This window comes from Lentilactobacillus parakefiri (assembly GCF_002157585.1).
GTDB classification, from domain to species: Bacteria; Bacillota; Bacilli; order Lactobacillales; family Lactobacillaceae; genus Lentilactobacillus; species Lentilactobacillus parakefiri.
In genome coordinates this window covers 445-57648 of record NZ_BDGB01000039.1, presented here as the reverse complement: position 1 = coordinate 57648, position 57204 = coordinate 445, and the positions used below count along the sequence as shown (strand labels likewise).

The 57204-nt window shown below is 44.0% G+C and carries 55 protein-coding genes, 1 rRNA gene, 2 pseudogenes and 2 other annotated features (2 of these 60 cut by a window edge); of the genes and pseudogenes, 40 read left to right on the top strand and 18 right to left on the bottom strand.

Features of this window, described 5'->3' with window-relative positions:
• The 8 genes from LPKJCM_RS03370 to LPKJCM_RS03335 all read left to right on the top strand — a co-directional run.
• Positions 1-800, top strand: partial view of an Nramp family divalent metal transporter gene (locus tag LPKJCM_RS03370; RefSeq protein WP_057961703.1) — the 3' portion only. The gene continues 568 nt to the left of window position 1, outside the view; the window shows 800 of its 1368 coding nt (coding positions 569-1368); the start codon falls outside the window, past its left edge; the stop codon is at positions 798-800.
• Positions 801-954: 154 nt separating this feature from the next.
• Positions 955-1863: a magnesium transporter CorA family protein gene (locus LPKJCM_RS03365; RefSeq protein ID WP_057961656.1), complete on the top strand. Its 909-nt coding sequence runs from the start codon at positions 955-957 to the stop codon at positions 1861-1863.
• A gap of 549 nt (positions 1864-2412) precedes the next feature.
• Positions 2413-3276, top strand: a complete 864-nt coding sequence (locus tag LPKJCM_RS03360; RefSeq protein ID WP_057961657.1) for a tyrosine-protein phosphatase — start codon at positions 2413-2415, stop codon at positions 3274-3276.
• A gap of 858 nt (positions 3277-4134) precedes the next feature.
• Positions 4135-5421 (top strand): MFS transporter, encoded by a 1287-nt coding sequence (locus LPKJCM_RS03355; protein ID WP_057961658.1) that lies wholly within the window; start codon positions 4135-4137, stop codon positions 5419-5421.
• A 37-nt stretch (positions 5422-5458) separates the two neighbouring features.
• A complete protein-coding gene (locus LPKJCM_RS03350; protein WP_057961659.1) occupies positions 5459-5833 on the top strand; it encodes a hypothetical protein in 375 nt (124 codons plus the stop codon).
• 316 nt (positions 5834-6149) lie between these two features.
• Positions 6150-8039, top strand: a complete 1890-nt coding sequence (locus tag LPKJCM_RS03345) for a glycoside hydrolase family 2 TIM barrel-domain containing protein (protein WP_057961660.1) — start codon at positions 6150-6152, stop codon at positions 8037-8039.
• Complete coding sequence (locus tag LPKJCM_RS03340; protein ID WP_057961661.1) at positions 8023-8982, top strand: beta-galactosidase small subunit; 960 nt, start codon at positions 8023-8025, stop codon at positions 8980-8982. Before LPKJCM_RS03345 ends, LPKJCM_RS03340 begins: the two co-directional genes overlap by 17 nt.
• 159 nt (positions 8983-9141) lie before the next feature.
• Positions 9142-11028, top strand: a complete 1887-nt coding sequence (locus LPKJCM_RS03335; protein ID WP_057961662.1) for a DUF2264 domain-containing protein — start codon at positions 9142-9144, stop codon at positions 11026-11028.
• 60 nt (positions 11029-11088) lie between these two features.
• Here LPKJCM_RS03335 and LPKJCM_RS03330 read toward each other — a convergent pair whose 3' ends face one another.
• Positions 11089-11760: a GntR family transcriptional regulator gene (locus LPKJCM_RS03330; protein WP_057961663.1), complete on the bottom strand. Its 672-nt coding sequence runs from the start codon at positions 11758-11760 to the stop codon at positions 11089-11091.
• Positions 11761-11988: 228 nt separating this feature from the next.
• On the opposite strand from LPKJCM_RS03330, the pseudogene uxuA (LPKJCM_RS03325) reads away from it, so the two are divergent.
• The 6 genes and pseudogenes from uxuA (LPKJCM_RS03325) to LPKJCM_RS03305 all read left to right on the top strand — a co-directional run bounded on the left by uxuA (LPKJCM_RS03325) (position 11989) and on the right by LPKJCM_RS03305 (position 17944).
• Positions 11989-13070: pseudogene (gene uxuA / locus LPKJCM_RS03325) on the top strand (mannonate dehydratase).
• A gap of 37 nt (positions 13071-13107) precedes the next feature.
• Positions 13108-15129, top strand: coding sequence for a glycosyl hydrolase 115 family protein (locus LPKJCM_RS03320; protein ID WP_057961664.1), 2022 nt, complete (start codon positions 13108-13110; stop codon positions 15127-15129).
• Positions 15130-15477: 348 nt separating this feature from the next.
• Positions 15478-16821, top strand: a complete 1344-nt coding sequence (locus tag LPKJCM_RS03315; protein WP_225364106.1) for an MFS transporter — start codon at positions 15478-15480, stop codon at positions 16819-16821.
• Complete coding sequence (locus LPKJCM_RS13430) at positions 16818-17072, top strand: hypothetical protein (RefSeq protein ID WP_225364105.1); 255 nt, start codon at positions 16818-16820, stop codon at positions 17070-17072. The genes LPKJCM_RS03315 and LPKJCM_RS13430 overlap by 4 nt, the downstream gene beginning before the upstream one ends.
• A gap of 90 nt (positions 17073-17162) precedes the next feature.
• Positions 17163-17534, top strand: a complete 372-nt coding sequence (locus tag LPKJCM_RS03310) for a hypothetical protein (RefSeq protein WP_057961665.1) — start codon at positions 17163-17165, stop codon at positions 17532-17534.
• 47 nt (positions 17535-17581) lie between these two features.
• A complete protein-coding gene (locus tag LPKJCM_RS03305; RefSeq protein ID WP_057961666.1) occupies positions 17582-17944 on the top strand; it encodes a hypothetical protein in 363 nt (120 codons plus the stop codon).
• Between the two features lie 186 nt (positions 17945-18130).
• Here LPKJCM_RS03305 and LPKJCM_RS03300 read toward each other — a convergent pair whose 3' ends face one another.
• Entirely contained in the window at positions 18131-18769 is a 639-nt protein-coding gene (locus tag LPKJCM_RS03300) for a bifunctional 2-keto-4-hydroxyglutarate aldolase/2-keto-3-deoxy-6-phosphogluconate aldolase (protein WP_057961704.1), read from the bottom strand.
• A gap of 160 nt (positions 18770-18929) precedes the next feature.
• On the opposite strand from LPKJCM_RS03300, the gene LPKJCM_RS03295 reads away from it, so the two are divergent.
• The 3 genes from LPKJCM_RS03295 (at position 18930) to LPKJCM_RS03285 (ending at position 21718) form a co-directional block, all read left to right on the top strand.
• Positions 18930-19892, top strand: coding sequence for a sugar kinase (locus LPKJCM_RS03295; RefSeq protein ID WP_057961667.1), 963 nt, complete (start codon positions 18930-18932; stop codon positions 19890-19892).
• 91 nt (positions 19893-19983) lie between these two features.
• Positions 19984-20778 (top strand): alpha/beta hydrolase family protein, encoded by a 795-nt coding sequence (locus LPKJCM_RS03290; protein WP_057961668.1) that lies wholly within the window; start codon positions 19984-19986, stop codon positions 20776-20778.
• A gap of 166 nt (positions 20779-20944) precedes the next feature.
• On the top strand, positions 20945-21718 hold the full coding sequence (locus LPKJCM_RS03285; protein WP_057961669.1) for a CPBP family intramembrane glutamic endopeptidase: 774 nt from the start codon (positions 20945-20947) through the stop codon (positions 21716-21718).
• Positions 21719-21967: 249 nt separating this feature from the next.
• Here the strand turns inward: LPKJCM_RS03285 and LPKJCM_RS03280 are convergent, their stop codons facing one another.
• Entirely contained in the window at positions 21968-22795 is an 828-nt protein-coding gene (locus LPKJCM_RS03280) for a M57 family metalloprotease (protein WP_057961670.1), read from the bottom strand.
• A gap of 118 nt (positions 22796-22913) precedes the next feature.
• Positions 22914-23405: a GNAT family N-acetyltransferase gene (locus LPKJCM_RS03275; protein WP_057961671.1), complete on the bottom strand. Its 492-nt coding sequence runs from the start codon at positions 23403-23405 to the stop codon at positions 22914-22916.
• Positions 23406-23490: 85 nt separating this feature from the next.
• Between LPKJCM_RS03275 and LPKJCM_RS03270 the strand changes: the two genes are divergently transcribed.
• A complete protein-coding gene (locus LPKJCM_RS03270; protein ID WP_057961672.1) occupies positions 23491-24948 on the top strand; it encodes an MFS transporter in 1458 nt (485 codons plus the stop codon).
• Between the two features lie 104 nt (positions 24949-25052).
• Here the strand turns inward: LPKJCM_RS03270 and LPKJCM_RS03265 are convergent, their stop codons facing one another.
• Positions 25053-25403 carry a hypothetical protein gene (locus LPKJCM_RS03265; protein WP_057961673.1) on the bottom strand — a complete coding sequence of 117 codons (351 nt, stop codon included), beginning with the start codon at positions 25401-25403 and terminating at the stop codon, positions 25053-25055.
• Positions 25404-25753: 350 nt separating this feature from the next.
• Between LPKJCM_RS03265 and LPKJCM_RS03260 the strand changes: the two genes are divergently transcribed.
• The 3 genes and pseudogenes from LPKJCM_RS03260 to LPKJCM_RS03250 all read left to right on the top strand — a co-directional run bounded on the left by LPKJCM_RS03260 (position 25754) and on the right by LPKJCM_RS03250 (position 28113).
• Entirely contained in the window at positions 25754-26695 is a 942-nt protein-coding gene (locus LPKJCM_RS03260; protein ID WP_057961674.1) for a phosphoglycerate dehydrogenase, read from the top strand.
• Positions 26696-26785: 90 nt separating this feature from the next.
• Positions 26786-27344 (top strand): annotated as a pseudogene (locus LPKJCM_RS03255) (hypothetical protein).
• A 178-nt stretch (positions 27345-27522) separates the two neighbouring features.
• Positions 27523-28113, top strand: coding sequence for a Fic family protein (locus tag LPKJCM_RS03250; RefSeq protein ID WP_318530548.1), 591 nt, complete (start codon positions 27523-27525; stop codon positions 28111-28113).
• 82 nt (positions 28114-28195) lie between these two features.
• On the opposite strand, the gene LPKJCM_RS03245 is transcribed toward LPKJCM_RS03250, so the two are convergent.
• Both LPKJCM_RS03245 and LPKJCM_RS03240 read right to left on the bottom strand, forming a co-directional pair.
• Positions 28196-29368 carry a MalY/PatB family protein gene (locus LPKJCM_RS03245; protein ID WP_057961676.1) on the bottom strand — a complete coding sequence of 391 codons (1173 nt, stop codon included), beginning with the start codon at positions 29366-29368 and terminating at the stop codon, positions 28196-28198.
• A 2-nt stretch (positions 29369-29370) separates the two neighbouring features.
• The gene (locus tag LPKJCM_RS03240) at positions 29371-30237 is read right to left on the bottom strand and encodes a DUF3737 family protein (protein ID WP_057961677.1); all 867 of its coding nucleotides are present in this window, start codon (positions 30235-30237) and stop codon (positions 29371-29373) included.
• 204 nt (positions 30238-30441) lie between these two features.
• On the opposite strand from LPKJCM_RS03240, the gene LPKJCM_RS03235 reads away from it, so the two are divergent.
• The 3 genes from LPKJCM_RS03235 to LPKJCM_RS03225 all read left to right on the top strand — a co-directional run bounded on the left by LPKJCM_RS03235 (position 30442) and on the right by LPKJCM_RS03225 (position 32762).
• Positions 30442-30681: a hypothetical protein gene (locus tag LPKJCM_RS03235; protein ID WP_057961678.1), complete on the top strand. Its 240-nt coding sequence runs from the start codon at positions 30442-30444 to the stop codon at positions 30679-30681.
• A 292-nt stretch (positions 30682-30973) separates the two neighbouring features.
• Entirely contained in the window at positions 30974-31945 is a 972-nt protein-coding gene (locus LPKJCM_RS03230; RefSeq protein ID WP_057961679.1) for a zinc-binding dehydrogenase, read from the top strand.
• Positions 31946-32027: 82 nt separating this feature from the next.
• Entirely contained in the window at positions 32028-32762 is a 735-nt protein-coding gene (locus tag LPKJCM_RS03225; protein WP_057961680.1) for a glucose 1-dehydrogenase, read from the top strand.
• Between the two features lie 314 nt (positions 32763-33076).
• Here the strand turns inward: LPKJCM_RS03225 and LPKJCM_RS03220 are convergent, their stop codons facing one another.
• The 3 genes from LPKJCM_RS03220 to LPKJCM_RS03210 form a co-directional block, all read right to left on the bottom strand.
• Positions 33077-33334: a hypothetical protein gene (locus LPKJCM_RS03220; RefSeq protein WP_057961681.1), complete on the bottom strand. Its 258-nt coding sequence runs from the start codon at positions 33332-33334 to the stop codon at positions 33077-33079.
• Positions 33335-33561: 227 nt separating this feature from the next.
• A complete protein-coding gene (locus tag LPKJCM_RS03215) occupies positions 33562-34752 on the bottom strand; it encodes a D-alanyl-D-alanine carboxypeptidase family protein (protein ID WP_087069535.1) in 1191 nt (396 codons plus the stop codon).
• 109 nt (positions 34753-34861) lie between these two features.
• On the bottom strand, positions 34862-35530 hold the full coding sequence (locus LPKJCM_RS03210) for a GntR family transcriptional regulator (RefSeq protein ID WP_225364104.1): 669 nt from the start codon (positions 35528-35530) through the stop codon (positions 34862-34864).
• A gap of 154 nt (positions 35531-35684) precedes the next feature.
• Between LPKJCM_RS03210 and uxuA (LPKJCM_RS03205) the strand changes: the two genes are divergently transcribed.
• Positions 35685-36770: a mannonate dehydratase gene (uxuA, locus tag LPKJCM_RS03205; protein WP_057961683.1), complete on the top strand. Its 1086-nt coding sequence runs from the start codon at positions 35685-35687 to the stop codon at positions 36768-36770.
• 90 nt (positions 36771-36860) lie between these two features.
• Here the strand turns inward: uxuA (LPKJCM_RS03205) and LPKJCM_RS03200 are convergent, their stop codons facing one another.
• The 3 genes from LPKJCM_RS03200 to LPKJCM_RS03190 form a co-directional block, all read right to left on the bottom strand.
• A complete protein-coding gene (locus LPKJCM_RS03200) occupies positions 36861-37880 on the bottom strand; it encodes a sugar kinase (protein WP_057961684.1) in 1020 nt (339 codons plus the stop codon).
• 285 nt (positions 37881-38165) lie between these two features.
• Entirely contained in the window at positions 38166-38945 is a 780-nt protein-coding gene (locus LPKJCM_RS03195; protein ID WP_057961685.1) for a DUF975 family protein, read from the bottom strand.
• Positions 38946-39019: 74 nt separating this feature from the next.
• Complete coding sequence (locus tag LPKJCM_RS03190; protein WP_057961686.1) at positions 39020-39493, bottom strand: DUF1836 domain-containing protein; 474 nt, start codon at positions 39491-39493, stop codon at positions 39020-39022.
• Positions 39494-39626: 133 nt separating this feature from the next.
• On the opposite strand from LPKJCM_RS03190, the gene trhA reads away from it, so the two are divergent.
• The 4 genes from trhA to LPKJCM_RS03170 all read left to right on the top strand — a co-directional run bounded on the left by trhA (position 39627) and on the right by LPKJCM_RS03170 (position 43410).
• Entirely contained in the window at positions 39627-40277 is a 651-nt protein-coding gene (trhA, locus tag LPKJCM_RS03185; RefSeq protein WP_057961687.1) for a PAQR family membrane homeostasis protein TrhA, read from the top strand.
• An 85-nt stretch (positions 40278-40362) separates the two neighbouring features.
• Positions 40363-40616 (top strand) — a binding site (T-box leader).
• A gap of 88 nt (positions 40617-40704) precedes the next feature.
• Positions 40705-41985, top strand: a complete 1281-nt coding sequence (gene hisD, locus LPKJCM_RS03180; protein WP_057961688.1) for a histidinol dehydrogenase — start codon at positions 40705-40707, stop codon at positions 41983-41985.
• Positions 41986-42374: 389 nt separating this feature from the next.
• Complete coding sequence (locus tag LPKJCM_RS03175) at positions 42375-42809, top strand: hypothetical protein (RefSeq protein ID WP_057961689.1); 435 nt, start codon at positions 42375-42377, stop codon at positions 42807-42809.
• 97 nt (positions 42810-42906) lie between these two features.
• A complete protein-coding gene (locus LPKJCM_RS03170; RefSeq protein WP_057961690.1) occupies positions 42907-43410 on the top strand; it encodes a hypothetical protein in 504 nt (167 codons plus the stop codon).
• 674 nt (positions 43411-44084) lie between these two features.
• Here LPKJCM_RS03170 and LPKJCM_RS03165 read toward each other — a convergent pair.
• A complete protein-coding gene (locus LPKJCM_RS03165) occupies positions 44085-44291 on the bottom strand; it encodes a DUF6440 family protein (RefSeq protein WP_057961691.1) in 207 nt (68 codons plus the stop codon).
• A gap of 226 nt (positions 44292-44517) precedes the next feature.
• On the opposite strand from LPKJCM_RS03165, the gene LPKJCM_RS03160 reads away from it, so the two are divergent.
• From LPKJCM_RS03160 to LPKJCM_RS03150, 3 genes are read left to right on the top strand one after another with little or no spacing between them, the layout of a single operon-like run.
• Positions 44518-45705 carry an MFS transporter gene (locus LPKJCM_RS03160; RefSeq protein WP_057961692.1) on the top strand — a complete coding sequence of 396 codons (1188 nt, stop codon included), beginning with the start codon at positions 44518-44520 and terminating at the stop codon, positions 45703-45705.
• Positions 45706-45742: 37 nt separating this feature from the next.
• Positions 45743-46447 carry an MIP/aquaporin family protein gene (locus LPKJCM_RS03155; protein ID WP_057961693.1) on the top strand — a complete coding sequence of 235 codons (705 nt, stop codon included), beginning with the start codon at positions 45743-45745 and terminating at the stop codon, positions 46445-46447.
• Positions 46448-46475: 28 nt separating this feature from the next.
• A complete protein-coding gene (locus LPKJCM_RS03150) occupies positions 46476-47180 on the top strand; it encodes a DUF975 family protein (RefSeq protein WP_057961694.1) in 705 nt (234 codons plus the stop codon).
• A gap of 106 nt (positions 47181-47286) precedes the next feature.
• Here LPKJCM_RS03150 and LPKJCM_RS14035 read toward each other — a convergent pair whose 3' ends face one another.
• Positions 47287-47694: a PLP-dependent transferase gene (locus LPKJCM_RS14035; protein WP_404819213.1), complete on the bottom strand. Its 408-nt coding sequence runs from the start codon at positions 47692-47694 to the stop codon at positions 47287-47289.
• Entirely contained in the window at positions 47691-48269 is a 579-nt protein-coding gene (locus LPKJCM_RS14030) for a PLP-dependent transferase (RefSeq protein ID WP_420844024.1), read from the bottom strand. The genes LPKJCM_RS14035 and LPKJCM_RS14030 overlap by 4 nt, the downstream gene beginning before the upstream one ends.
• A gap of 618 nt (positions 48270-48887) precedes the next feature.
• Between LPKJCM_RS14030 and LPKJCM_RS03140 the strand changes: the two genes are divergently transcribed.
• The 4 genes from LPKJCM_RS03140 to LPKJCM_RS03125 all read left to right on the top strand — a co-directional run bounded on the left by LPKJCM_RS03140 (position 48888) and on the right by LPKJCM_RS03125 (position 53271).
• Positions 48888-50057 carry an iron-containing alcohol dehydrogenase gene (locus tag LPKJCM_RS03140; RefSeq protein ID WP_057961695.1) on the top strand — a complete coding sequence of 390 codons (1170 nt, stop codon included), beginning with the start codon at positions 48888-48890 and terminating at the stop codon, positions 50055-50057.
• 516 nt (positions 50058-50573) lie between these two features.
• Positions 50574-51080, top strand: a complete 507-nt coding sequence (locus LPKJCM_RS03135) for a hypothetical protein (RefSeq protein WP_057961705.1) — start codon at positions 50574-50576, stop codon at positions 51078-51080.
• 328 nt (positions 51081-51408) lie between these two features.
• On the top strand, positions 51409-52392 hold the full coding sequence (rfbB, locus tag LPKJCM_RS03130) for a dTDP-glucose 4,6-dehydratase (RefSeq protein ID WP_057961696.1): 984 nt from the start codon (positions 51409-51411) through the stop codon (positions 52390-52392).
• 12 nt (positions 52393-52404) lie between these two features.
• Positions 52405-53271, top strand: a complete 867-nt coding sequence (locus LPKJCM_RS03125; protein WP_057961697.1) for an NAD(P)-dependent oxidoreductase — start codon at positions 52405-52407, stop codon at positions 53269-53271.
• Between the two features lie 94 nt (positions 53272-53365).
• Here LPKJCM_RS03125 and LPKJCM_RS03120 read toward each other — a convergent pair whose 3' ends face one another.
• Positions 53366-53572 (bottom strand): hypothetical protein, encoded by a 207-nt coding sequence (locus LPKJCM_RS03120; RefSeq protein WP_057961698.1) that lies wholly within the window; start codon positions 53570-53572, stop codon positions 53366-53368.
• 123 nt (positions 53573-53695) lie between these two features.
• Between LPKJCM_RS03120 and LPKJCM_RS03115 the strand changes: the two genes are divergently transcribed.
• Entirely contained in the window at positions 53696-54130 is a 435-nt protein-coding gene (locus LPKJCM_RS03115; protein ID WP_057961699.1) for a MerR family transcriptional regulator, read from the top strand.
• An 82-nt stretch (positions 54131-54212) separates the two neighbouring features.
• Here the strand turns inward: LPKJCM_RS03115 and LPKJCM_RS03110 are convergent, their stop codons facing one another.
• Positions 54213-54422 carry a DUF4649 family protein gene (locus LPKJCM_RS03110; protein WP_057961700.1) on the bottom strand — a complete coding sequence of 70 codons (210 nt, stop codon included), beginning with the start codon at positions 54420-54422 and terminating at the stop codon, positions 54213-54215.
• A 237-nt stretch (positions 54423-54659) separates the two neighbouring features.
• Here LPKJCM_RS03110 and LPKJCM_RS03105 point away from each other — a divergent pair, with 237 nt between their 5' ends.
• The 3 genes from LPKJCM_RS03105 to LPKJCM_RS03095 all read left to right on the top strand — a co-directional run.
• Positions 54660-55313, top strand: a complete 654-nt coding sequence (locus tag LPKJCM_RS03105; protein ID WP_057961701.1) for a snapalysin family zinc-dependent metalloprotease — start codon at positions 54660-54662, stop codon at positions 55311-55313.
• 58 nt (positions 55314-55371) lie between these two features.
• Positions 55372-55575, top strand: a binding site (T-box leader).
• A 44-nt stretch (positions 55576-55619) separates the two neighbouring features.
• Positions 55620-56876, top strand: a complete 1257-nt coding sequence (gene tyrS, locus LPKJCM_RS03100; protein WP_057961702.1) for a tyrosine--tRNA ligase — start codon at positions 55620-55622, stop codon at positions 56874-56876.
• Positions 56877-57192: 316 nt separating this feature from the next.
• A 16S ribosomal RNA gene (locus LPKJCM_RS03095) occupies positions 57193-57204 on the top strand; its annotated part runs 444 nt beyond the window's last position; the annotation flags it as partial.

Genomic DNA, 57204 nt, shown 5'->3' with positions numbered 1-57204 from the left:
TCTCATATGAAGTCTTCCTATCAGGACCGAATATGCCTGAATTGTTTGCCGGTTACATTCCCTCAACTTCGATTGTGACTGACAAATCAATGCTTTACCTGGCACTGGGGATTGTTGGTGCTACCGTGATGCCCCATGACTTGTTCTTGGGCTCATCGATTTCGCAGACCCGCCAGGTTAACCGCAAGAATCATAAGGATGTTGCTAAAGCAATTAAGTTTTCAACCATTGATTCAAATATCCAACTATCATTGGCATTCGTTGTCAACAGTCTGCTGCTGGTACTGGGAGCTGCGTTGTTCTTCGGCACTAATAGTTCAGTTGGCCGGTTCGTTGATTTGTTCAACGCCTTACAGAACTCACACATCGTTGGCGCCATTGCCAGCCCGATTCTGAGTATGCTGTTCGCCGTTGCCTTGTTATCATCAGGCCAGAGTTCAACGATTACCGGAACCCTTTCAGGACAAATTATTATGGAAGGTTTCATTCATTTGAGAATGCCACTTTGGGTTCAACGGTTGATTACTCGGCTGCTGTCAGTCACGCCAGTTCTGATTTTCGCAATTTACTATCATGGTAATGAAGCTAAGATTGAGAACTTGCTGACTGCATCTCAGGTATTCTTGAGTATTGCTTTACCGTTTGCGATCATCCCATTAGTGATGTTCACCAGTAACAAGAAGTTGATGGGAGAGTTCGCAAACCATACGTGGGTCAAATATGCAGCCTGGTTTGCCACAATTGTGCTGGTAACCTTGAATGTTTACTTGATTCTCCAGACAGTTGGATTGCTGAAATAGTCGTTTAGGAGCCTTTATAAAATATCAATCAATTCTGGTTATCTTTTATGAAAGTCTTTCAAAGTTGGAAGTCGTTGACAATTCAAAAAATTGTCTGCGGCTTCTTTTCTTTTAGTCTAAAATAGAAATTAATAACTAATAGGGGGATTACTAAATGATCAAGCCCGAAAAGATGATCAATGGAACCAAGTGGATTGAAACAATCCAAATTAACGCCGAAGAACCGCAGATTTTAGAGAATCAATACGGCATTGACGAAGATATTATTGAGTACGTTACTGATAAAGATGAAAGTACCAATTATGTTTACGATATCAATGAGGATGACCAGCTATTCATCTTTCTGGCGCCGTATGCCCTCGATAAGGACGCATTGAGATACATTACCCAGCCATTTGGAATGCTGCTTCATAAGGGCGTTTTATTCACGTTTAATCAAAGCCATATTCCAGAAGTCAACACGGCGCTATACGCTGCATTGGATAATCCTAAGGTCAAGACTGTGGATGCGTTCATTTTGGAAACCTTGTTCGCAGTGGTTGATAGCTTTATCCCCATTTCTCGGGGAATTACCAAGAAGCGAAATTATTTGGATAAAATGTTGAATCGGAAAACGAAAAACAGTGATTTGGTTTCTTTGTCCCATCTTCAACAGACATTGACCTTTTTATCCAGCGCGGTTCAAACCAACCTCAGTGAATTGAATCGCCTGCCCAAGACTCATTTTGGTGCTGGCGCGGATCAAGACAAGATTGATTTATTTGAAGATGTACAAATTGAGGGCGAGCAGGTGCAACGGATGTTTGAAATTGAAATGCAAGTTGTTGACCGAATCGATCACACGTTTAACAGCATTGCCAATAATAATCTGAATGACACAATGAAGTTCTTGACAATTTGGTCACTCACTATGGCCGTGCCGACAATTATTACCGGCTTTTATGGGATGAATGTTAAATTGCCACTGGCTGGGTTGCAATACGCGTGGATGCTGACTTTGGGAATCTCAGTTGTATTGATCGTGGCGATGTTGATTATGCTGAAAGCGCGGCGGAAGATGTGATGGCTTCTATTGGGTACGGTTGTTACTTTAATGTATTGTGACAACTTGGGGTTCTTTTGAGGTGTGTGGGTTTGAGTGGTTATGATTGTGTGAGGTTCGGCCTCTCAAATACGTTCGGACGGGCACATTTGTTATCCTCTTTTGCGCTCCCTTCGGCCTTGAAAATACGCTCCGACGACCCAGGACCCGGCCACATAAACAAAGAATACCAACGATGAACAAAGACCGTTCATCATTGGTATTCTTTGCTTATGTTCTGGGTCCTAACCGGGTCTCGTCGCACTCTACTTTTTACAACACTTTTACCCAATCAACACGAAACAAAAATATGCCCCTTCTATACTAAAAGTGTTACATTGGAAGTTGCGAGATTAGGACAGCTCCGCAAAGCAGAAGCCTGCGCATAAGTACCTCTAACCAAAATTCCAAAACCAGGAATTTCTGTTAGAGGAGACTTATGCACCAACGGCCGTGAAACGCCTAGCCTACTTGGCGACTTCTAAGCGCTTTGCTCTGCTCACTATGGTGACAATGTTGGGAGGGGTTTACATGAAAGAACAAGATGAATCATTTGCCGCTTCGGCCTTATCGGAAGGCTCAATTCCCGCTGCAGGGGAGGATACCAACACTTTTTCCGTTAGTCAGCCTGCTTTACGAGCTCTGAAAAATGTGAAAGAACATGAAATTCACTTGCAGGGCGCTTTCAACGTCCGTGATATGGGCGGTTATCCAACCAAGGATGGACTGGTCGTCAGGAGCCATCTGCTTTTACGATCTGCCAGATTGAACGCTTTGACTCAATCAGATATTGATACCCTTGTGAATACTTATCATTTAGCCCTGGATTTCGATTTGCGGCGACCCGAAGAAGTCAATGAGCGGCCGGACATTTCAATACCAGGGGTTCAATACATTGATGATTCTGTTGATACCCGGGAAACCTACTATTATCACATTAACCCAGAGAATAACCGGAAACATTATCGGACTTACGCAACATCTAAACAAGCGCGGAAGGTTTATCATGACTTATTCACGGCCCTACTTGAGAACTCATCGGAGAAATCAATTCTCTGGCACTGCACGTCTGGAAAGGATCGGACGGGAGTCGCTGCTGCATTGATTCTTTACACGCTGGGAGTTGAGGCCAGAACCATTTTCAAGGACTACCTGGCCTCCAATGACTTTTTGAAACAACAGATTAATCAACGGATCGCGGGCTTGAAGGCGAAGGGTGCCACCCGCTCAGAAATTAAGTTTGCCAAAATTGATGGTGGTGTTGACCTTTCGTACTTGAAAGCCGCCATTGATCAAATGCGGCAGGACTATGGTTCGGTAACCGGTTTTATCACTGATGGGCTTCACATTACTAAAGAGCAACAGGCACAACTGCGGGAAATGTATTTGGAATAATAAGAGTGGAGCAAGAGGCGCTTTGATCCCGGAATGTAAGGCAAATAAGTGATTATTCCCGAGTTTGGAATGATTACTTATTTGCCTTACATGGCAGGGATCAGCCGATTGATGCACGTTTCGGCCAAGTAGCAAGGGTGCTGATACAGTGGGACTTAAAGCGGTTAGTTTCCAGAATATAAGCAAGCCAGCCGAATATCCTTGGTTTGGATATTTGGCTGGCTTGCTTATATGGCCGGAAACTGCTTTAATTCCCACGTTTTTGCAATATAATATTCGCAATGCTGAAGGATGGGTGAGACGCTAAATATTTTGTCTCACCCTTTTACTTTACTAAAAAGCAAGAAATACACTGCGCCATAATCAGATTAAACTCATAATGATGAACTGGCATACTACTAGTTCGAGATAATTATTGGCCAGATATATCCAAACAATAAAGCGCATACAACTTGTAATACATATAGCGTATAGCCTACAGGCGGGCATGTAAAACCTTTTCGCCAAAACTATTTTAGTAAAAATCGAAAAAAAAGATATTGGCAGCGCTTTCTTATGACGTTATTATGAAGTCACTGATATATAAGTATTCAATTGTTTTGAAGCATTCATCTTTGATGGTGCTTCTGCCGGCACTGACACAGCCATTTATTTTCAACCATTATTCATTGCCCGGCCATGTTTAGAAATTGAATGCTTTTATATTTGAAGTGAAATGTAAGCGGTTAATGGATCGATCGATTAACATCAACGGCTTACGTTATGAATGCATTGAGGAGGCGTGACCAACAGTTAAAACAGTTTGAGTTTTGGTAAAGCTTTTTGTATGACAATAATATTTTATCGGGAGTGAAATTCATGGCTAAGAAAGATGAAGAAAAAGACGCTGTTAAAACAACTGTTGGAGTTGTTACCAACGCCAAAGTTAAGGATGAACAACAACCCAAGCTACCTTGGATGATTTCATCCGCAATGTTTTTAGCACCGCTTTGCTGGTATGGGCCAATTGGCTCTACCCGAAGTGTTTTAATTCCACAATTGTTTGCCCAATTGGATCCGGCACATAAAGTTTGGGCCGTTGGTATTTTAGCAACGATTGCTTCAATCACTGGTGCGGTCACCAACTTGCTGTTCGGTGCCTTATCAGATGTTACCAGAACCCGTTTTGGTAAACGGAAACCATACATCGTCTTAGGAACGATTGCGATTTCATTGGTATTAATTGCCAACATGAAATCAATTGTTGCCATCATTGCAATTTGGATTGTTGCGGCTGCGGCCGAAAACGCAATTGCCGCGGCGATTTATCCGCAGATTTCTGATCGGGTTGCGCCAAAATGGCGTGGGACTGTTTCAACCTTCTACGGAGTTGGATTTATCATCGCTCAGCAAGGATTTGCGCTGTTAGCTGCCCAGTTCCTTGGCAACGTTAAGTTTGGTATTTACTTCATGGCCGGATGTACCGTTGTTTTGGCAATCATCCATGAATTGCTGATTAACGAAAAAGGAAACTTGGATGAGCCTAAGGTTAAGTTCGATAAGGATAGCTTGAAGAAGTATTTCTTCTTCCCAACTCATGATGCCCGTGACTTCTACTTGGCCCTATTTGGTAAGTTCTTCATGGTTGTTGGTTCAACGATTGTAACGACTTTCCTGCTGTTCATTTTTACCGACTACATTGGTCAAAGTACTGGTCAAGCCGGAACTTCAATTTCAATCTTTAGTTCGATCATGCTCTTCATCGGTGTCTTCTTTGCCTTAGTTGGTGGCCCACTTGCCGATAAACTTGGCCGAGTTAAAGCCCCAGTTGTGATTGCAACCTTTGCATTGGGTGCCGCTGCATTATTCCCATTATTTGTTAAGGAACCTTGGGCAATGTTTGCCTACGCCGTTATTGCTGCCTTTGGTAATGGGTTGTATAACTCCGTTGATGGTGCCTTAAACATGGATGTTTTGCCATCATCCGATACTGCCGGAAAAGATTTAGGTTTAATTAACTTGGCCAACACATTAGGTCAAATGCTTGGTGCTATGGTTGCTTCAGCCATTGTTGAAGCCTTTGGTTACGGTGCAATCTTTATCTTCGCCATCGGTATGGAATTGATTGGTGGTATTGCAATTGCCATGATTAAGCGGGTTAAGTAATCCACCGTTTGAATAATTTAGGAAAGAAGGATGAGTTATGTCTATTAATTCAGAAGACTGGAAGAAAGCGCTCCAGTCAAAGGATGCATTTGCTGATTTTATCTACGAATACTTTAAAGATCAGAAGGATTTAACTGGGAATTATGAAACGCCCAGCTATTATGAATACTACGTTGTGACCCTGGACAGTAAGGAAGGGTTGATCATTACCCTTAAGACTGGCCTGAATCAGAACACCGGTGATGTCAATGCGCCGCTTCCATTTAAGGACGTTGAACATATTTCGGTGGAAGATTTCCGTCAACTTGTCTTGAACAAAAAGTTCGAAGACCAAAGTGAAAGTTTGACCGATATCTTTTCAAAGATGTTGGCTTCGGAGCCGGATGCGCGGTTCAAACGAGGTCAAAAATAGGAAAGAGTGAGAAATAAAGCGGTTAGTTTCCAGAATATAAGCCGGCAATCCGAATATCATGATCCTGGATATTTGGATTGCCGGCTTATATGGCCGGAAACTGCTTTATTTCTCACGTTTCAGCAAGGTAACATTCATAATGAGAAATTAAGGGTGAGACGATAACGATTTTGTCTCACCTTTTTTCTATGCTTTTATATTTAGTAAAACAAGCTAAACATTTAATAATAAGTTTAAATTATTTATTGACAAAATATAATTAAGCGCTTACTTTAGAATTAGTGTTGAAACTAAGCAAGGGGAGTGTGATAAATTTATGGAACCAGACATTAAATGGTTAGACGATCCTGAGACTTTTCGGGTCGGGATGATGCCGGCTCATAGTGACCATCAGTTTTACCGCAGCACCGATGAGATCAATAATGATCACAGTAGTTACGTGCAAAGCCTGAATGGCCAGTGGCAATTTGCCTTCGCCAAGGACCCGATGCATCGAATCAAAAACTTTTATGCCGCTGATTTTGACAGCGATAATTTTGATGAAATTCAGGTACCGCAGCACATTGAATTTGCCGATTATGATGATTTTCACTATATTAACACCATGTATCCGTGGGAGGGGAAGATTTACCGCCGGCCTGCGTATGCACTTGATCAAAGTGATCCAGAAGCCGGCCAGTTTAGTGAAGCCCCTGACAACCCGGTTGGTCAATATATTAAGAAATTTCAATTGGCTTCGAATTTTAAAGATCAAAAGGTCCGTGTCCGTTTTGACGGTGTCGAAAAGGCCATGTACGTTTGGCTGAATGGTCACTTCCTAGGGTATGCCGAAGATAGTTTTACCCCGTCAGAGTTTGATTTGACGCCGTATCTACAAGACGGTGAGAATCGATTAGCCGTTGAGGTCTTCAAACTCAGTACGGCCGCTTGGCTGGAAGATCAGGATATGTTCCGCTTCTTTGGGATTTTCAGGGATGTTTCTTTGATTGCGCAACCAGAAGCTCACATTGAGGATCTGTCGATTAAACCAACGTTGAGCGATGATTTAAAAGATGGCACTTTGAATGTCACAACTAAAATGACGGTCAACAAGTCCGGCGCGACTGCTAAAGTGTCAGTAGCCGATGCAGACGGCAAAGAACTATATGCCGATTCACAGCCGGTTAACGACGCCATCACGGTAAAGGACCTTTCCCTCAAACATGTCCACCTGTACGACAATCACCAGCCTTATCTATATCAACTGACGATTGAGATTGATGACAAAGACGGCAATATTCTGGAAATTGTGCCCTATAAATTTGGCTTCCGAAAAATTGAAATCAATCAAGATAAAGTAATTATGCTTAACGGTAAACGATTGGTCATCAACGGCGTCAACCGTCATGAATGGGATTGTCATTCCGGTCGAGTGGTTTCGGTAGACGATATGAAAGCCGATATCCGCACCTTTAAGAAAAATAACATTAACGCCGTGAGAACTTGTCATTATCCCGATCACACATTGTGGTATCACTTGTGCGATATCAATGGGATTTACGTGATGGCTGAGAATAATTTGGAATCTCACGGAACCTGGCAGAAATTGGGTGCTGTGGAGCCATCATACAACGTTCCCGGATCGGTCCCCCAGTGGAAAGCAGCGGTGGTCGATCGTGCCCGCAACAATTATGAACTACTCAAGAACCACGCCAGCATTATTTTCTGGTCGTTGGGCAATGAATCATATGCTGGAGACGATATTCAAGCAATGGAAGAATTCTATAAGTCCGTTGATTCGACTCGCTTGGTTCATTATGAGGGTGTTGTTCAGAACAGAAAGTATGAGGACAAAATATCCGACGTGGAAAGCCGGATGTATGCTTCTCCCGATGAGATTAAGGATTATTTAGATCATGATCCGAAAAAACCGTTCTTATTATGCGAATACATGCATGATATGGGCAACTCACTTGGCGGGATGAAATCCTATATTGATTTGATTGACCGGTATCCAATGTATGCTGGTGGCTTCATTTGGGATTTTATCGACCAGGCGATCGAGGTTAATGATGAAGTGACCGGTCAAAAGGTCTTACGGTACGGCGGCGACTTTGATGACCGGATGTCTGATTACGAATTTTCGGGTGACGGACTGATGTTCGCCGATCGGACTGAGAAACCGGCAATGCAGGAGGTGAAATACTATTATGGACAACACAACTAAACAATTGCACATTATTTATGGCGATGGCGGAATTGGTGTCGGCGGGGATGATTTCCATTACATCTTCAATTACACCCGTGGCGGCATCGAGTCAATGGTCATTAACGGCCGCGAGTGGATGTATCGCGAACCAAAGCCAACCTTCTGGCGGGCAACGACTGATAATGACCGCGGCAATGGTTTCTCCAAACAGGCTGTCCAGTGGTATGGCGCCAATATGTTTGCCAGTGCAGACAAAGTTGACATTAAAATCAATGATCAACTGATTGACTTCCCAAGCGCACCACGCAATAACCAGTATTCCAACCACGAGTACGCAGACCAGGTGGCGATCATTTATCACTATGCAACTTTGACCACTCCAAGTACTGATGTTGAAGTCAGTTATACCGTCACCGCAGATGGGGTGATGAGTGTCCATGTCCACTATACTGGCAATGATCAACTGCCAGATCTGCCAGTCTTTGGGATGCGGTTTGTTTTGCCGACTGCGGCGACCGGTTATGAATATGCTGGGCTATCCGGTGAAACCTATCCAGATCGGATGGCCGGTGGGATTCCCGGTGAGTATCGAATTGACGGCCTTCCGGTGACCAATTACATGGTTCCACAAGACTGTGGGGTTCATATGAAGACTGATTGGCTGACAATTACCCGAAACGCAACCAAAGTCAGTTCTGATCACTCAGACACGCCGTTTAGCATTAAATTTGAAAAAGATGGTCAGCCGTTTGCCTTCAGCTGCCTGCCATATACGGCTGGGGAATTGGAAAATGCCACTCATCAAGAAGAGCTGCCGTTGCCAAGACGGACAGTTGTGTCCATTCTAGGCGCTGTTCGTGGTGTTGGTGGCATTGACAGCTGGGGTCGGGATGTTGAAGCACAGTACCATATTCCAGCGGGTAAAGATATTGATTTTGGGTTTAAGATTAGGAAAGTTTAATTACTCTGAAGCAGCCAATGATCGGCTGCTTTTTGTTTACCAGAAAGCCATCGTCATTAGAGAAAACGGTTTCCATTTTTACTTGCATTTTAGTAAAATACGCGTTATTCTTAATATTGTAAAAGCGCTTTCAAATACAATGATGAGGTGATTTTAACAGTGAAACGAAAACTATTTAACGAGCAAATTAAGGACAATCCATTACGCAGCAAAGCGGATGTCAAGGCTGCCTTAGTAGACATCTTAGCACCTGCCATGGAAGTCTTGGCTCAGCAAAAACGCAAGGGCCGCTTCCGCATGAGTGACAGTGGGGCGGTTTATCTCCAAGACAAGACCGAAGTGGAAGGCTTCATGCGCCTACTTTGGGGATTAGGACCGTTCTTTGCGGACAAGAAGCGAATTTATGAACAACCCCAATGGTATGAATTGGTAACAGAAGGCATTATGGCCGGCACCGATCCTGATGATCCCGATTACTGGGGCGGCGATCTGGGCGACTATGATCAGGTGTTCGTGGAAATGGGTGCTTTAACCGCCTTTCTATACGAAACCAAAGAAACCTTCTGGGATAACTTGACGGTTAAGAAACAAAAAACGATCGTTAAGTGGATGGACCAAGTCAACCACAAGGTGATTCCAAAGACTAACTGGCTGTTCTTTCGTGCCATGGTTAACCAATTTATCACCGATTCTGGCTATATGGATAACTCGGAATTAATCGATGCTGATTATGCGATTACCAACAAACATTATCTGGGTCATGGCTGGTCCTACGACGGTTATGTCAACCAGATCGATAACTACATTCCGTTTGCTTACCAGTTCTTTACGATCTTAACGGTTGGTTTGGCTCACACCGACAACGAGCAAAGTAAGCTGTTGAAGGAGCGAGCGCAAAAGTTCGTCCCTAGTTATGCCAACTGGTTTGCCGCCGATGGTGCTGCCTTGCCTTATGGCCGTAGCTTGGACTACCGGTTTGCTCAGGCCGCATTCTGGGCCGCATATGCCTATGCGCATGTTGATATGCCAGCGGGCTACAACTTGGGTGACATTAAGCATTTATTGCTGAATAACTTGCGTTGGTGGTTCCAGCAAAACATCTTCCAGACCGATGGCTTAATTCCAATCGGTTATTCATATCCCAACATGAATTTTGCTGAAGGTTACAACGGACCCGCTTCCGCTTACTGGGCTTTAAAGACCTTTATCTTCTTTGCCTTAACTGATGATGATCCATTCTGGACGACCAAGGAAAGCGACGACTTCAAGTTTGAAGCTTTAAAGAAACAGCCAGAACCAAGAATGCTGATTGCCCACAGCCAAAACGGCTTGGAAGTGCAATCATTTACTGCCGGCCAGCATTCCCATGAGCATGCCCACGGTGAGGCCAAGTATGAGAAGTACGTTTACTCAACCACCTTTGGTTTCAGTACGCCGAAGGGATCGGTTCTCCTCAAACAAGGGGCTTACGATAATACGTTAGCCGTTGCTGAGTCTGATAACTTTTGGCAGACTGCCTTTAAGTACGATGACTACGCTATTCACGACAACTATGTCTATTCGGATTGGAAGCCGTACGATGATGTTGAAATCAAAAACTTCGTTGTACCCGCAATGCCTTGGCATGTCAGAGTGCATAAAGTCAATACTGGTCGAACACTTCATCTCGCAGAAGGCAGTTTCTCAGCACCTGATAGTGGTGCGCCTGATGAGTACGAAATGAAGACTGGCGTTGAAAATGCCGTCTTTTATCACTCAAGAGTTGGAATTACTGGGATTGTAGGTTTGTCAAAGGAACTGACAGCTGAATTATCCACTCCAGAACCAAATACCAACCTGTACTTCAATAAGACGAAGATTCCATTGCAGACAGGGGTCCTGGAACCAGGTCAATATACTTTGGTATCCCTTTATCTTGGCGATCGTGAGCTGGAGAGTTTAGATGATGATGGCAAGATTGTTTTGCCTGACGTTAAACTTGATGGCAATAAATTGACCATTAGCTTTAATGATCATACGGTCAGTGCAACGTTGGATGAATTTTAATAGTGTTTAATCAAAAAGTTCCCAGCTCATTTTCTGAGTTGGGAACTTTTAGGGTACTGATTAGCTATGATTTTCATCCATAAAATAATCGGGAAACTTCTCAATTAATTCATCCTTTTCAGCCAGCATCAAATCCAGGTGGTTAAAGGCTTGTTTCTCAGCTTTTGCTGGATCATGGGCTTCGACGGCATCCAAAATCTCACCGTGCTGTTTGATCAATTCATCCAGTGGCATATTAGTCTGCTGGATTCGCAGGAATCGATAACGGTCTAATTGCAGTGATAGATTTTCCAGCCAGTCCCAGACTTGAAGGCGGTCGGTTGCCGTATAGAACAGTTTATGGAAATCATTATCCAGATAGAAGAAGTCCACGGCGTTGTGTTCTTCGGCAGCAATCTGCTGCTTACTGATAATGGTGCGGCTGTCGAGAATGTTAATCTTAGACATCTTCTCAGCGGCTTCACTGACGACACTTTGTTCGACACTTTGGCGGACAAAGCGGGCATTCAAGGCGCTGCTCAAGCTGATCTTGGTGACATATGTGCCACTTTGAGGAACGGTCATCATGAGACCGTCATTTTTCAGTCGCAAAATAGCTTCTCGAACCGGGGTCCGACTGATGTTGAGGCGATCGATGAGCGCTTTATCCTGGATTTTTTCACCAGGTAAAAATTTTAATTTTAAGATGTCATTTAAGATCGATTCATAAGCAACTTCGTTTAAACTTTGCATGATAAACCTCGTTATTCGTTGTATTCGGTTCTTTTATTGTACCACTCTGACAAGCTCGTTATAAAAATACTTCAACTGAATTGTATCATACCATTGACAGCGGTTACACATGGTGGTAACTTTTAAGTAATTGATATATTAGAATACCAGTTGAAAATATATTAACAATGTTTACTAAAGTATTCTATTATTTACTAAATTATATCATGCTTGAGTGAGAAGGAAGAAATGAAACAACTCAAAATGGGCTTTCGCTGGTTTGGGGAAAAGGATGATGATATTTCTTTGGCCCAGATCCGTCAGATCCCACAAACAAAGCAAGTTGTCGGGGCATTGTTTGATGTTCCGGTCGGCGAAGTTTGGCCGCAAGAAAAAATTGATGCCTTAAGCAGCAGGTAACGGACGCTGGCTTGAAGCTAGAAGTCATTGAATCAGTCAACATTCATGACGACATCAAGATCGGTTTGCCAAGCCGTGACAAGTACATCGCCAAATACATTCAAACCATTAAGAATCTTTCAAAGGCTGGTATTAAGGTGATTTGTTACAACTTCATGCCCGTTTTTGACTGGCTGCGGACTGATTTGCATCATCAATTGGCTGATGGGTCAAATGCTATGATGTATGAACAATCAAAGCTGCCAAAGAATCCAGAGGCCTTAATGGCTCACATGAAGTCCGGCTCAAACGGTTTTTCACTTCCTGGCTGGGAACCTGAACGCTTGGCTGCATTGCAGGATTTGTTTGATGCCTACAAAGATGTCGACGAAGCCAAACTGGTTGAGAACTTGAAATACTTCTTGGACGCGGTTATTCCAGTGTGTGAGAAGTATGATGTTCGAATGGCCATGCATCCGGATGATCCACCGAAGCCATTGTTTGGGCTGCCACGGATCTTTAAGAATCGCGATGATATGCTGCGAATCGAAAAGCTTTATGAATCACGGTACAATGGATTCACGATTTGCACTGGCAGTCTTGGTGAGAACCAAAATAACGACCTGCCAGCAATTATCCGCGAGTTTGTGCCGAAGGATCGGGTGCCGTTCATGCATGTCCGTAACATCAAGTTTGTTAATCAACAAGGTGATTTCCACGAGTCGGCCCATCCATCCAGTGAAGGCTCCCTCGATATGTTTGAGATCATGAAAGCACTCCATGATACAGATTACGATGGCTATATCCGACCAGATCATGGTCGCAATATTTGGAATGAAGACGGTCGTCCCGGCTATGGTCTTTATGATCGAGCACTTGGAATCACCTATCTGCTTGGCTTGTGGGAAGCACTGGAAAAAACGAAAGGTTGATTCTCAGTCGCTCCAGTAATGGAAGGATGAATATACTTTGAGTACAAAATTTGTTATTTCAAAAGGTACCGCCGTTCAAACTGATTTCAGGAACGAAGTTTTAAGAAACGCGGTCAGCATTTTAAAGCGAGATATCGGAACCACGGTGACTGGTAATGGACCTAAGAACACAATTACGCTGACCTTGAACGATCATGGTAACGGCGATTCTGATGAATATGCTGTTAAGCTGATTGATTCAGAACACGTTGAGGTCACAGCTGATACTGAATTAGGCGTCATGTATGGTGCCTTGGCGATTTCCCGCACCGTGTTGGGCGTTGACAACTTCTGGTTCTGGCTGGATACCAAAACACCAAAACACGCGACGATTGAGTGGTCAGACTTTGATTCACTCAAGATGGCCGACTACCACGTGAAATACCGTGGCTGGTTTGTCAACGATGAATTGTTGTTCAATAACTGGCAGTACCGCGAGTCGAAGGAGTATGTTTGGAAATTGATTTTCGAAACCCTGCTGCGGTGTGGTGGTAACGTTGTGATTCCCGGAACAGATAAGAACAGCCATTCCAACAGAACACTGGCCGCAGCGATGGGCTTGACGATTGCCCATCACCACGCTGAACCACTGGGGGCGGAGATGTTCTCGCGGGTATACCCCGATTTGGAAGCATCGTATTTGAAATATCCTGACTTGTTCAAGAAAATCTGGCAGGAAAGTATTGATCGTCAAAAAGACACCAAGACCATCTTCAACATTGGTTTCCGAGGTCAGGGTGACCGACCGTTTTGGGCCGATGAAGATCGTGAGTACACACTGCAGGATAAGGCCGATGTCATTAATTCAGTCATTAAACTTCAGTATGATATGGTTAAAAAAGCTGATCCGGATGCAATCTGCTCGACCAATATTTATGGTGAAACAACAGCGATCTATAACGCCGGCTTACTGAAATTACCTAAGGACGTCATTCAAATATGGGCAGATAACGGCTACGGCACGATGGTTTCACGGCGTCAAGGCAACGATGACCCCCGTTCTGAAGTTTTGTCCGCTGAAGATGATTCGATTTCTCAAGGAATCTACTATCACGTGGCCTTCCATGACTTGCAGGCGTCTAACTTCTTGACTTTCTTGCAAATTGACCCCCACTACGTTGCCAATCAGTTAACGGAAGTTCGCAAGGCCGGGATGGATGACTTGGTCATGTGTAACACTGGGAGTATCAAGCCACATATCTTCTATATCTGGCTAGTTGCTCAGTCGTGGCGTGAAGACTTTAAGCTCGAGTCTAACGAACAGATTATTGCTGAGTACGTCAACCATTTCTATGGGTCACACCAAAACGAAATTGCCGATGTTTATCGGAAATATTTTGAAACAACCTTTAATTATCGCGATATTGAGGATCAAAAGGCCGGCGACGAGTTCTATGAATATACGCTCAGAAAGCTCATCCGAACCTGGTTGAACCATGCAGACAAATTGCCCGATATGGAGTGGGTTACCGGTGATCGGATGTTGGATAACCAACTAACAATGATTACCGACATGATCACGCCACATATTAAGCCATTTGTTAAATTGGACAATGATGCCCAGATTCTTATGAAGCAACTGCCTGAGGATGACCGTGGTCGATTCTTCAACGATATTTGGCTGAGCATTGCCATTCACACATATTCAATTCAGGCACTTCAATTGACGATGGGGGCCTTTGATGAGTTTGGCAATGGTGACCATCTCAAATCATTCCTGTCATTGAGCGATGCGATTGATAAGTTGCGGGTCATTGTCAATGCCTGGCACCACAATCCAGTCGAGAAGTGGACCCACATTTACGATAATGACTGCTACACTAACATCACTCTGGCAATCGATACATTGAAGACCTTACGGAACTACGTCAGAATTATTGGCGATGGGCCCGACGAAGATCAATGGGAACGACAATACCTCATGCTGCCCAGCGATGGGAAGGTCATGCTGCTGTCTAACACCCACAAGGCGTACAGTGATGATGAAATGGCGCTTCGATTGAAAGGCGACAAAGACTAAGTTGTTACAATGATAGGCCCTCACTACTTCAGGTGGTGGGGGCCTTTTAGCTGCTTGTAAAAAGATGAACAAAAATCACTAAACATGGTTGACAGCGTTTTCAGATAGCGCTATTATAAAGATACTAATATATTAGTATTCTAGTATTTCAATAACAGAGATTGAATGTACCGGTTCCGTTATTTTGATCAGTGGACTTGAAGCACTGCTATTTTACCTAAAATTTCATTTAGTCCAGTGATCCCAATTGTGTACGGAACCGTGAATTAAAAATTGAAAGCGGTTCAACTCCACATCGGGATAACCAATTTCATTAGATATAATTGGGAAAAGGAGATTATTGTAATCATGGACAATCAAAAGCAAGTCGCCCACGACGGTTGGGATGAATATGCCAACAAGCGGATTTATAAGAGTCGTGGCAAAATTGGAATTTGGCGGTCACTCGGATTTGGGGCCTTCTCATTCTTCAGTATTTCAATGCAGGGGTTAGTTGGTGCCTGGTTGATGTTCTTCTACACCACCTTTGCCGGCTTAACTGCTGGTCAAGGAGCCACCATTTTCCTAATTGGCCGGGTGGCTGATGCCATCGTCTCACTGGTCATGGGAAATATTTCCGATAATATTTACAAGTACAAATTGGGTCGGAAGTTTGGTCGTCGGCACATCTTTATCTTAGCTGCCGCACCATCGGTCCTGGTTGCGATTACGATGTGGGTTGCCGGGATGAGCTTCTGGTACTACCTGGTTACTTACCTGATCGTGACCGTCTTGATGTCAACCTTACAAATTCCTTGGGAGACATTTCCAAATGAAATGACCAAGGACTTTAACGAACGAACCAAGATGTCAACCACGCGAATGGTTCTTGCCGGCTTGGGCGGGATGTTAACCCAATTTGTTCCAGCACAACTGTTCAAGTACTTCCCAAAGACCTCACCAGAACCATATATTTTGATGCAGGTGATCTTCTCAGTTGCCACATTCTTCTTGATTTTGGTTACCTACCACACCACTTGGGAGCATTTCGTTACCAAAGCGGAAGCCAAGAAGTTGGAAGCTGAAGCTTTGGAAGAAAATAATGGTGAAAAGCCTAACTTGAAGTCAGAGTTGAAGAACTACTTCTCAACTTTCAAGATCAAAACCTTCAGACTTCACATGGGGATTTACCTGAGTTCCTACTTTGCAACCATTCTTTTCTCAACCGTCTTCGTTTACTACATTGTTTATGTTTTGAAAATGTCGACTAGTACTTCAGGATTCTTACAATCATTAAGTATTGTTTCAATCCCAGTTACCATTATTGCTGGCTTTGCGGTGACTAAATTCACTTACCGTTCACTGTATCTGTTTGGTTATTCACTGATCTTAATTAGTGCTGCTAACTGGGCCTTCGTTGCCTTTACCCGACCAGCTCACATGATGGTTTGGCTGATTGTCGGCATGTCGTTCTATGAAGTTGGGTTGTATATTTTGTACTTCGCCCCATGGAACGTCTTCCCATTCATTCCTGACTTGGATACATTGGTCACTGGTAAGAATCGAGCCGGTTTGTTTGCCTCAGTCATGACCTTTATTAACCAAATCATCAGGGATTGGCATCCGTTGTTGCCGGTTACTTACTGGACTTTGCGCACTTCCGTCAATCAGTTAGTGGTGCTGTCTCACAACCTGCCAGCGCAACTAACATGATTATCTTCATCGTTTCCGGTGGAGTTGGCTTCATGATCCTGTTGGCCATGTTCTTCGCCGCTCGTTTCCACTTAAGCAAGAAGACCTTTAAAGTGCTTGCCCAAGAACTGGGTCGTCTCCAAAAGGGTGGCAGTCCTAAGGATGTTGATCCACACACCAAGGAAGTCTGCGAAGACTTAACTGGTGTCAAGTATGATTCAATTGATTTCTGGAAGAAGAATGATGATCCGAAATTTCAGAAGTTATCTTAACTAGCGTTCAATTAAACGGCATGACTCCGGAAACCGATCGGACCATGCCGTTTGGTATCGATTGATAAAATCAAAAGGGGATAAGTTATCATGGCAGATAAAAAAACAGATTGGAAAGAAGCATTAAAGTCTGAGGATGCATTTAAAGACTTCATTACAAATTATTTTCGAGACCATAAGCAGCTAACCGGGTCTTACGATATTCCTTCGTATTATGAGCACTATACGGTTACCTTAGATAGTCATGATGGCATTGTCATTACACTGGTAACGGGTATGAACCAAACTGGCGGCAGCGGCAACGTATCTGCACCATTGCCATTCAAGCAAAAGGAAACCATGTCAATTGAAGACTTCCGGAATTTGATTCTGCACAAGAAGTTTGCCGATCAAGATATGTCGTTGGCAGATGTCTTTCAGACAGTTGCCGGCGTACCTGATGCAAATGATGACAATGACTAACGATCGCTTTGCTGTTGCCACAAACCAAGGAATCGAGGCTCAAGTAAATGTCAGAATCCAAAAGTGATTGGAAAAATGCTTTGAAGGCTGAAGATAAATTTCGTCAGTTCATCATTAACTATTTCGCCGAGCATGAAGCCTTAACCGGGTCCTACGATATTCCGTCGTACTATGAGCCTTACGTCGTCAAATTGGATAAGCACGACAAAATTGTGATTGCCTTAACCACTGGAATGAATCAAGCTGGCGATAACGTCAGTGTCCCATTGCCGTCGAAAGAAAAAGAGAAGATGTCCATTGAAGATTTTCGGACATTGATTCTAAACAAAAAGTTTGCCGATCAAAACATGTCATTGGCCGATGTCTTTCAAACCGTCGCTGGCGTGCCAGATCAAAACAGCAATAAGTGAGGTGAGGCTTCAAACCTAAAACAGTTAAAATAGTGCGCCAACATTTTAAATAATAATTGCTAGAAAGCCGGTAGAGAATGCGAACTCTGCCGGCCTTCGTGTGGTTAAATTTTTTCGAGGAATAGTGAGTCAAAAGGCCAATCAACAGGAATTAACCTGAAGATTGGCCTTTTGAAGGATCATTGATTACTTATTTCTAATTTCATTTAATTTCTTAATATAAGCCTTGGCGTTTTCAGTCACCTGATCATAATCACCAGTTTCACCTGGGCCGACCAAGTTGCCACCCGCACCGACGCAGACAGCACCGGCAGCAAACCATTGGTCAAGGTTATCTAGGTCCACGCCGCCAGTTGGCATGACGTTGATTTGTGGGAATGGTGCCTTAACGGCCTTGATCATTGAAGGACCGGCGACACTGGCTGGGAATAGCTTAACAATGTCTGAGCCACCTTCAAGAGCGCGTTGCATCTCAGTCATTGAGCTGCAGCCTGGTAGATACGGCACCTGATAGAGGTTACACAACTTGGCAATATCGGGGTCATAAGTTGGGCTGACAATGTAGCCGGCACCAGCCATCATGGCCAGTCGGGCAGATGCTACATCCAAAACTGTTCCGGCTCCGATCACGCCGTCAGGTAATTCTTCAGTTAACTTGGCAATGACCTGGTCTGCGTGGGGGACGGTAAAGGTTAACTCAATTCCCATCACGCCGCCTTTGATGGCAGCCTTGCTTAAAGCCTCAGCTTTTTCAGGGGTGTCTGCACGGCCAACAGCGATAATTCCAGCGTCGACAATCTTTTGGAGATTTTGAACACGATTCATAGTCATTATTGACAGCTCCTTTTAAATTTGCTTGCCATGTACTATAATATTAATATATTACTTACATATATTAATATATTACTTTACTGAGAAATTTGCAATGGTTTCAACTTTATTTTTGGTAAATGTTGTAAGCGCTTCTATTTAGGAGGAAAAACAAATGAGTGAATTTTTAACGATCGGCGAACCAATTGGATTGTTTGCGTCACAGGATGTTGACCAGTCACTGGCCGATGCAACCCATTTCGAGAAATATCTGGCGGGCGCGGAAGTCAACGTTTCCGTCGGTGTTTCTCGTTTGGGGCACAGTACGGAATACGTGACGCGTTTGGGAGAAGATCCGGTTGGTGAATTTATTGTTAAACAGCTGAATTTGAACCATATTGCAACTGATTATGTAGAAACTACTCCGGATTATTGGACCGCTCTCCAGCTTAAACAGCGGGTGACTAAAGGGGATCCAGGAATCTTTTATTACCGGAAGAATTCTGCGGCAGCCCATTTTCAAAAGGCCATCCTCGATCGCATTGACTTCGATGGGATTAAGCTGGTTCATTTGTCAGGGATCTTCCCTGGAATCTCTGGCACGGCTTTAGATGCCTTTAAACATTTGATTAGTCTGATTCATCAGTATCCAGCCATTCGAACAACCTTTGACCCTAATTTACGACCGCAGCTTTGGTCGTCGAAGGAAAAGATGGTTTCGACGATTAATGAACTTGCAAGTCAAGCCAATATTATTTTGCCCGGTGTCAACGAGGGTGAAATCTTGATGGGGAGCCGCGATCCGGAAAAGATTGCCGACTATTATCTGAATCATGGGGAACAGACAGATACGGTGATTGTCAAAGTTGGCTCCAAGGGGGCTTACGTCAAGACCAAGGGTGGCCACGGCGCGATGGTCAGTGGCTATCATGTTGACCACGTGGTTGATACTGTCGGTGCTGGGGATGGCTTCGCAGTTGGCGTGATTACCGGCCTCCTCGAAGGCTTGAGTAATGAAGAAGCTGCTAAACGGGGAAATGCGATTGGCTCGTTAGCCGTTCAAGCACCAGGTGATAACGATGGATATCCGACCTATGAAGCCTTGGCAGCTTATCAAGGCGAGGCAATCCGCCATTAAGAGTTGCTGAAGTCGCTTTTGTTGACCACGACCCTCTTCGGGTAGATACTTTTGCTGAAATAACAAGTTATCTATTTTGGGGAGGATTCACATGACAAATTTAGTGATTAAAAAAGATGTTGAATATGATGCTGTTAACCACCAGTTAACTGATATTTATTATGATGGTGAAAAGGCCGAGAGTAAGGGTGCCATCATCGATATCCATGGTGGCGGCTGGTTCCGTGGCAACAAGTCAAAGGATGCCGATTCCTCGATTCGTTTTGTGGAAGCCGGCTATCTGGTTGTCACCCCGGCTTATCGAATTACGCCGGAAGCTTTCTATCCCGCTCCTTTGGAAGACATGGATCATTTGTATGAATGGCTGAAGAAATCTGATTTGCCATTCAATCATGACCGCATCGGGGCGTTTGGTTCGTCTGCCGGTGGTAACATGACCGTTGAATTGGCGATCAAATATGGGATTCCGATTGTCTCTTTGTCAGGCATTTTGGACATTGATAAATGGCTGGGCGAGCATGAAGATGTGGTTGCCGCAGAAGGTGATACGAGCGGCTTTAACTCAACAGCCAGCTCAAATATTAATCAGACCGGTGCGAATGATCCGTTCTACAAGTGGTTCGTGACCAACTACTTTAACGGCCGGACTGACCAATACACAGAAGCAACCCCTGTTCACCGAGTCACTGACACGACTGGGCAGATGTATTTAGCCAACTCACTGAATGAATTTGTGCCAACCAGTGGTGTTTTGGACATGGCACAAGCACTGACCCAACACCAGATTCCGTATCGAACCCGGATGTTGACTGGCAGTCGGCACGCAAAGGGATATCTGGACGATGTCTGGGATGACATTGTTGGGTTCTTTGACCAAACGTTATAATGAGGTACACTTAATAAAAGTGAAGTGAACGCTGTTTGCCCGAATGGGGCGGATCGGCCAACCACTTCCACGTGAGTATCACATAATGAGTGTACACGAAAGTAGCCAAACAAAATTTTGCTTTTGTTCGGCTGTTTTTCTACATACTGAAACGGGGTCACAGTTAATGATTAAGAACAAGCTATCTTGGGGAAAAGAATTCTGGCTGGCGGCACTATTTCTCATCTTATTAATGGGAATTGAATTCTCTGTCAAAGGATCGGGGCCACTGCTGAGAGGCGGCGTCCGATTGTTATTCGCACTGGTTGTTGCCGGTATTATCTTCTATGTATTGGGTACGACGAAAATTTTCACTCGGAGAATCAAGCTTTCGACCTTTGCAAAAATCTGGGGATTCATCTTTGGTATTTGTATCGGCGGACTCTTTATTCTATTGAATATTTTGGGTCATTCAGCAATGATGATGCAGTCAAACACTTGGATTGCGGACACGCTGATGGCGTTATCCGCCGGAATTTTTGAAGAATTTCTGTGCCGAGGGTTGCTGTTGTCAGCCTTTTTATCCCTGTTTGAAAAGCTCAAATATCAGTTTACGGCTGCAGCTCTGGCTTCTGGAATCTTCTTTGGTCTGTTTCACCTGATGAATTTGACTTCCGGCCAAGGATTACTGGAAACTTTGCAACAGGCAATCTATGCCTTTGTGATCGGGGCGATCTTTGCATCGATTCGACTGACGACGAACTCGCTTGTCTGGGTGATTTTAATTCATGCCTTAATCGACTGGCAGCCGGGAATCTCCGTTGTCCATACGGTCGATACGATGACCCCGTGGCTGATTTTTAGTGCCGTCTGGGGAATCATCCTGGTGATCGCCGTTATTTTCTTAGTTGCATTTGATAGCAGTTATCGGCATGCTAGTGAGTTGACGACCAGTCCCTAGTTTGGATAAGAGCAATACAAAAAAGGACCAGGCTGTAACTATTTGTTGTTACGTCCCAGTCATGTCGAGCGACAATTTTATCTAGCCTAAACGTGCAACGACGGCCGGCTGAAAGCCTGCCTAGCCTACTTGGCAATCGGCTGATCCCGGCCATTTAAGCCAACAATCCAGTTATTCCAAAAACAGGAATAACTGGATTGTTTGCTTAAATTCTGGGATCAAAACGCCTTGTGTTCCACTCTTTTTTGATCACCAGTACCCAAGTATCTTTGTAAGATGAGCCCGATTAATATCTCGTGATGATAATTTATTTTGGAAGATTGCGAAGTTGTTATTAACGATTATTGGCCGGCTCCAAGAGTACTTGAAGTCACTGCCCTTAGTCTCTGAATCAGATTCCATAATGTCATTTGAGTATGGTGTGTGGTCTAGGCCCAGGCTATGGCCAAGTTCATGGGTAATAACGGACTCCCAATACTTAACGTAAAGGGCCTGATAGTCTGAACTTTCAGGTTTATTCCCATCAGGCATGGCTTGGCCGGTCTCTGCTTTGTACACGGCGGGTAAATAAGCACTGTTGTCGAAGAAATTATAGTTGAGATAAACACGGTTCGAGATGTAGTAGCCATCCCAGCTGCCTGTGCCGGTGCCGGCATGCTTAAAATTAACCGTGATTGTGTGGCTGGCCTGGGTTCCAAGCTTGAAAACCTTAGTATTGAGGGCTTGATTCCAATTCTGAATAGCGGCAGCGGCGTATGGACGCAATGTTTTATTGGAAATGTAAATGCTGGCGGTATGATTCTTGAACGTGCCTGGCCGACTCATCGCCTCAACGTTGTACCAGCGGTCAAATGTTTGCCAATATTTGTCATAAACTGAAGTGGGGAATTTGCGGACACTCGCCGTTGGATTGAGATCCGGTGTTGATTTGATAGCCTTGGCAACTGTGTGTCCCGTGACTTTTTTGGTAGATTTAGCATAAGTAATTGGACTTGAAGCTGTGTCAATGGTTAACGGCGCAGCCAACGCAAACGAAACGCTGGCAAGGGCGACAAGTAACAGATTTCTTTTTTTCATAATAAATTCCCCATTTCAGATGTATAAAATACATTCTGACTGAATACTATCATTCAGCCCAGGATCCTTCAAGCGAAGTGGTTCGCAATATCCCTGGATTAACGTCAATAACGGCTCTTCATAGCGGCCTGACCATGTTGTACCAGGTTTCACCGGCATGGGTTGAGGCAGATGGGCCCTCGTTTTGGTAACCATGCTGCTCATAAAACGAAACCAGCGTTCTCAAGCAGGTGAGGCTAATTGCTTTACGGTGCTGTTGCTTGAAAATCATCCCCAGTTCTTCCAATAAGCCGCCGGCAACGCCTCGATGTTGGTAATCCGGATGGACTGCCAAGCTGAGAATTGTTTGATAGGGGGCGTTAGGATCATTTGGTTGAGCGTCGGCAAACAAGTCGTCATTGATGTATCGGTCAGTTGAGGCTGGGCCGACGACGTAGCCGACCAATTGATGATCCTGATTGTGGGCGGTCAGAAATGTTTCGGGATATGATTGAATCCGTTGGCGCATGGCTGCTTTAGTCGCTGCTTCGGCAGGCGAAAAACCGCTGCGTTCGATTTTTATAATCGCTGGAAGTTCGCTGATGAGTGCAGGTTGATAGACCAAATTCAATTTTGTGCCTCCAAGTGGTATTATTTTCTTGTGTCGATTATCATGACTGAAGAATTTTAACATAAGTTGGGAGGAGATTGCCAATATGGCACAGAATCAAACAATACATAACAAACGCTGGGTGATCATGACCGCGGTGTTTATCGCTACCTTTATGACCTCAGTCGAAGTAACGATCGTCACAACCGCACTGCCGTCCATTATCAGTGAGCTTCACGGACTCGCCTATCAAAGCTGGATCATGAGTGCCTATCTCTTGACAACCGCGATCACAACGCCGATTTATGGCAAACTCGCAGACACCTTGGGCCGCCGAAACGTGTTTCAGTGGGGCGTGATTGTCTTTACCATCGGCTCTTTCTTGAGTGGTTTGTCACCGTCAATTCTATTCTTAATATTGGCCCGGGCAGTCCAGGGAATCGGTGCCGGAGCGGTCATGCCGCTGACGTTTACGATTATTGCCGACATTTTTTCCTTTGAACAACGGGCTAACGTGCTGGCACTCAACAATACTGCTTGGGGCTTGTCAGCTTTGGTGGGGCCACTGATTGGCGGCTTTTTAGTTGACCATCTCTCGTGGCACTGGGTCTTCTTTGTCAACGTCCCGCTGGGGATGGTGGTTGCTCTGTTGGTATGGCTGGGGTATCACGAAACCGTTCAACCTGATCACCAGCTGCTGATTGACTGGTTGGGGATTGTCTGGCTGACTGTTACACTGGTGAGCCTGCTATTAGGAATTCAGTCGCTGGATACGCTGCCTTGGCTGGCTTTGGCTCTGCTACTGATCACCATTGCTGCAACCGGGTTGTTGGTGCGTCATGAAAGGCGATTTGTCGATCCGTTGATTTCGCCTAAAATGTTTCATTCAAGAACCTTCACAATTCAAATTCTCACTGCGACGATTTTAAGCGGGGTGCTGATTGGTTATCAGATGTATTTTCCAATCTGGCTTCAGTCGCTGTATCGGGTATCGGCAACCACTGCTGGACTCGTCGTCACTTCCAGTTCAATTATGTGGCTGACGGCGTCTTTTTTCGTTGGCAAACTGATTGCTCACTTCGTCCCCAAACGAATTGCAACCACTTTGATTGGTGTGATGCTGCTGAGTTATTTGTCGTTGATTTTTGCCAGTCAGGCATTTCCTGTCTGGGCATTTTACCTGATTGCCATGATTAATGGTGTTGGGATGGGCGTTGTTGTAAGCATGAACACCATTTTAAGTCAGCATTTGGTGCCGAATGAAATGGTTGGCTCGGCAACCTCGGTCTTAACCCTTGGACGCTCGCTTGGTCAAACGGTCATGGCCGGGGTTTACGGCGCCATTTTAAATTTGGTAATTCGATTACAGCTGCACGGTAGCATTACCTTTTCTCGGGTCAATAACGTCATCAGTTCAAAGGGAGCCGTCGTCGTTTCCAATCGGTCACTGATTGATCCAATCATTCTCACAGCGCTTCATATGGTGTTTGTTGGCGTGGTGGTCATGCTAGTGGTGGTTTTTGTGATCAACATTTTCGATCCAAATAAAAAGATTATTCATTGATCCCATATAGACTTGGAACCAAATTAAAAAGAGGTCGGCCATCGTTTTGAACGATGGTCGGCCCCTTTGTCTAAGGTCATTAGATGAAACACCTATCAGTCAACTTATTTTGTGGATCCCGGAACGCCGGCAACCGTCTGAAAGACGTCAGCCAATGATGTGTGCATATCGGCAAACTTCTTATGGAGAATAAGTTGGCGGAACTCTTCAACTGAGATTGTTTCCACATCCTTGAATGGGATGGTTGGCATGTCTGTATTAACTGTTGGATTGATAGCGCTGGTTAAGGTGATGATTAAGCCTTTCTGGCTATTCAATGTAACAGTGTAGTACTCGTAATAAGAAGGGGTCTCGTAATTACCAGTTAATTGCTTGTGATCCTTAAAGTAGTTGATGATAAAGTCGTTAAAGGTGCTTGGTGATTCTAATGATGCTTTCCAATCTGTGTTTGTCATATTTAAACTTCCTTTCGTGTTTCAATGAGTTTCTGAATTGGGTAAGAGATATCCATCTGACATATCAGTTCTAATAATCTGTCCCTTGCTTCAATTGTCATTCTAAACACTTTCAAAACTAATACAAGTGAAAACATCAATGAAAACGTTGACAGCATTGAATTCTTTGCAATTTCTAATTGGAAGCGCTATTTTTTGAATAACTTGACGATATTTGTAATATCATTACTAATATGTTAGTAGTTTGCCGATATTTACATTGATTGACAGACGATTGACTTGCTTTACGAAACGTTTTGTAAGACCATAACAGCAAAGATTGATAATTTTTTCAAGATGGGGGAATTATGATGGCTGATAAAGTATTAGTTCCAGCTCAACTGCATCCAGATGGAAAGCGATATTTACAGGAGCACGGTTTTGAAGTTGTTGAATTGATGCGGGCCAATGCTGAAAATATTCTGAAAAACGGTAAGGATGCCACCGCGATGATCTTATTTTTGGATCCGGTCGGTGAAAAGGTCATTTCTCAAATGCCGAATTTAAAGATTATTGCTCGCCATGGTGTCGGGTATGACAGTGTTGATCTCGACGCCAGCGCCAGGCATGGTGTTTGGGTGACCAACACGCCGAATGCCAATGCGGCAACTGTGGCAGAAACGACTTTGACAGAAATCTTGGATGTTTCCAAACACTTGACTAAAGACTCGATGGAAATGCGAGCCGGTAATTCTGCCTATCCATTGTCCCACTTAGGATTTGATCTTGAAGGCAAGACCCTGGGGATTCTTGGTTACGGCAAAATTGGCCGCTTGGTTGCCAAGAAAGCCAGTGGGTTGGGGATGCGAATCCTGATTTATAACCGGACGCCACGGGAATCACTATACGGCGAATTTGTCGATCTTGATACACTGCTTAAATCGGCGGGTATTTTGACGCTGCACTTAGCGGCCAATCCCCAGACACGACACATTATCGGTCGGCCGCAACTTGCCGAAATGAAACGGGGCAGCATGTTGATTAATTTGGGCCGTGGCGTGTTGGTTGACACCGATGCACTGATTGAAGCCCTCAAAACCGGTTCGATTCGTGGGGCGGCGCTTGATGTTTTCGATGAAGAACCGCTACCGATGAGCGGTGAATTGTTCAAACTGGACAACATGTTATTAACCCCCCACATTGGTTCCAGCACCGTTGAAAGTTTTTCGAGAATGGCAACCGATGCGGCCAGTGAGGTGGTCCGGGTCCTGAGCGGTGATTCACCACAGTGGCCGGTTAATCACCCGTTGTAGTCTATTAATTTTTAAGAGTACATTGTGTACAACATAGTTGGGTGGTATAGTTGAGTTGGATCAATAATTTATTCAAAGGAAGCGTTCGTGATGACAAAAACATACAAGGCAGAAATTACTTCATTGAACGGCGATAAAATTGGTACCCACCCGACTGGTGAGGCGACCTTTACGATTGACGGTGATACCCTAACCGTTGAAATTACCATGGATCACACGTCACCAAATACACAGCATTGGATGCATTTCCATGGTTTCCCAGATGGCAAGGATGCGAAACCAGCGACTGCGGCTCAAGATATCAACCATGACGGCTATGTTGACCTACCGGAAACAGAACCGGTATCTGGCACGACGATGGTGCCGTTTAACGACGCTCCAGAGAAGATGGATATCCCAACTGATAACCTACCCAACTTCAGACGCGGATGGCCATTTCCATTACAAGAAGGCGGTTCCGTTGGCAGAAATCAGCAAGAAGTTCAAGGAAGTCTTCAATGACGATGACCTGCACCTTGAAAAACGGGTAGTCTACATTCACGGCGTTCCAGAGTCGATGGACTTACCTGACACGATCCAAGGTGCAGTTGGCAAGTACGATCAACACACAACTTTGCCGATTGCGGTTGGAAAGATTGTTGAAGCTTAATTAAATGAGGTCTATTTGGTGGTTGAGGTGATTTCAACTGTTGAATAGATTTTTTTATTCTATGAGGCAGCATACTGACGATGAGTGGATGACATGGAGAAGAAGACGAGTTATGAAAAACAAATTTAGGCTAACTCTGAAACAAAATCGCTTTCTTACAAAAAAGAATCTTGTTAGTATGGTATATTCAACTTCCAAATTTGAGAGGGTTACGGCAACTCTTCCACAAACAAAGACGATTATTGACGGAATGAGTGTCGCCGGTGTTTCAATTGATGATATTCAGGTAATCGTTAATCTCAAAAAAGGGTTGGAATTTGTATTAAGTCATAGCGAACCATTTAGTCTAGAAATTTGTCAGCAAATTAATCGGATTGTTGCGGCTGAGGATGCCCTGGTTCCTGGACAAATCCGGACCGGGAGCGAACAAATTGGTGGTGTTCAGTACGTACCGCCAATTTCAGATGTGAATAACGTCAAAACTGATATTCAAACAATTATGAATAATGATTATGCCGCTACTGAAAAGGCCCTCAAAATAATGTATGATATCATGCGCCAACAAATTTTTTGGGATGGTAACAAGCGGACTGCCATTTTGTACGCTAACTACATTTTGATTAACGCCGGCGCTGGGATCGTTAATATCAACGAAAACCAGTTGGAAGTCTTTAACACGCTGCTGGCGAAGTATTATGAAACTGGCAATTCACAAGAGATCATGCGCTGGACGTATGATAATTGTTTATACGGCATTGAATTCAAATAATGCTGGACGGTGCTCGGCCCCAATCAAAAGTTTTCCAGAACTTTTGATTGGGGCCGAGTTTTTTGATCATTAACTTAGGTTGTTAGTTAATTGCGCTAAATTCTTTTATCCCTTGTTGCAGCCGGTTCAAGCCATCTTCAACCATCGCTTTCGGACTGGCAATATTTAGTCTCAAGAAGTGATTGCCATCACCGCCATAAACATTTCCGGCTGAAAGATACAGGCCGGTTTTGGCTCTGATGAACGTCGCTAATTTCGCAGAATCATCGGTGAGTTGGCGAACATCGATCCACACCAGATAGGTGGCGGTTGACGGGACCACTGTGATACCGGCGATGCTTTCCTGACAGAATTTGACGACTGTTTCGTAGTTAGCACGAATTTGGCCTCTGAGTTCGTGGACCCATTGCCCAGCTCTCGTATAGGCGGCAATCGTTCCTGGAATTGCCAAGAGATTGGGTTCACCCAGCTCGTCGGTGTTAATGCCGCGGTTCACTTTGCTGCGCAGGGCTTCATTTGGCACGATGACCGTGGCGGCATGCAGAGCGGCAAGGTTGAAGGTCTTGCTTGGCGAGACTGCGACGATGACGTTTTGCAGCAGTTCTTCTGGCAATGAGAACATGGGCGTATAGTCAGCACCTTTAAAAACCAGGTCGCCGTGAATTTCATCGGCCAGCAGCGTAACACTGTGTTTGAGACAAAGCCGATTGATCTTCATTAAGTCTTCTTTAGTCCAAACTTTGCCAATTGGGTTATGAGGGTTGCAGAGGATCATCATGGTTGTCAAAGGTTCGGCCAGTTTGGCGTCCAAATCCTGCCAGTCAATGTGATACTGATGAGTTTTGACGTCGTAAACCAGATCGGATGACAATACGTGGCGGCCATTGTTAACGATGGAATTATAGAAAATATTGTAAACCGGTGCTTGAACCAGCACGTTATCGCCGACGTTGGTGACACGGCGAACGGCCGAAGAAATGGTTGGCACAACGCCGGTTGAGAAAAACATCCAGTCTTTTTCAATGTTGGCGTGGTGTTCACGCTGATACCATTTGGCAACGGCTTCAAAATAATCGTCATGTGGCTCTTCGTATCCGAAAATGCCGAAGTCAACCTTTTGGCGCATCGCCTCAAGAATCTCCGGTGCAGCTTTAAAGTCCATGTCAGCCACCCACATTGGTAGCTCATTTGGCTTAACGTCCCATTTAACCGAATCGGTATTCCTGCGTGAAATCATTGAAGTAAAGTCATACATAGTTAGGCGGTCTCCTTTGTCGATGCTTTGTCATCGGTTGTAATGGTTGTTTTACTTGGGTCAATTTTGGTTGGGTCGAGGATGATTTCGCCGATTGAACGAGCGTGGATTGTCCCGCTAATGGGATTTTTGACACTCATAATATTAGAGTTGATGGTTGCGTCAATGTCTGAGCAGTATTCAAACGCCAGATCGCACCGCAGCAGGCGGCAGTTGCGCATTGTGAGATGGTCGATGTAGCAAAGACCCTGATCGCTTTCGATGGTGCAGTTGATGAGAGTTAGATTCTTGGTATTCCAAGCCAAATATTCGCCGTTAATGGTCGAATCAACAATCTTAACGTTCTCACAATTCCAAAAGGCATCTTTGGAAACCAAAGTGGAATGGTGGACTTCAACATTTTTGGCACCATCAAAGACGTAGTTGCCAATCAGATTCAGATGATCAGCGTAAATGTTTTCACTATTCATGCCAAAGTAGTCACCGTTTGCCTGCACGTTGTTGATCTTGATATTTTGACAATTCCAGAGGGTTTCTTTGGCGTCTGAAAAGTGGTCGTTGTTCAGAGTGATATCGCTGCTGCGACGGAAGATTTTGGGCGCTTGGATGGCACTGTCGTTGACTTGAATATTGTGGGTATACCAGATGCCTGAACGGGCCATTGTTTCCAAAATCGAGTGGTCAACTTTGATGTGCTTGCTGTACCACAAGGGGTACTTATAGGTAAAAATTGAATCGGTTAAATGAATGTTGCGGCTTTCTTTTAGTGGGGACTCACCGGTGCCAAATGTGGTGCCGGTGATGTCCGCATTGACTTCAGCAAATAACGGTCGTTCGCCGTCAAAATATTGGTTCAGATATTGTTTCATTGCGACTCCTTATTAATCATTAATAGCTTATTTTCTGAAAAGGACTTAATTTCAGTATACTCGTTTCCAACAAAACCGTGGTCAGGATTTGGTTACGATTAATATCACTATAAACGTTGAAGTGGACTATAAGTCAAGGATATCTGATGATTAATGTCATCGACGCCCAAAACCACTGCTATAATGTAAGTGGAGGTGCAGATTATGACAACAATTTATGTTGACCCTTCAAAAAAGAAGGAACAGATCGTTAAACTGTCTGATGGTACGTTTGGATTGATGAAAGCTGAAAAGCAAAAGTCTGGGATTGGTTATGAATTTGATTTTACCAGCCACATGCACCCCAGCTTTCGAATCCCGCATGCACCGGTTAATGGGGATGAAGAAACGGTTCATTCAATTGACGGCGAGCAGCAGTTCAAGATTCAGTGGTTAAATCAGTGACTGGCCAACTGCAGGCAGATTGATCACTATTTAAGGGACTAAATCGATTATTTCCGGCTTGAAATAATGGCTTTATTCGCTTAAATTGGGATGTTGGTTGAAGCTGCTGGCTTGACTAGAAATCGGATCTGATGATATTAATTCACACTTTCAATGCCTGAGCATCCCTTTTTGGTGATGTTCAGGCTTTTTGTGTCCCAATCATTTTAATCGTCTTTATTCCTGTTCGCTTATCAGTTTGGCCTTATAATCGAGGTGTTAAGAATTAGATATCTGGATGGGAGGAATTATTATGCGAGCAGCTTATATTACGCAAAACGGTGAGGCCAAGGACATCAAAGTAGGTGAGTTGCCCAAGCCGACAATCACCAGTGATGAAGTGTTGATTAAAGTCAATGTGGTCGCCGTCAATCACGTCGATACATTTGTCCGTTCAGGCTCATTTAAAACCGACACCGATTTTCCATTTGTCGTCGGGCGAGATGCTGTCGGACAAGTCCAGGAAGTTGGCAGTGACGTTACCGGCTTTTCCAAGGGCGAGTGGGTTTGGACTAACAGTATGGGCTATTCAGGCCGCCAAGGCGTCACCAGCGAATATGCGGCAATCCCAGCGGCTCGACTATTCCACGTACCAGAGCATGTTGAGCCTACTCAACTGGTGGCCGCGGTCCATTCTGCCGCAACTGCCGCAATCGTTTTGACCAAAGTGTTTGGGGCCGTCTCCGGGACGTCGATTTTGGTTGAAGGCGCTGCCGGACATGTCGGGACCAAATTTGTCCAGATGGCCCACGTGATGGGGTTAAAGGTGGTCACAACTTCAAATACCAGTGATTTTGATCTGCTGGATCGGCTTGGGAGTGATCAATGTTTGAACTACGACAAGTCGCTCAAAAAACAGCTGAGTAAGGCTGACATTCAAAAGGTCGACTACGTGGTGGATACCTCTGGTAAAGTGCAACTCCAAGATAATTTACAGGCACTAAAGCCTGGTGGGAAAGTTTGTTTGATTACAGCGCCAAAGAATAATCGGTTCGCCTTTGATGTCCGGCAATTTTATACCCAGTCAAAGACAATCAGCGGCTTTGTGATCAGCAATGCGCCGCTTGATCAAATCAGAGATGCTGCGAAGTTTATCAATCGATTAATGGCGGATGGCTACCTGCTTGAGGATTCAATCTTGGAGAAGTCATACGAAGATGCGGCTTGGGCACACAAGAAACTTGAAAAAAATTCAAAGAAGAAAAAGATCCTCCTCAAATTTTAATAAGCAAATTATTTAGATAATTAAAATAAATCGGTTATACTATGTCCGTAGATAGTAAACGCTTTCACAGGAGGCCACGAATATGGGAAAATTAGATAACAAAGTTGCTATCATTACCGGTGCTTCGCAAGGAATGGGTGCCAGTCATGCTAAGTTGTTCGTTCATGAGGGCGCCCAGGTTGTCATTACCGATATTAACGAAGAAAAGGGCAATGCTTTGGCTGATGAATTAGGCGATAACGTTCAATTTATCAAACAGGATGTTTCCAGTGAAAATGATTGGAAGAAGGTCATTGATGAGACGGTCAAGAGATTTGGCAAACTGGATATATTGGTTAATAATGCCGGGATCAGTTTTAACAAACCGCTTGCCGAGATTACCCTCGATGACTACATGAAGATCTTCAAGATTAACCAACTTTCCGTCTTTCTGGGGATGAAGTACGCGGCTGAAGCCATGAAGAAGAATGGCAGCGGCAGTATCGTGAATATTTCATCAATGAACGGTCTGGTTGGCGGTGCGATTGGCTATACCGACACCAAATTTGCGGTTCGTGGAATGACCAAGGCGGCTGCGTTGCAGTTGGCCGGTTCACATATCCGTGTTAACTCAGTTCACCCAGGGTTTATTTCAACGCCAATGATTCATCAAGGTGATAGTGAAGAAGTCATCAAACAATTCGCAAAATCGATTCCACTACAACGAGTGGCTGAGCCGGAAGAAGTTTCCAAGATGGTGCTTTTCTTGGCATCGGATGACGCCAGCTATTCGACAGGATCTGAGTTTGTAATTGATGGTGGAATGACCGCTATGTAAAAATCCGGTGATGTTGGATTGCTAACTTTTATTTGGATTCGAAAAAGTCGAGGGTGAGACATAACTCTTTTGTGTTTGTAATGGCAACTTTGATCACCACTTCTATCTTGCCAAAAGCTGCGACGACGGCCAGCATCGCTTGCCTAGCCTACGTGGCAAACGGCAGATCCCTGCCGTTTAACGAGAAAGTGCAACCATTCCAAAACCAGGAATGATTGCACTTTCTCGTTAAACTCTGGGATCTAAACGCCTATTGTCCCAGTCTCAACTTATTATTTTGACTCTTACATTGCGGAAACGTGGAAATCAAGCGCTTAGTTTCCAAACTTCAAATGCAATGTGTAGATATATTTATACGAACGCATTTTTTTATGCCTGGCATGGGCGACATGGCCGAATAATGGCTTAGCTGCCGGTTCGAGTTGATGCAGCTCCAACAGCATTCGGGCCTCACCGTCACCGCGATTGGCACTATGCTTCAGTTCGTTTTCGGCAGCCTTGGCGACCAGTGCTTCCGACCAGCAGCGTGGACTGAGCCGTGTGTATAGATCATAATTGCTTTCATTTTCCATGATTATGTAGACGCTCCCCCAAAACTCAACTATTTGTATAATGAAATCACTATCTATTAGATTATGATTTTTTCGGTAATAAGTCAATTAGGGGATTGTTATTTGTGTTGAAAGACGGGATTGATTGCATTGAAAACGACAAAAAACGGCAGCTGTGACAAAAGTGGTAAGCTTGATCACAGCTGCCGTTAGTGTTAGCACAATGGTCTTATTCGACCTGGTTTTAACTAAGCGAGATTTTTATTGTAAACGTAGTTCATCAATGAGCGGGTTTCAGTAAACTCATTTTCATCATGCAAGACAACGGTAATTATCCGGTCGTGGCCCGATTTTCGACCAGTACCGACGAAGCAGTAGCCAGCAGGATCGGTGTAGCCGGTTTTCAAACCATCAACATTCAATGACTTTTGATAATACTTTCGACCGGGTAGTAGGTTGTTGTAGTTATGGAGCGTTTGTCCATCAACCTTCATGGATTTAACTGAAGCGTCAGTCAAAATGTCATTGTGATCAACAACAAAGTGACGGGAAATTTGCGCAATGTCAATGGCCGAAACGTAATTGGCGTTTTTAGCTGCCCCAATGCTATAGCCGTATGGAACCAAACTGTTTTGTTCCATCCCGGATGCGGAAACAAATGACGAGTGCTTCAATCCCCATTCCTGAGCCTGGTTGTTCATCATGCCGATGAATTTTTTGTTGTAGGCAGGGGTTGAGCCACCAGCGACCCATTGACCAAGGGCAATAGCGGCGTTATTGGACGATTCAATCAACCCGGCTAGATACAACTGACGAACGGTGTAGCTGTTATGGTTGAATTTGAATCCACCAAAGACGTTGGATTTACCCAATTTCTTCAAACCGGCATTGCTGGTCGTCACCTTGCTAGACCAAGTGCCTTTACCTTGAGAAATCTTTTGTCGGACCAGATAAAGGGTCATTAATTTGGAAAGTGAAGCGATTGGTCGCGCGGTGTTGGCATTTTTAGTCCAAACATTGTTATTGGTGTTGACATCCAAAGCGACCGCTGACTTGGCATACTTGAGACCAAATGGTGAGGTGCCGGGCTTCAGGTATTTATTCCAGACAATCCCAGAAACGCTGCCGGAACCATTCTTGACTTTATAGTAGAGTGCCTTTGAACTGCCGTGCTTCAAAGTAACTTTGGCAGTTGCATACCAAGTGGTGTAAGGGTAAGTTTTTAGATTAGCAACCTTTTTAGTGTGTGAAGCGTTATAGACAGCCCCTGCTGACGACTTTTTATGGTAGGGTGCTTTTTTGATCGCTGCTGTTGCAACGGTCTTATAACTACCTGAACTGGCGCTAACCGTTGATGACTGACCGGAAAGGCCGATCCCAACTGTGATTGTGGCCGCACAGGTAATGAGCGTCAGCCGCAAAAATTGTTTGATCTTCATAAATAATCTCCTCCTCATTCAATTCAAAGTGTAACATTCAACGACCAGCCACCCTGACTTTTTAACAGAACTGTAAAAGAACTGTTCGATCGGAGTAATTCTGCGACCACTAATTAATATTGGTGAAATAGTCTGGAAATTTATCCAGAACGGACTTTTGCTCACTGAGCATCAAATTGAGATGGCTGTAAACAAGTTGGTAAACTTTGGCTGCATCGTGAGCGCGAAAGGCGTCGATAATGTCTTGGTGTTCCTGCGTCAATCGGCTCATCGGCAGATTGGCGTCGTAAACTCTGAGCAAGCGGTAGCGGTTGAGGTCGACACTAAAGTCAACCAGCCAATTCCAAATGTTTTGTTTGTCAGCAAATTCGTAAATCTTTTGGTGGAAGTGATTGTCCATTTGAAAGAATAATTGAATCTGATCGCGTTTGGAGGCAGTTGTCTGTTCTTCAACCACCGAAGCGAGTTGGCTGATTTGATCATCGGTTAAAGTATCGCCGATAGATCTCGCAATATCTGACTCCAGTAGTTGACGTGAATAGCGGGCATCCAAGGATTTTTTGAGGTCAATTCGAGTGACGTTGGTCCCGCTTTGGGGAAGCGAGTAGAGCATGTCATCCCGTCGTAAACGGAGCATCGCTTCTCGGACCGGCGTACGACTCACGCCGATTTCTTCTTCGAACTGTTTGTCAGAGACTTGTTGACCAGGATATAAATCTAAATTCATGATTTTTGAATAAATTGCGTTATGCCTTATCTTGTAAGCTTTCCATGTCATCTCATCTTTCCTTTGTTAAAATTGATTCACTGAGAATATGTTACCATATTAATCATTTTCCTGAATCGCCAAAGTGAACGAAATTGCGGAATAGCGACTTTGACCAAGGATTTTAAAAGTGATATATTAGTATCAAATTAAGGGTTCGGAAAGGATGATTGCCTTGAAAATGGGGTTCAGATGGTTTGGTGAACAAAATGATCCAGTTGAACTGGCAGAGATTCGCCAAATACCAGGCGTGACCCAGGCTGTCACTGCGTTGTCCGACATTCCTGTGGGCGAAGTATGGCCAACAAGCCAGATTGCAAAGCTTAAACAAACTGTCACCAGTGCCGGCTTAGGATTTGAAGTCATTGAATCGGTGAATGTTCATGATGACATCAAAACTGGGCAGCCTGGACGTGATCAATATATTGAAAACTATCAGCAAACCATCAAAAACCTCTCCAAATATGGTGTGAAGGTGATTTGCTATAATTTCATGCCCGTGTTTGACTGGCTGCGAACGAATCTGAACTATCAGTTGCCAGACGGCTCGAATGCGATGGCTTACCAACCAGATAGACTTTCTGATGATCCCAACGATCTGATTCAACAGATCATGTCCGGATCAAAGGGCTTTGAAATGCCGGGATGGGAGCCTGAACGACTGGCACATGTTCAACGACTGTTTGCGAAGTACCGACACGTTGATGGCGAACAATTGCGTGCAAATCTAAAATATTTCTTGGATGCAATCATACCGACTTGTGAAAAGTACGATGTCAGAATGGCGATGCATCCTGATGATCCACCGTTCCCATTATTTGGACTGCCAAGAATTTATAAAAATCGGGAAGATATGTTAAAAATCGAACAGCTGCACGAATCACCCTATAATGGCTTTACGATTTGTACCGGCAGCTTGGGAGAGAATCCACGAAATGACGTTCCGGCGATTATTCGCGAATTTGTGAAGAAAGAGCGGGCACCGTTTATTCATGCCCGAAATATCCGATTTATGAATCAGGCAAAAACAGCCTTCCACGAATCGGCACATTTGTCTTCTACTGGATCGCTGAATATGTATGAAATTGTCAAAGCACTGGCTGATAATGCCTATGATGGTTATATTAGACCGGACCACGGCCGAAATATTTGGGGAGAAAATGGGCGCCCAGGATATGGTCTCTATGATCGGGCGCTTGGTGTCACCTATTTAAACGGGTTGTGGGAAGCCATTACGAAAAGTAGGGCTTGATGAGGAGCCTGCCAACTAAAACAATTTAAAATTAGCGCCAGCTGGAAGCCGAAATTAATTAGTTTCTAGCTGGCGCTAATCTTAGATTGTTTATCTATTAATTGATCGCGGATCCACGGGCATCGCTGCCTGAATTTCTGCATCAGTCGAAAGGTTGAAGTCACCCGGAATGGTCAGCTTTAAAACTGCTGCCGCAATGGCATAGTCAAGTTGGAATTGAGAAGAAAAGTCGTTTAGTATTCCGTGAACTAGTGCCGCACCAAAGGCGTCACCGCCGGCAACTTCGGGTAAAATATCGACGGAATAAATCGGACTTTCGTAGAAGCGGCGACCACGACGTATTATTCCCATCCACCGACTATTTTGCGGTGAATGAATGTCACACAAGACACTGGCCACAGTGGTGAGATTCGGGTATCTTTCGGCTAGAACGGCCATTGCTTGTTTAAAGGTATCCTTTTGAGCGATTGCTTGATGGTTAGCGGTCTTGAATGCAGGAATACCAAATGCTTGTTCAATATCCTCGTCGTGCACCAGACAAGTATCTATCAGCGGTAGAATTTGTTTGTTAAAGGCCACTGCCTGTTTTGATGTCCATAACTTTCCTCTGAAATTTGCGTCGTAGATCACGTGAATTCGATGATCGTGGCAGAACTGGGCCGCTTCAAGGAGCACGGTTTGAAGATTGTCCGAAAGAGCGGGGGTAATCCCGGAGATGTAAAAATAATCGGTTTTCCCCAAAATATCTGCCCAGTTAAAGTCAGAAACTGCTGAGGCCGAAAAAACGCTGCCAGCTCGATCATAAATCACGTTGCTCGGGCGAACGCCACTCCCTGGTTCAAGGTAGTAAACGCCCAGCCGACCGGTATCACGAAGAATGTGGTTGGTATCAACCCCGAATCCTTTCAACTTTTGGATCGCGCCATCGCCTAATTCATTCTTGGGTAGTTTAGTGATAAAGCCCACATCATCACCCAAAATGGCCAGCGAGACGGCAACATTTGCCTCAGCACCGCCGTAGTTCGCGTTAAAAGAAGTCGCCTGGACAAATTTCTTGCTATCCGGCACCGTTAGCCGTAGCATAATCTCGCCAAAAGTTGTTACCCGCATCGCTAGGATCTCCAATCATGATAAATACTTGTATCTGTATAATACCATACCAGTGAAAACTAAGAGCCCGCTTCTTCAAACAGGTATCAACCCAGTGATAATTATGGCTGGAAACTGCTTTAATTCCCACGTTGTTGCTATGGAATATTTGCAATGCTGAAAGATGGGTGAGACGATAATTATTTTTGCTCCCGCCTCTAGACTCATCCCGAGTGTAACGAAAAAGGTCCAGCTAAAAACTGAAATTCATCAGTTTCTAACTGGATCTAATCTTAGATTGTTTGTTTATTTATTTGATGTATTATCTGATGGATCATTGGAATCATTGATTGATTGCGCTTCTCCGTTATTCACTGGCGTTGGATTAATCCGGCCAGCTTCCTGGGTAACTTTCGTATTGTGCTCATCGGCCAATTCCCGATAGTAGTTCGCAAAGCTCAGGGTCATGTAAGGCTGTACCCAAATTGCCGCAATTCCGAAAGTAATGACTGCCAGTAGGCCCCAACCGATAAAGCTGAGTCCCATTACAAAGTATTCCCATTTGTGACCATCCATTAGTTTCCGGCTGCGCGTGATTGCGTCAAGGTAACTAATTTTCTCACCGCGGTCGATGGCATCGCGATAAATATAAAACGATTGTGAATAGGCCAAGGCCTTGATGAGTCCTGGAATGATCAGCAAGATCATCCATAAGAAAATAAAGACATACTGAATGATGTACAGTAGGATGGTTCCTAAAAAATAATCGACGTTATTGAAAATGGTCATTGACTTTTGAAACGGCTGTTCATAAGTCAGCTTTTGCCGCATGGCATCAATGCAGATGAAGAAGATTCCAACACCAACCAGAGCGCCAACGAGGGTCACCAACGTTCCAAACGTTTGCGATCCGGTCCACACCGGCATGTTGGCGTTCAACTGAGCATCATAAATATCTTCTCGAGGTGCGGAGAGATACCCGCCAATCACTTCCAGAATGAATACTGGCAAAAATAGCAGAAAGAAAAATTTAAAATGAGCATTTAACAGACTTTTAGCGTCTAATTTTAAAGCTGCTCGATTCATAAGATCAACCCCCAATAAATTTAGTTACATTCTTATTATAGTTCAAGGTGAGATTTTCACTTAATAAAAAGGCCTTACACTTTCTTACTGTTGTTAATCAGGTCATCGACAACCAGTTTGTAGAGTAGTGCCCGGATAGCCATTGATTGATACTGTTTGGCGGATAGATTATCAATATCAACGTCGGTTAATTCCTGGTTAAATAAATCAATGAACTGGTCATATGCCCGACTGGGGGTCTCTAATTTCAACGCAATTTTCATGGCTTGATCGATCGTATCCAGTGATAAAATTGGTTTGAGTAGACTGACAACTAAAATTTTTGCCAAATGAAGCCGTGAATAGCGCTTTTTGACGGGTCGGTCAACGATGCCTTTTTTAACGTAGCTGTTGATCATTGCTTTGGTAATCTTAGTGTGGGTAATGGGGGCCAAGTACTGGTTGACCTCATCGATGACCTGGTCCATATAAAGGTCCAAATTTGGCAGATCATTGAAGTGCGGCATGGTCATTTTTGCTAATTGCTTTGTAAAATTTTCTTTTGCCATCCTATTTCCTTTCAAAGTAAATACTTGTATTATTACATAGAAAATGTCAAAAATAAAGAACGTAGATTTGATGCCTAGATTACCTTGACTATAGAATGCCGATACCTTATGATGATGTTAAGGAGACATTGTGATGAATGAACAAACTGCCAAAATGCGTCACCAACAGATTATTTATGAGGCACTGAATGCGATCACGCATGGTGTTTCGTTTTTCGTTGCCATCTGGCTGTCATCTTTATTGATTACTAAAGCTGTTCGGGATGGCCTTTCCAGTGTCGCCGTGGTGAGCTTAGTGATCTATAGTTTGACCGTCCTGTGTTTGTACTTAGCTTCGACGCTGCTGCACTGCTTCGTCTTTACCCGAGCGAAACGACTCTTTCAGATCTTTGATCACAGTAACATTTTTCTCTTAATTGCTGGCACCTATACGCCATATTGTCTGATTTTCGTCCACAATTGGGCTGGCAATTTATTGTTGGCAAGTGTTTGGATCCTGGCCATTGCGGGGATTGTCAGCCATGTGGTGTTTCATGGCCGTTTTCAAAAGACTGAAACCACCATCTATGTTGTCATGGGATGGTTATGTATGCTCCTGGGAAAGGAATTGTATGCCAATTTGAGTACTAGTGGTTTTTGGCTGTTGGTCGCCGGTGGTGTTACCTTCACCGTGGGGGCGTTGATTTATAGTATTCCAAAGATTCCAGGGATGCATCTGATTTGGCATTTCTTTGTTATGGGTGGCACGCTGACAATGTTTTTATCGATTTACTTTAATATTTAATGACAATCGTTTTTCAAAAACTGCTTGACTTAATGATAATTGGTGGTAAATTACAAGTATCAACAAATTAAAAATAAATAATAAACATGAAGTTACGATTAGAAAAGTAGCTGTTTAATTCACATAAAGAGAGCCCCGTCGGTGGGAAGGGGAAGTGAGTGGCAGTGAACACACATCTATGAACTGGGTGATTGAACCAAGTAGGTTATCCCGCTAGTGAGCGTTACCACGGCTACTGTAGCTGTTCTCCAATTTGGACGACTAGCTATAAGCAGCGTAAGGTCGTTTTTGTAAGAAAACGATAAACGTGAGGTGGAACCGCGAAAGATCGTCCTCAGATATTGCTTAGGCAATGTCTGAGGACTTTTTTATTTCATAGGATTTGATCGTGACCGACTGTTTTGTCAGCTGAAAGGAAGCCGCTCATATGCAAATTATTGAAGATTCTTTGGACCAATTATTGAAACAGGTTGCTATCAGGACTAACGCCGTTGCCAATCGGGAAGAGGTTGAAAAGTCAGTTCGAGAAATCATTGCCAATGTCATCAAAGATGGGGACCAGGCGGTGAAAATGTATGAACAGAAATTTGATAACGTTGAGTTGGACAGCTTGAAGGTTACCCAGCAAGAAATTGACGATGCTTATGAAGCCACTGACGATCAAGTCATCAAGGCCTTAGAACTTGCCAAAGATAATATTACCTCGTTCCATGAGATGGAAGTGGAAGACAGTTTCATTGACGCCAAAAAGAAGGGGGTCATTCGTGGTGAAAAGATCGCTCCGCTGGCGGCAGTTGGGCTGTATGTTCTGGGTGGGACGGCTGCTTATCCGTCTTCAATCTTGATGAACGTTATTCCCGCTAAAATTGCTGGGGTTTCACGGATTGTCATGGTCACCCCGCCGCAAAAGGATGGCTTGAATAAAGCGGTGCTGGCAGCTGCTAAGATTGCTGGCGTTGATGAAATTTATAAGGTGGGTGGCGCCCAAGCAATTGCCAGTTTGGCATACGGAACTGAAACCGTGCCGCGAGTGGATAAGATCACCGGGCCTGGTAACGTGTTTGTGGCAACCGCTAAGAAGCAGGTGTTCGGTCAGGTTGATATCGATATGATTGCCGGTCCGTCTGAAATTGGTGTCATTGCGGGATCACAAGCCGTTCCCAGTCAAGTTGCGGCCGACTTATTATCTCAGGCTGAACATGATAAATTGGCCCGGCCGATTCTTGTGACCGATGACCGTTCCCTAGCTGAGGCTGTTAGTCAGGAGATGGATCGCCAGGTTGATTTGCTGCCCCGAAAAGAAATTGCCAAAGCCGCCATGGATAATGAAGGATTCATTGCAGTGGTTGATGACATTGATGATGCCTTTACCCTCATGAATGCCGTTGCGCCAGAACATTTGGAAGTCCAATTACCTGATGCAATTGAATACTTGAACCAAATCAAAAATGCGGGGTCCGTCTTTCTGGGCTTTTCTGCATCTGAGCCGCTGGGTGACTATTTGGCAGGCCCCACTCACATCTTACCAACCGGTGGGACTGCCCGATTCTTCTCACCGCTGGGGGTTCAAGATTTCGTTAAACGCACACAATTTGTTTCCTATACTAGGGAAGCATTGAAGAAAGAGAAGGATGCGATCACGACCCTTGCGCGGGTTGAAGGCCTCGAAGCCCATGCCAGGGCGATCGAAAGCCGCTTTGACGATTAATGTAAAATCTGTCGTGAGTTCGTAACATTGATTACAAAAATGGTCATTCAGTCGTCTGGTTTAACGCGAGATGAGTGAATGCGCGAGATGAGTGAATGACCATTTTTCTCGTTTGGCGTTTTATGGGGTTGGGACACAAATAATTATCGTCTCACCCGGACTTCAGCATTATCAATATTTCATAGCAGAAACGTGGGAATTAAAGCAGTTTCCGGCCATATAAGCCAGCCATCCAAATATCCAAACCCAGGATATTCGGATGGCTGGCTTATATTCTGGAAACTAACCGCTTTAATTCCCACTCTCTGTAAAGTAATTGTAGTCGGATGGAAAAATAACTCTGAGGTAATCGATGATATACTTGTTATAACCAAATGGGAGGCGGAATAATGAAACAATTCAAGATTTTTATGTTTGCAATGGCGATCGTTTTCGGAATTCAGTTAATAGCTCTTCCAGCCCAAGCTGACGCTAGCACCTCAACCACGACCCCCAAAGCATTGCGGGGCACTTGGTATGAATATCGCGGCAGCGGTAAGTTTAACGTCATCAAGATTACCACCCATAGTTTTACAGCGAACGGCAAGGCTTATACGCCGTCAAAAAAAGATGCCCGCAAGCTTCAAGTTAGCAAGTGGGGTTCCTGGTATTTGTTCAATAAGTCAAAGTCATCAAAGAAGGATTTAGGCCAGTACAAGACTACCAAGAAACTGATTGGTGGCTCCTACAAGAAGGTTTTAATTAAATATCATGGGATTGGCACTTACCATGTATTTCCCAACCATAAGTACGAACACAAATATTCATACACGGTTTTAGACTAATGACCCAGCCTTTTTGAATCGGTTTGTTAGAATTTCGTTACCTGATCATTTATAATATTGATAGGTATTATAGCAAACGATTTGTTAGGAGGCCAATATGAAAAAAGCACTCACCACAGCGTTGCTGTTATTTGTTCTGCCACTGGGATTGTTTGGTTGTTCGAATGAGTCAAACAGTTCGAGTAGTGAAAGTTCTAGCAGTACGAAGACCGAGCAGTCTAGTTCGGCAAGTTCTTCAACCACTCCTTCGGCATCCACTTCGACCACGATTACCCACGCAAAGCGGGCAATCAAAGTTCGCTATGAGAAGGCCAAGTTTACGACGACTCTTGATCGGGAGTATCGCGAAGAATATTTGTATCGGAATGTGCCGGGAACCGTTGATTCGAACAAAGTCGATTCTTGGGACAACTTAAACGTTTCGGAAAACAAGTTGGTTCACGTCAATAAAAAGGCAATTGCGACCTTCAAAGATGACGATGATAACGAGTATGATCATGAGGACTTCTACCGAATTACCTTGGGCAATCAATCTGGTAAACAGTATTGGGTCGGCGACGATGTCCTGCAAAATGATCATGAAAACGACTATGATGACTAAGAATTCAAACGGCTTGCAATTTATTTTGATTGGTTGTATTCTATTACCAATCAAAAAAGGAGGTGATGCTTTTTGAATAGTGGAATATCTCTTAAGGCATCAGCTGTGGAGAACGAATTAAAATAGTTGATGCATTTGAGAAGGGAACTCGCAAATAGTGTGCGGGTTCCTTTTTTGTGGAGCGTGACGAGCCCCGGGTGACCCCGGAGCACAAAGAAAGACAGCCAATGATGAATGGGGTTTGTTCATCGTTGGCTGTCTTTCTTTGTGTAGCAGGGGTCAGGGGCGTCGGAACGTATTTCAAAAGCCGAAGGGAGCAGGAAATGAAATAACAGATCCTCACCTCGTTCAATCGATAACCCGTTAGCATCAGTTGCGTCGCCAATTAGGCTAGGCAGGCTTTCAGCCGGCCGTCGGAGCATAGTTCAAAAGCAGAAGGTAGCTGGAGATAATAGAAAAACAAGCCGATGTACCCGTAGTGTATATGAGACAGCCAATGATGAATGGGGGGTTATTCATCGTTGGCTGTCTTTCTTTGTGTAGCAGGGGTCGGGGGCGTCGCCGAGTAAGCTAGGCAGACTCCCGTCGGCCGTCGGAACGTATTTTAAAGGCAGAAGAGAGCTGATAATAACTCTCTACCGATATTATCGATTGAATGGAAACCTGATAAACGATTATTCTTGGTCGTCATTCAACAGCGGCTTTCCATCAGCATCCACTAATACCGTCACACCTCCACCTGTAGAAACACCACCGCCACCAATGTTGAGGTACTGAACACCCGTCTGCCGATCAGTAATGACGCTGACAAGATTCCCAGAATCAGTGCTTTCCAACTTGGTTGAAGTAAAACGCTTCTTGGCCTTTTGATTTCCAAACATAATCATTATTCCTCCTTGATATCCTTCATTAACAATCACTATTTAAGTTTATTGTATCAAGTGACCACGTGGTCAGGCAATGCCCCAAGTCTTGGCAAATGTTACAGCCGCATTAAATCAACTCAGTTAATCATTTTTTCTCAAAAGTGGCTAGATAATTCCTGATAAAACCTGTAGTATGAAAAAGTTGTGCTTTTCAGAAATTAATAAAGGGGATGAGAAATCAATGAAAACATTCAAGTTTCAAAGCTTTGTTTTAGTTCTTATTGCATTTGTATTGGGGTTCAGTGAATTCCTAATTGTCGGGATCCTGGATGATTTGAGCCACCAGTTCCACGTGTCTGTGGCAACGGTCGGCTATTTGGTGACCGCATTTGCGATTGTGTATGCCATTAGTACGCCGTTTATTACGATCTTGATTGGTCGATTTAATTTATTTTGGGATTTAATGGTCGCAATGGCCGTTTTTACGGTTGGCAATATTTTGAGCTTTTTGGCGCCTAACTTTTTGATGTTGGCGGTGTCTCGGGTTGTCACTGCCATGGTAGCCGGCGTTTCAATCTCACTTGGGTTGACCTTTGCGGGGTACGTTGCCCCAATGCCTAAACGTGGCTGGCGGTTATCTTGGGTGTTTTCGGGGTTCTCAATCGCTTCAGTGGTCGGCGTCCCTCTTGGAACCTGGATTTCAACCCAATTTGGCTGGCGGATATCTTTTCTGACAGTTATCGTTATTTCATTATTGACGATGATTATGATTTTGATGAGTCTACCAAAGGACTTCAGGCAAAAAAAGAGTACCATTTCCGGGCAGTTGGCCTTGCTGGGCAACCACCGAATTCAACTCGGGATGTTGCTGCCGATGTTTAATTTAGCGACAATCTATGTCTTCTATACTTATTTACGGCCAATTATCACCAAGCAGCTCCACTTTTCGGTGTCAATGCTGACAATTTTGTTATCCGTATTTGGAATTGCCAACATTATTGGCAACCGTGCCAGTGGCCGCTTGAGCGAGGGTGCGGGACTAAAGGGGATGCCGTTTGTTTATCTCGCCCAGTTCATCTTAATGATGCTGATGCCATTTGTTTTTAACTTCAGCTGGCCCGGGGCACTTTTATTGACGTTGGTTATTTTTACCATGCCATTAATCAATTCACCCATCCAACTTTTCTTTCTCCAAATTGCCGAACGGGACTATCCACAGTCCATTGTGTTGGCTTCATCGTTGAATTCAATTTTTTCAAACTTCGGAATTGCCTTGGGATCAGCAACCGGCGGAGTGATTGTCAGTAACCTCAGCCTTGATGGTGTTGGCCCGGGTGGGGCAGTTTATGCGGTTATCGCATTGGGACTGGTATTATGGCTGAATCATTTGACTGCGAAAGGGCTTTCATCTCACTCTGCTAACCTGTAAAATATGATTGAATACAAAAAATTTGGTGGGTAAGAATATGAATGGATTTATCGGTGAATTATTTGGAACGTACGTGTTGATTGTGCTGGGAACCGGTGCTTGTGCCGGGGCCAATCTCCAACACACTTATGCAAAGGGATCTAATTGGACATTTATTAGTGTTGCCTGGGGGATGGCGGTGACGATGGGGGTCTATGTGGCGTCGTCGCTGGGGTCGCTTGGACATTTGAATCCAGCCGTCACCATCCCTTATGCCATTTTTGGCCTCTTCCCATGGAACCAGGTGATGCCGTATTTATTGGGGCAATTTCTCGGCGCATTTCTCGGCGCTGCCACCATCATGATGATCTTTTATCCACATTTTAAAACCACGACACCTGAAAATGGCAACACTGTCGGCATTTTTGCGACCCGTCCCGCCATTTATTCACCAGTTGCCAATTATCTATCCGAAGTCGTAGCAACCTTTGTGTTTGTCTTTGCGCTGTTAAATTTGGGTGATTTCTCCCAGGGGCTAAAACCCTTTGTCGTTGGCCTGTTAATTATGGTTGTCGGACTGGGTGTCGGAACAACGACCGGCTTTGCTTTGAATCCGGCTCGTGATTGGGGACCGCGATTTGCCTACTCCGTGATTCCGGTTCCCAATCGTGGTAGTGGTGAGTGGTATTACTCATGGGTACCAATGTTTGGCCCGCTAACCGGTGGTATTATTGCGGCCGGACTCCAAGTTATGGTTAAATAGACAGTATCAATTATTCTTGGAGGTATCTATGGACCGCGTAGGATTAAAATTAGAAGCTAAACGGTTAATTAACAGCCACTTTCCGTTTTTTATTGTCTTGTTTTTGCCAGCAGTGCTTATTCAGTTAGGCTACTCGGTGGCTTATTCCATGAACCCACTGCATCAGGCTGATATGAACCGGGCTTTTAATCAGATTGCCCAAGGGACGGCGCACTTTGGCAGCAATGAAGTACTCAACTTGTGGGGCATTTCGACGGTGATTTCGATCGTTTCCGGACTCCTACTATCTGGGATGATGTTTGTCTGTATCGATATTCTTCGACGCAAAAGTTCCTTTGACCAGCCGGTGACCAAGTCGTTTACCATTTTGAACCGCGGCCAATACTTCATTGGCGCGATCATGATTGGCATCATTACCACCGTCTTGACGCTGTTGTGGTCAGTATTGTTGGTTATCCCGGGGATCATCAAGGGCTTTGCCTATTCCCAAGCATTGAATATTTACCGGGATTCGGTCGATGCCGGCAAGCCGATCGGCTATCTGGAAGCAATCACTCGGAGCCGAAAAATGATGGTTAGCCACAAGATGGATTACTTCATCATGGAATTGAGCTTCATCGGTTGGTACATTTTGAACGCGTTCACTTATGGCATTTTACTGGTGTGGCTGCAACCGTATTATCAATTGTCGTTTGCCAGCTTTTACGTTAAAATCGCGCAAACTGAACAATGAAAAATCCTCATCATTCCAACGATGGAAATGGTGAGGATTTTTAATATGGTTATTCATGATGCCCGTAAAAGTGAGAAACTGTGATGAATCATGCCACAACTCAGGTTTAATCACCCAGCGCTTGGGTCAAATCATTTGCTAAATCTTCTGGATTTTCCAATCCTGTCGATAGCCGTAATAATTCGTCGGTAATGCCGAGTTTCAGGCGATCTTCCTTTGCCATATCACTGTGAGTCTGTAAGGAGGGGATGGTCAGCAAACTTTCAACACCGCCAAGGCTCTCCGCAAATGAAATAATTTTAAGGTGTTTAAACAGTCGGTCAACTTGATCCATATTTTGCAGATAAAAGCTGATCATCCCGCCGACACCGGGATACAGAACCTTCTGGACTTGAGGCAGCTTTTTCAAACACGCTGCGACATATTTAGCGTTGCTGGTGTGGCGTTCCATGCGGACAGCCAGGGTTTTAAGGCTTCGTAGCAGTAGCCAGGAATCAAAGGGATCCAAGGTCACACCGGTGGTATTGAAATTAAATTCAAGTTCGCTGGCAATTTCTTCCGATTAGCGTCATGAATGAGATTGGCAACTTTTTGAATATCAATAATTTTCATCGTTGAATTCGAGGGAGTCTCCAGCCAGACTGCTCTGGTCTTGGCCGTGACCAGTTCACTTAGTTTTTCATAATCTTTGCCGTTCCACTTGCTGAATTTAACACCATAATGGTCGGCCAAGTAATCAAAGTAGCGAAATGAGCCGCCATACAAATCATTCGAGGTGATAATTTCGTCACCAGATTTAAATAATGAAAAGACTAATTGAATTGCAGCCATTCCAGAACTCACCGCAAAGGCATTGGCACCGCCCTCTAAGTCGGCTAACGTCTTTTGAAGGACACTTCTGGTTGGCGTTGACAAGCGTGAATAAGAATACTGTTTGTGGGGATCAAAAGTTTCCGCATCTTCTAAGTCACGGTGCCGGAAATTTGACGTGAGATAGATTGGGGTTGAAACGGAATGATACTGGTCATGGTTGTCCCGATTGCCAGCTTGTGCGAGTAAGGTGTCAATATCGATTAATTTGTCAGACATATGCTCATTCTCCTTTAAGTCATTTCATTAAAAATAGCCTTCATCCTAAACGAAGCGCGTTAACGCTGTTCAGGGTGAAGGCTGTTTCACTTTACCACCTGGCTTCACTGAGATTTCACAACCTTAGCCTCATTAAGTACGCCATGCTGATACATGGGATACTCGGCAAAGTAACGCTTGCTGACGTCGAGTTAGCCAACCCAAATGTACTGGGTGACCGATTCGGAGTTCAGAGATCATCTTCACATTTTTAATCAGTCTTCTCTCACCAGTCGAAGCTCTCTTTATCAGATTAAAAACGCTACTCTTCTCATCAACACTTAAGATAATTAAAATTGATATAATTGTAGAATAGTTTGACGCAAAGGTCAATGACCTATCTAAAATTTATGGTATATTATTTCACAATCTTACCATTTTTATGATTAATTAGAAGCTGGATGGTTAAGTAAATGTAAATGGTCAGCCAAAACAAATCCTTTATTTACATGGTCTGGATGGTGATTAGAAGGTGAAAATGAATTTAAGCTTTTTTCGTTGAGCCTATTTACATATTTTTCACAAGGTGTTAGTATGAAATCGGTTTAAGAATATGAATAATCATTGGAGGAAGAACTCATGAAAGAAAATTTTGATTTTTTAATGCCAAGTGTGAACTTTTTTGGCAAAGGGGTTATTAAAAAGATTGGTGATCGTGCCAAAATGCTGCATATGACCAAACCGTTGATCGTTACCGATAAGTTTCTTCGTGGAATGGACAATGGTCCGGTCGCTCAAACATTGGATTCACTGGACGCTGCTGGTGTTTCATACGTGATCTTTGACGGTGTTGAGCCTAATCCTAAGATTCGTAACATTCAAGCTGCCAAGCAAGTATACCTGGACAATGACTGTGACAGTATTATTACCGTTGGTGGCGGTTCATCACACGATTGTGGTAAAGGAACCGGCATTATTTTGACTAACGGTGACGACATTACCAAACTGGCCGGCATTGAAACCTTGGAGAACCCATTGCCACCACTGATGGCTGTCAACACAACTGCCGGGACCGCTTCAGAACTGACCCGTCACTGTGTGATTACCAACGAAAAGACTAAGTTGAAGTTCGTTGTCGTTTCTTGGCGTAACATTCCGCTGGTTTCATTTAATGATCCAATGCTTGAGTTGGACGTGCCAGCCGCAATGACCGCAGCGACTGGAATGGATACATTCGTTCAATCAATTGAACCTTATGTTTCAACCAACCGTAACGAGATCACTGACGGACAGTGTATTGAAGCAATCAAATTATGTGAGGAAAGTTTGCGGGAAGCCGTTGCTAACGGTCATAATCTTGAAGCTCGAACCAAGATGGTCGAAGCTGAAATGTTAGGCGGGATGGCCTTCAACAATGCCGACCTTGGCTACGTCCATGCAATGGCCCATCAACTAGGCGGCCAGTATGATGCGCCTCATGGTGTCTGCTGTGCAATGTTGCTGCCGATTGTTGAAGAGTATAACTTAGTCGCATGTCCAGAAAGATTTGCTGAATTGGCAAAAGCAATGGGCGAAAACACGGATGGTTTGTCCACTCGTGATGCAGCAGAACTTGCGATCAAGGCAATGCGTCAAATGGCCGATGATGTCCACATTCCACGCAGTATCAAGGCAATTGGTGCTAAACCAGAAGACTTTGAATTGATGGCTGAGAATGCTTTAAAGGACGGTAACGCCTTCTCCAACCCACGAAAAGGGACTAAAGAAGAAATCGTTCAATTGTTCCAGAAAGCTTATGATATGAAATAGAGCAGAGCGCGACGAGACCCGGGTGGCCCCAGAGCACAAGGCGGAAAATTTAGTAGCGAACGGTATTTGTTCGCTACTAAATTTTTTGTCTTGTGTGGCAGGAGTCAGGGTCGTCGGAGCGTATTTGCAAAGCAGAAGGGAGCGCAAAAGAGGATAACAAGTGTGCCCCCCCCGAACGAGACCCGGGGGCCTCACCAAGTAGGCCAAGCCGTTTTCATACGGCGGTCGGAACGTGTTATTCAAGGCAGCAGGGAGCTCAAAATAACATAACAAACGCGCTGCAACAAAACCCGGGTAACGTCCATAAGAAGCCCCAAGGATTAATAGCTGTCAGTTGATACCCTGAAGCTTCTTTTTCCGACAAAAGAGTCGTCCTTCGCGCACAATCCAAAAACCTTCCAACAATCTTCACACTTTCTTCACAACTTGTTGAACACATTAAGATAAAATTATGGTGTAGATAAGATATTACCCAAAAGAACCATGATCAATTTTCAATATTGGAGGGTGTTTATGATGAAAAAATTTGATCTGGCTGATGCCGTATTGTTGCTACTTATTCCGTTGACGATGATCGGATTCTCCGCTAGTATCCATACCCATGATCACGATATTTCCAACACCAAAGCGGCTCAGGTTAACAAGATTGGTGAAAATATTGACACTGAATATTCTGGTAATTCCGACTTAAATAAAGGCCATATCAGGCCGCTGTATTTTCAGCCATCGCGCGTTTTTAGTGTGAAATATCGGACAGTTAACTTTAAAACTGTTTTGGATGAAGATTACCGTGAGGAAAAGTTGTATCGTTATGTTCCGGGGGCTAAGAAGAACAATCGCACGTATCGTTGGTCGACCATTAAAGCTCGTTCAGGCAAACGCGTCTTCGTTGATAAGAAAGCCAAAGCCTATTATCGAGATGATGATGGTGAACGGGAAAGTGAAGATTTTTATCGGATTCGAATTTCTGCGAACAAGAAAGCAGCCCGTTATTGGGTCAATGAAGATGCGATTGATGACTAGCATTCAAATCACATGAATGAGTCACTGGGATCGGCTGTACCATCATTTTAAAAATTAAATCAATGGGGCTGGGACAAAAATAAGTATCGTCTCACCCGTACTTTATTATGTCGGATGTTCAATTAGCAGAAACGTGGGAATTAAAGCAGTTTCCGGCCATATAAGCCAGCCATCCAAATATCCAAACCCAGGATATTCGGATGGCTGGCTTATATTCTGGAAACTAACCGCTTTAAGTTCCACTCTCATTTTATTTGGTTTATCAGTTATTTGGTTGTCAATTATGGTAGATTATAGGTAACAAAATCGTTCATCGTGGAGGTGCAATTTGAAGATATTAGTAACTGGTGGTGCCGGTTTCATCGGGTCAAATTTTATCCATTATTTGCTTAAAAATCATCCAACTGACCAGGTCATCAATTTTGATGCCTTGACTTACGCTGGTAACTTGGCACATTTGGTGGATGTTCAAAATGATCCCCGCTACCACTTTGTGCAGGGGAACATTGCTGATCAACAGGCTGTTGAACGCGTCGTTTCTGATTATCAGGTTGATTCAATCGTCAATTTTGCCGCCGAATCCCACGTTGATCGCTCAATCCTCGATCCTGACGCGTTTGTCCGCAGTAACTTTGTCGGTGTCAGCACGTTACTGAATGTGGTGAAGCAACTGGGGATTAAAAAGTTTGTCCAAATTTCTACAGATGAGGTGTACGGCAGCTCACGGGATGGAGAGCCGTTCACTGAAACCGCGCATCTTAATCCGAGTTCTCCGTATTCTGCGACTAAAGCGGGTGCCGACCTGTTGGTGCTTTCATATTACAAAACGTATGGCATGAACGTCTCAATTACGCGATCTGCCAATAATTATGGCCTGTTTCAATTTCCCGAAAAATTAATTCCTTTGATGGTCACCAATGGACTTCAAGGGAAATCATTGCCAATTTATGGAGACGGCCACAATGTCCGTGACTGGCTGCACGTGCGCGATAATTGTCGGGCAATTGATGCCGTCTTACGCCAAGGTCGGCCGGGTGGGATATATAACATTGCGGCTCATCATTATGAAGAGAATCGTCAAATAGTTCAAAAAATTATTAATCGGTTGGGGTTGCCTCAGTCGATAATCCAGCACGTTTCCGATCGGCCAGCTAATGATCAGTGCTATTCAATCAATGACGAATTAATTCGCCATGAACTGGGCTGGCAGCCGATGGTTGATTTTGATCACGGGATCGCGCAAACTGTTGATTGGTACGTGGCACACGAAAAGTGGTGGCGGCCTTTATTAGCCGCCGTCCACAACAGATAATGGGGTGGCATAATGAAAATTGGATTTATTGGTACTGGTGTGATGGGTACCGGGATGATTAAGAATTTGCTCAAGGCAGGTTATGCGGTTGACGTCTATAACCGCACTAAGGAACATGCGAGTGGTGCGCTTAATGCGGGGGCGTACTGGTTGGATACACCAGCAGCTGTGACTCAGGACAGCGACGTTGTCATCACTATTGTTGGATTCCCCAGTGACGTTGAGGAAGTGTATTTTGGCGATAACGGGATTCTTAGCGTTGCCCATTCCGGCCAAACATTGATTGACATGACAACCAGTTCGCCAAGTCTGGCAAAGAAAATCACTGAAGCCGGGGCCACCAACAACATTGGCGTCCTCGATGCGCCGGTTTCCGGCGGTGACGTTGGCGCCGCTACGGGAACCTTGACCATTATGGTAGGTGGTTCTGAGACGATCTTTGAAAAAGTGAAGCCGGTACTATCGGCAATGGGCAGCACGATTACCCGATTTGGGGAGGCCGGCCAGGGTCAAAATGCTAAAATGGCCAATCAAATCATGGTTGCCGGGACGATGACCGGGATGATTGAATCACTTGAGTATGCCAAACATGCCGGCATTGACCTACCACAGATGATTGCCACTATCAACGGTGGGGCTGCGGCTAACTGGAGTATGACCAATTATGGCCCACGGATACTCCAAGGTGATTTTCAGCCCGGCTTTGCTGCCAAACATTTTTTGAAAGATCTGCGGATTGCATTGGATTCTGCCGATGAGATGAAACTTGATCTGCCGGCAACCAAAGTCGCCCGGGATCTTTATCAGAAGATGACTGACGAATTGCATCTGGGTGATCTTGGCACCCAAGGTCTACTGAAAGTGTATGAGCAGTCATAATACCTATCCAAACAAGTTTAGATTAATCATGGTAGACAAACAGGCAGTCGCTCCCAAATTGAGAGCGACTGCCTGTTTGATTGACAAGTCTTACTTATTTTTGCTGATTTTTACGTTCTCTTCTGTTTTGGTTGGCGGAAACCAGGTTGATAATAACTGAAACCAACAAACAGATTCCGGCCAAAATGACCAAACCAATTTTAACGTCGTCTGGAAATGATGACTTTTGAATAAAGAATGCTAATCCGATTGAAATCACGAGGGCAGCATCTGCCACGATCAGTTTCGGCGAAAATCCCATTGTACTCACACCTTTCAAAAGCATTATAACAAATTGGCCGGCGTTTTCACGGTTATTTGAAAAATTTGTGTGGCGGGTCAAAGTTGATATAATAAGATTATAAATGAAGGTTAGGTGACGATCATGGCAGAATTGGAAGGTAACGATGCGTTCATTGATACAAACAAATTAATATTTGGTATTGGCCAGGTACAACAGATTACCGGGGTGTCCGGTAGACAACTGCGTTATTGGGAAGAGCAGGGATATATTCAATCCATCAGCCAAAAAAAGGGTGCCGCAAGAGAGTATTCGATGCACACCCTATTCTTTATCTTTCACGTCACTCGATTTCTGCGCAGCGGTTTTACCCTTCAGGCAGCTGTGGACAGAGCTAAAAAATTTGACCGTCAATTGCCGGTTCTTCGCGAATTTCTGCGTTCCCAACTGAAAGGCGTTGACTTTGATAAAGATCAAAGTGTTCTTGATTTTGGCTACGTCGATTCTTCGCATACTCAGCGGATTTATGGCGTCGTTAAGGATGGTGAAACATTTTTCCGAATTGAAAACGTTGACTAAGTCCCCACGACTCAGGGGAGCTCTGGATTTTTCCGGGGCTTTTTATTTTGGTGCAGAACGCCTCGCGGACAGATAGTTCACGTCAATCGTCTTCGTTATCGAACTTTTTATACAAGCCAATGATGGTCTTATCTGTTAATTCAACGGGTTTGCCATCGAGTGTCACGTCAACAATTTTGTAATAATCCTCCAGATCCGGCACTTCCAAACGCTGATTGGCCAGAAAATCGGCTGCAGACTTGTATTCAATTGACTCGGTACCGCCACCATTTTCGTATTTAATTTTTAACATGATGCCACTTTCTTTCTATAAAGATTAATCTTCTTATACAGCCTAATTTTAGATGGTCCATTTTTGAAATACAACTAACTGCCTTTGTGAAATTTCTGTGAAGAATGTTTGCTTTTTTTGAGACTTTAAATTCGACGGTAAATTTGGGCCATGATATATTATTGATGAGGGGATGGCTGTCAATAACATCCTATAAATTTAACATTATAATGACGACGTTTAATTAGGGGGAATTGAATGTTGAAGTTTAAGCATATTTTTGTTATTGTGTTAACCACGTTGATCTTGGTGATTGGGTTCTCAGCTTTTGGCGGTCAGTCGACTTCAGCTCAAACCATCAAGTTTACCAGCGCGATGCATACCAGCAAAAATCTGACTTACAACGGCACAATCAAGTACTATGTCAAAGCAGATGCGAAAAAATATGCACCTGAAATAACCTATGCAACTCAAAAATGGAATAAGGCGCTAGGCAAAAAAGTTTTTCAACGCACCAATTCAATCAGCCGTTCCCGATTGGTCTTCACCGGAACTAATAAGCTCAACCGAAATTATGCGGGGGTAGCAGAAATTAATAGTGGCGTGATTGCTTTGAACAACTCATGGATGAGTCGATACAATCAACAAAAACGCCGTGCGGTGGTCATTCATGAGCTTGGTCACACATTTGGAACCAAGGATTTGTACAATTATCCAAATGGGACGCTTCGAAGTTTATTCAAGCGGCAGACAATCATGGGCGGCAATTATGCCACCAGTATTAAATCGTTTGATGCCAAATTAGCAAAATGGACGCTCCAAAAGACCAGGAGCATGTCTCAAACCGAGTTTCACCACTACCGTTCAAATCAGGGACTATACTACCAGCAAATGCTTAACGGACAGCTTTAATTTCTGGTGAGAGACCATTGACAAGCGATTGTCCAAACACTATGATTAACCTATTGTTTGATAGACGTTGATGCAGTTCGGTAGTCGATTAATTTGAGAAGTCAGAAACTCAGCGGTAGATGTGAGCTGAGCGGTTAATCGACGAACTTACAGCTGCTGAGTCTTGTATGTTAGACGGATCATCTCGTTACCGATGAATTGAGTGGTTGTCGTTTTTCGACAATAACTTGGGTGGTAACGCGGAAAACTTTTCGTCCCTGACAATTAATTTTGTCAGGGACTTTTTTATTTAGGAGGAATTATTTGATGAACATTTTGGAAGATTTGAAATGGCGCGGTGCGATTAATCAAGAAACTGATCATGATGGCTTGAATGAACTGGTTAATCAAAAGTCAGTGGGGATTTACGTCGGAATTGATCCAACGGGTGACAGTATGCATATTGGTCATTTGATTCCCTTTATGATTTTGAAACGGTTCCAGTTGGCTGGTCATCATCCAGTGATCGTCATTGGTGGTGGAACCGGATCAATTGGGGACCCCAGTGGTAAGAAGTCTGAACGGGTGTTGCAAACGATGGACCAAGTTCGCCATAACCAGGATGCGTTGACGGCACAGATGGAAAAACTGTTTGGTCAGGATGGCAAATTTGAGATTGTTAACAACTATGATTGGCTGTCTAAATTATCGCTGTTGGATTTCCTTCGTGATTACGGTAAATTGTTTAACGTTAACACGATGCTTAATAAGGAAATTGTGGCTAGTCGATTAGAAGTTGGAATCTCGTTTACTGAATTTACGTATCAGATTTTGCAGTCAATTGATTTTCTTCATCTGTATCGTCACAACGACGTTCAAATTCAGTTGGGAGGGGCCGATCAGTGGGGTAACATTACCTCCGGAACCGATCTGATTCACCGAGTTGAAGGCCAAGATGCCAAAGTCTTTGGATTGACCATTCCTCTTTTACTTAAATCTGATGGGACAAAGTTTGGTAAATCGGAAGGCGGCAATGTTTGGCTCGATCCTGAAAAAACGTCACCATATGAATTTTACCAATTTTGGATTAATCAAGATGATAACGATGTTATCAAATACCTTAAGTATTTTACTTTCCTCTCACAAGATGAGATTGCTGAATTAGAAAAGAAGGTCCAAACTCAACCTGAAAAGCGTGAGGCTCAGCGTAAGTTAGCCGAAGAAGTGACAGAATTTGTTCATGGAAAAGAAGCGGTTAAGCAAGCTGAACATATCACTACGGCATTATTCTCAGGTAACGTGGCTGATTTGACGACAGCAGAAATTGAACAAGGATTCAAGAATATGCCATCAGTCGAGGTTTCCTCAGAACCATTAAACATTGTTCAGTGGCTGGTAGATGCAACCAAGATTGAAAAATCACGCCGTCAGGCAAGAGAAGACATTACCAATGGCGCAATCAGAATTAACGGTGAACGAATTGAAGATGTTGATTACGAGATTAATCCGGCGAATAAGTTTGATGGCAAATTTGTCATTGTCCGTCGTGGTAAAAAGAAGTACTTTTTAGCAAGAGTTAAATAGAAGTAAAGACAGATCGCGTGATGATCTGTCTTTTTTTAGTTGACAATGTTCATCAAAGCCGGTATATTATTTAGTGCGGCTTTTGCAAGAATGACTTCTTCGCAGAGTTACAAATTTTAAAAAGTCATTGACACACATTGCGCGTCATGATAATATTAAATAGTTGTCAAAAGCGAGCAACAAGCGCTTCCGACAACCAAGTAGACCTTTGAAAACTGAACAAAATTTTCGACAAACAAATGTGCAGGGCGTTTCAATTTTTCGGAATTGAAACCAAACATTTGCGAAGTCAATTCGTAAAACAAATAATAAATTTTAAATCATGAGC

What these genes read in the sequence shown, in the direction of transcription:
- LPKJCM_RS03365 (WP_057961656.1), top strand. Translation starts at nt 955, where the DNA reads ATGATCAAGCCCGAAAAGATGATCAATGGAACCAAGTGGATTGAAACA.
- LPKJCM_RS03360 (WP_057961657.1), top strand. Translation starts at nt 2,413, where the DNA reads ATGAAAGAACAAGATGAATCATTTGCCGCTTCGGCCTTATCGGAAGGC.
- LPKJCM_RS03355 (WP_057961658.1), top strand. Translation starts at nt 4,135, where the DNA reads ATGGCTAAGAAAGATGAAGAAAAAGACGCTGTTAAAACAACTGTTGGA.
- LPKJCM_RS03350 (WP_057961659.1), top strand. Translation starts at nt 5,459, where the DNA reads ATGTCTATTAATTCAGAAGACTGGAAGAAAGCGCTCCAGTCAAAGGAT.
- LPKJCM_RS03345 (WP_057961660.1), top strand. Translation starts at nt 6,150, where the DNA reads ATGGAACCAGACATTAAATGGTTAGACGATCCTGAGACTTTTCGGGTC.
- LPKJCM_RS03340 (WP_057961661.1), top strand. Translation starts at nt 8,023, where the DNA reads ATGGACAACACAACTAAACAATTGCACATTATTTATGGCGATGGCGGA.
- LPKJCM_RS03330 (WP_057961663.1), bottom strand. Translation starts at nt 11,760, where the DNA reads ATGCAAAGTTTAAACGAAGTTGCTTATGAATCGATCTTAAATGACATC.
- LPKJCM_RS03315 (WP_225364106.1), top strand. Translation starts at nt 15,478, where the DNA reads ATGGACAATCAAAAGCAAGTCGCCCACGACGGTTGGGATGAATATGCC.
- LPKJCM_RS13430 (WP_225364105.1), top strand. Translation starts at nt 16,818, where the DNA reads ATGATTATCTTCATCGTTTCCGGTGGAGTTGGCTTCATGATCCTGTTG.
- LPKJCM_RS03310 (WP_057961665.1), top strand. Translation starts at nt 17,163, where the DNA reads ATGGCAGATAAAAAAACAGATTGGAAAGAAGCATTAAAGTCTGAGGAT.
- LPKJCM_RS03305 (WP_057961666.1), top strand. Translation starts at nt 17,582, where the DNA reads ATGTCAGAATCCAAAAGTGATTGGAAAAATGCTTTGAAGGCTGAAGAT.
- LPKJCM_RS03300 (WP_057961704.1), bottom strand. Translation starts at nt 18,769, where the DNA reads ATGAATCGTGTTCAAAATCTCCAAAAGATTGTCGACGCTGGAATTATC.
- LPKJCM_RS03295 (WP_057961667.1), top strand. Translation starts at nt 18,930, where the DNA reads ATGAGTGAATTTTTAACGATCGGCGAACCAATTGGATTGTTTGCGTCA.
- LPKJCM_RS03290 (WP_057961668.1), top strand. Translation starts at nt 19,984, where the DNA reads ATGACAAATTTAGTGATTAAAAAAGATGTTGAATATGATGCTGTTAAC.
- LPKJCM_RS03285 (WP_057961669.1), top strand. Translation starts at nt 20,945, where the DNA reads ATGATTAAGAACAAGCTATCTTGGGGAAAAGAATTCTGGCTGGCGGCA.
- LPKJCM_RS03280 (WP_057961670.1), bottom strand. Translation starts at nt 22,795, where the DNA reads ATGAAAAAAAGAAATCTGTTACTTGTCGCCCTTGCCAGCGTTTCGTTT.
- LPKJCM_RS03270 (WP_057961672.1), top strand. Translation starts at nt 23,491, where the DNA reads ATGGCACAGAATCAAACAATACATAACAAACGCTGGGTGATCATGACC.
- LPKJCM_RS03265 (WP_057961673.1), bottom strand. Translation starts at nt 25,403, where the DNA reads ATGACAAACACAGATTGGAAAGCATCATTAGAATCACCAAGCACCTTT.
- LPKJCM_RS03260 (WP_057961674.1), top strand. Translation starts at nt 25,754, where the DNA reads ATGGCTGATAAAGTATTAGTTCCAGCTCAACTGCATCCAGATGGAAAG.
- LPKJCM_RS03250 (WP_318530548.1), top strand. Translation starts at nt 27,523, where the DNA reads ATGGTATATTCAACTTCCAAATTTGAGAGGGTTACGGCAACTCTTCCA.
- LPKJCM_RS03245 (WP_057961676.1), bottom strand. Translation starts at nt 29,368, where the DNA reads ATGTATGACTTTACTTCAATGATTTCACGCAGGAATACCGATTCGGTT.
- LPKJCM_RS03240 (WP_057961677.1), bottom strand. Translation starts at nt 30,237, where the DNA reads ATGAAACAATATCTGAACCAATATTTTGACGGCGAACGACCGTTATTT.
- LPKJCM_RS03235 (WP_057961678.1), top strand. Translation starts at nt 30,442, where the DNA reads ATGACAACAATTTATGTTGACCCTTCAAAAAAGAAGGAACAGATCGTT.
- LPKJCM_RS03230 (WP_057961679.1), top strand. Translation starts at nt 30,974, where the DNA reads ATGCGAGCAGCTTATATTACGCAAAACGGTGAGGCCAAGGACATCAAA.
- LPKJCM_RS03225 (WP_057961680.1), top strand. Translation starts at nt 32,028, where the DNA reads ATGGGAAAATTAGATAACAAAGTTGCTATCATTACCGGTGCTTCGCAA.
- LPKJCM_RS03220 (WP_057961681.1), bottom strand. Translation starts at nt 33,334, where the DNA reads ATGGAAAATGAAAGCAATTATGATCTATACACACGGCTCAGTCCACGC.
- LPKJCM_RS03215 (WP_087069535.1), bottom strand. Translation starts at nt 34,752, where the DNA reads ATGAAGATCAAACAATTTTTGCGGCTGACGCTCATTACCTGTGCGGCC.
- LPKJCM_RS03210 (WP_225364104.1), bottom strand. Translation starts at nt 35,530, where the DNA reads ATGACATGGAAAGCTTACAAGATAAGGCATAACGCAATTTATTCAAAA.
- uxuA (WP_057961683.1), top strand. Translation starts at nt 35,685, where the DNA reads ATGATTGCCTTGAAAATGGGGTTCAGATGGTTTGGTGAACAAAATGAT.
- LPKJCM_RS03200 (WP_057961684.1), bottom strand. Translation starts at nt 37,880, where the DNA reads ATGCGGGTAACAACTTTTGGCGAGATTATGCTACGGCTAACGGTGCCG.
- LPKJCM_RS03195 (WP_057961685.1), bottom strand. Translation starts at nt 38,945, where the DNA reads ATGAATCGAGCAGCTTTAAAATTAGACGCTAAAAGTCTGTTAAATGCT.
- LPKJCM_RS03190 (WP_057961686.1), bottom strand. Translation starts at nt 39,493, where the DNA reads ATGGCAAAAGAAAATTTTACAAAGCAATTAGCAAAAATGACCATGCCG.
- trhA (WP_057961687.1), top strand. Translation starts at nt 39,627, where the DNA reads ATGAATGAACAAACTGCCAAAATGCGTCACCAACAGATTATTTATGAG.
- hisD (WP_057961688.1), top strand. Translation starts at nt 40,705, where the DNA reads ATGCAAATTATTGAAGATTCTTTGGACCAATTATTGAAACAGGTTGCT.
- LPKJCM_RS03175 (WP_057961689.1), top strand. Translation starts at nt 42,375, where the DNA reads ATGAAACAATTCAAGATTTTTATGTTTGCAATGGCGATCGTTTTCGGA.
- LPKJCM_RS03170 (WP_057961690.1), top strand. Translation starts at nt 42,907, where the DNA reads ATGAAAAAAGCACTCACCACAGCGTTGCTGTTATTTGTTCTGCCACTG.
- LPKJCM_RS03165 (WP_057961691.1), bottom strand. Translation starts at nt 44,291, where the DNA reads ATGTTTGGAAATCAAAAGGCCAAGAAGCGTTTTACTTCAACCAAGTTG.
- LPKJCM_RS03160 (WP_057961692.1), top strand. Translation starts at nt 44,518, where the DNA reads ATGAAAACATTCAAGTTTCAAAGCTTTGTTTTAGTTCTTATTGCATTT.
- LPKJCM_RS03155 (WP_057961693.1), top strand. Translation starts at nt 45,743, where the DNA reads ATGAATGGATTTATCGGTGAATTATTTGGAACGTACGTGTTGATTGTG.
- LPKJCM_RS03150 (WP_057961694.1), top strand. Translation starts at nt 46,476, where the DNA reads ATGGACCGCGTAGGATTAAAATTAGAAGCTAAACGGTTAATTAACAGC.
- LPKJCM_RS14030 (WP_420844024.1), bottom strand. Translation starts at nt 48,269, where the DNA reads ATGTCTGACAAATTAATCGATATTGACACCTTACTCGCACAAGCTGGC.
- LPKJCM_RS03140 (WP_057961695.1), top strand. Translation starts at nt 48,888, where the DNA reads ATGAAAGAAAATTTTGATTTTTTAATGCCAAGTGTGAACTTTTTTGGC.
- LPKJCM_RS03135 (WP_057961705.1), top strand. Translation starts at nt 50,574, where the DNA reads ATGAAAAAATTTGATCTGGCTGATGCCGTATTGTTGCTACTTATTCCG.
- LPKJCM_RS03125 (WP_057961697.1), top strand. Translation starts at nt 52,405, where the DNA reads ATGAAAATTGGATTTATTGGTACTGGTGTGATGGGTACCGGGATGATT.
- LPKJCM_RS03120 (WP_057961698.1), bottom strand. Translation starts at nt 53,572, where the DNA reads ATGGGATTTTCGCCGAAACTGATCGTGGCAGATGCTGCCCTCGTGATT.
- LPKJCM_RS03115 (WP_057961699.1), top strand. Translation starts at nt 53,696, where the DNA reads ATGGCAGAATTGGAAGGTAACGATGCGTTCATTGATACAAACAAATTA.
- LPKJCM_RS03110 (WP_057961700.1), bottom strand. Translation starts at nt 54,422, where the DNA reads ATGTTAAAAATTAAATACGAAAATGGTGGCGGTACCGAGTCAATTGAA.
- LPKJCM_RS03105 (WP_057961701.1), top strand. Translation starts at nt 54,660, where the DNA reads ATGTTGAAGTTTAAGCATATTTTTGTTATTGTGTTAACCACGTTGATC.
- tyrS (WP_057961702.1), top strand. Translation starts at nt 55,620, where the DNA reads ATGAACATTTTGGAAGATTTGAAATGGCGCGGTGCGATTAATCAAGAA.